Genomic DNA, 56311 nt, shown 5'->3' on the forward strand with positions numbered 1-56311 from the left:
GTTGATAGGCCGGATATGGAAGCACGGTAACGTGTGGAGTTGACCGGTACTAATAGGCCGAGGGCTTGTCCTCAGTTGCTCGCGTCCACTGTGTTGGTTCTGAAACCACGAACAATCGTCGTAGCCGTTGCTGCGGTTCCGGTTGTGTTTCATAGTGTTTCGGTGGTCATAGCGTGAGGGAAACGCCCGGTTACATTTCGAACCCGGAAGCTAAGCCTTACAGCGCCGATGGTACTGCAGGGGGGACCCTGTGGGAGAGTAGGACGCCGCCGAACTACCTTTACAGCTCCGGCTCTTGGGCTCACGCCCAGGGGCCGGAGCTTTTTTGCGTTGAGGTAGGGTCGGGGAGCATCGTTGGCTCGTTTTTCGACAGGAGGCCCCCGGTTGGAGGTCCAGGAGACTCGCGTTCAGACGGACCGGGTCCTCACCATCCCGAACATCCTCAGCATGGCTCGGCTGCTCGGCGTGCCCCTCTTCCTGTGGCTGATCCTCAGGCCTGAGTTCGGGGGACCGAAGAGTGACGGCTGGGCGCTGCTGGTGCTGCTTCTCAGCGGGATCAGTGACTACCTGGACGGCAAACTCGCCCGGCGATGGAACCAGATCAGCAGCCTCGGCCGGCTGCTCGATCCTGCCGCGGACCGGCTCTACATTCTCTCGACCCTGGTCGGGCTCACCTGGCGCGAGATCCTGCCCCTCTGGTTGACCGCCGTACTGCTGGCGCGAGAACTGGTCCTCCTGGTGATGGTGGGCATCCTCAGGCGTCATGGCTATCCGCCGCCCCAGGTGAACTTCCTCGGCAAGGCGGCGACCTTCAACCTGATGTACGCCTTCCCGTTGCTGCTGCTCAGTGACGGAAGCGGCTCGCTGGCGTCACTCGCTGCAATCTTCGGATGGGCGTTCGCCGGATGGGGTACAACCCTCTATTGGTGGGCAGGAGTCCTCTACGTGGTGCAGGTCCGCCGTCTGGTTCGTGCGGACACCATGGCCGATTGAGCCTGTCGATTGCGCGGCCGTAGCGGTGCGATGGCCCGCGAGGCAAAAGTGCGGGACAATTCGGACGGGTGAAGTCGGCTAGACCGTCGTCTCTTCGAGGAGGACGCTTCCGACATGAAGGCCGTCGTGATGGCCGGTGGCGAAGGCACGCGCCTTCGTCCCATGACCTCAAGCATGCCCAAGCCGCTCCTGCCGGTGGCCAACCGGCCGATCATGGAGCACGTTCTGAGGCTGCTCAAAAGGCATGGGCTCAACGAGACCGTCGTTACTGTTCAGTTCCTTGCCTCACTGGTCAAGAACTACTTCGGTGACGGCGAAGAGCTCGGTATGGAGCTCACCTATGCCAATGAGGAGAAGCCACTCGGTACCGCCGGAAGTGTCAAGAACGCTGAAGAGGCGTTGAAGGACGACACCTTCCTTGTCATCTCCGGCGATGCCCTGACCGACTTCGACCTCACCGAGCTGATCAACTTCCACAAGGAAAAGGGCGCACTGGTCACCGTATGTCTGACCCGCGTCCCGAATCCCCTGGAATTCGGAATCACGATCGTCGACGAAGAGGGCCAGGTCGAGCGCTTCCTTGAGAAGCCGACCTGGGGCCAGGTCTTCTCGGACACCGTGAACACCGGTATCTATGTCATGGAGCCTGAGGTCTTCGACTATGTCGAGGCCGATGTGCCCGTCGACTGGTCCGGTGATGTCTTCCCGCAGCTCATGAAGGAGGGCAAGCCGGTCTACGGCTATGTCGCCGAGGGCTATTGGGAGGACGTCGGCACACACGAGAGCTATGTGAAGGCGCAGGCCGATGTCCTGGAGGGCAAGGTCGACGTCGACATCGACGGCTTCGAGATCTCGCCGGGCGTATGGGTGGCCGAGGGTGCCGAAGTACACCCGGACGCCGTGCTTCGGGGGCCGCTCTACATCGGTGACTACGCGAAGGTCGAGGCCGGCGCGGAAATACGCGAGCACACCGTCGTCGGCTCGAACGTGGTCGTCAAGAGCGGAGCATTCCTGCACAAGGCCGTGGTGCACGACAACGTGTATGTCGGGCAGCACAGCAATCTGCGGGGCTGTGTCGTCGGAAAGAACACCGACATCATGCGGGCAGCCCGCATCGAGGACGGCGCCGTCATCGGTGATGAGTGCCTCATCGGTGAAGAATCGATCGTACAGGGCAATGTGCGGGTCTACCCGTTCAAGACCATCGAGGCGGGCGCCTTCGTCAACACCTCGGTCATCTGGGAATCGCGAGGGCAGGCCCACCTCTTCGGTGCGCGTGGCGTCTCCGGGATCCTGAACGTCGAGATCACGCCGGAGTTGGCCGTTCGGCTGGCCGGCGCCTACGCGACGACACTGAAGAAGGGCTCGACCGTCACGACGGCGCGTGACCACTCCCGCGGCGCCCGTGCGCTGAAGCGGGCCGTGATCTCCGCGCTGCAGGCCAGCGCCATCGACGTACGCGACCTGGAGAACGTACCGCTGCCGGTCGCGCGGCAGCAGACGGCTCGGGGCAGCGCTGGCGGGATCATGATCCGGACCACGCCTGGGGTACCGGATTCCGTGGACATCATGTTCTTCGACGGGCAGGGTGCCGATCTTTCGCAGGCGAGTCAGCGGAAGCTGGACCGCGTCTTCGCGCGCCAGGAGTACCGGCGGGCGTTCCCCGGCGAGATCGGGGACCTGCATTTCCCGTCGAGCGTCTTCGACTCGTACACCGGGTCGCTGCTGCGGAACGTCGACACCACCGGGATCGCCGAGTCGGGACTGAAGGTCGTCGTCGACGCGTCGAACGGAAGCTCCGGGCTCGTGCTGCCCAGCCTGCTCGGCAAGCTAGGTGTGGACTCCCTGACGATCAACCCGGGCCTGGACGAGGCCAGGCCGACGGAGTCGGTGGACACGCGGCGGTCGGGGCTGGTGCGGCTGGGAGAGATCGTGGCGTCCGCGCGAGCCGCGTTCGGCGTCCGGTTCGACCCGGTCGGCGAGCGGCTGTCGCTGGTCGACGAGAAGGGCCGGATCGTCGAGGACGACCGGGCGCTGCTCGTGATGCTCGATCTGGTCGCGGCCGAGCGCCGCAGCGGGCGGGTCGCGCTGCCGGTGACCACGACAAGGATCGCCGAGCAGGTCGCGGCGTACCACGGGACCCAGGTCGAGTGGACCACCACGTCCCCCGACGACCTGACCCGGGTCGGCGGCGACGAATCGACGATCTTCGGCGGTGACGGCAAGGGCGGCTTCATCGTCCCGGAGTTCAGCAGCGTCTTCGACGGTACGGCGGCCTTCGTGCGGCTGATCGGGCTGGTGGCGCGGACGCAGCTCACGCTGAGCCAGATCGACGCGCGTATCCCGCGCGCGCACGTGCTCAAGCGGGATCTGGCGACTCCGTGGGCGGTCAAGGGACTCGTCATGCGGCGGGTCGTCGAGGCGGCCGGTGACCGGGACGTGGACACCACGGACGGTGTGCGCGTGGTCGAGGCGGACGGGCGCTGGGTGATGGTGCTGCCCGACCCGGCCGAGGCGGTCACCCACCTGTGGGCGGAGGGGCCGGACGACGCCTCCGCGCAGGCACTGCTCGACGAGTGGTCGGCGGTCGTGGACAGCGCTGGCCGCTAGAACGGCAGCACGCGCGCGTGCCGGACAAGTGTCCCCAAGGGGGCCTGTCCGGCACGCCGGTGGGGCCATTCGGAGGTGGCGGCCGCGACGTGCGACGATGTGCGGCATGCCGCAGCAGCCCCCCGATCGGAGCACCCCCGCCCGCCCCGCGCGCCCGGACGCGTCCATGTCGCTGCTCACGAACGTCATGGACCACAGCCTCGATGACGGTTACGCCGAGGCGGCGGCACGCAAGAAGACCGCCGGGGGCATGCCGAAGACGCTGAGGGCGAAGCTCGGTCTCGCCGCCGGGCTGGTTCTGGCGGCGCTGGTGGTGACCGTCGGAGCGGCGCAGGCACGAGTGGCGGCGCCGGTCGTGGCGAAGGAGCGCGAGGAGCTCATCGACCGGATCGACCGCGAGACCGCGGCGGCCGACGAGCTGGAAACCACCGTGGACAAGCTGCGGGACGACGTGAGCGCCCGGCAGCGGGAGGCCCTCAGGCAGAGCGGCGGCGGTGACCAGACGGAGCTGGTCGGCATCCTGTCCGGTGCTGTAGAAGTGCACGGCCCCGGTGTGAAATTGGTCGTGAACGACGCCAAGGAGGCCGGCTCCGGTGGGGACAGCGATCCGCGCGGGACGACCGGCTTCTCGGACACGGGCCGGGTACGCGACCGGGACATGCAGCGCGTCGTGAACGGGCTGTGGGAGTCGGGCGCGGAGGCCGTTTCGATCAATGGGCAGCGACTGACGGCGTTGTCGGCGATCAGGGCAGCGGGCGACGCGATACTGGTCGACAACAGGCCGCTCGTGCCGCCGTACACGGTGCTCGCGGTGGGCGACGGCGAGGGGCTGAGCGCGAAGTTCCAGAACAGCGCGGACGGGCTCTATCTGCATGCCCTGCAGGAGAGCTTCGGCATCCGGACGAGCATCTCCGTGGAGGGGGAGCTCCGGTTGCCGGGCGCGCCGAGTGTGATCGTCCGCACAGCACATCCGATAACCGAGTCAGCACAGCAGAGAACTGGGAAAGGCACATCGTGATCGCCGTACTGGGCCTCGTCGTGGGAGTCGTGGCCGGCCTTTTGGTCCGGCCCGAGGTTCCGGCGGTCGTCGAGCCTTATCTGCCGATTGCCGTCGTGGCGGCCCTGGACGCCGTCTTCGGCGGCCTGCGGGCCATGCTCGACGGTATCTTCGACGACAAGGTCTTCGTGGTGTCCTTCCTGTCGAACGTGGTCGTCGCCGCGTTGATCGTCTTCCTGGGCGACAAGTTGGGCGTCGGTGCCCAGCTGTCCACCGGTGTCGTGGTCGTCCTCGGTATCCGGATCTTCTCCAACGCCGCGGCGATCCGCCGGCACGTGTTCCGGGCGTGAGACCGATGAGGGACCACGACGAGAAGACCGGCGAGATGACCCCCGAGCAGAGCGGCCAGAACCCGCTGCGCAAGGAGCTGCCCCACCAGGTGCCGGTCGCCGAGGCCAGGCCGACCGCGGAGAGCCCGGCGGACGTGGCGGGCGGGGATGGCGCCGGTCAGGACACTCCGCCCGGGATCACGGGGAGGCAGCGGCTCGTCAACGGGCTGTGGCCGCCGCGGATCACGCGGGCCCAACTCATCGTCGCTCTGTTGCTGTTCGGGCTCGGCTTCGGTTTGGCCGTTCAGGTCGCCTCGAACAGCGACGGTGACAGCGCCCTGCGCGGGGCGCGCCAGGAGGATCTCGTGCGCATCCTCGATGAACTGGATGACCGAACTCAGCGTCTTGAGGACGAGAAGCAGGGGCTCGAGAACCAGCGGGACGAGTTGGAGAACAGCTCGAACCAGGCCGAGGAGGCCCGGCGGCAGACGATCGAGAAGGAGCGGCAACTCGGTGTGCTGGCGGGCACGGTGGCGGCACAGGGGCCCGGCATCACGATGACCATCGACGACACGAAGGGGACGGTCGAGGCGGACATGCTGCTGGACGCGATCCAGGAGCTGCGCGCGGCCGGTGCGGAGGCGATCCAGGTGAACGGCGTGCGGGTCGTCGCGAGCACCTACCTGACGGACTCCGGGCAAAGTGTGAGTGTCGACGGGAACAAGATCAACGCTCCCTATCGTTTCAAGGTCATCGGCAAGCCGCAGGACCTCGAACCGGCGCTCAACATCCCAGGAGGCGTGGTGCAAACGCTTGAGAAGGAGCAGGCCACCGTGACTGTCGAGCGCTCGGACAAGATCGTCGTGGATGCCTTGCGAGCGGTGAAGCGACCTGACTACGCTCGGTCGTCCTCCCAGTGAACCGTTGGTGCATGCGGGACATCGGGGGAGGGCATGAGGTTGCGGGGGGTCGGCGCACCGATTGGGTGGTGCGTGGTGGAAACTGTCTGGTGGATACGGACGTTGTGAGGATGTCCGGGTCGGCCAGAGTGTGCAATCAGGGTTCGTCCTGCCCCACGGGCGGGTCTGTTTCGGTCAAGGGGAATCGCCCGTGAAGTTGTTTGCGAAGTTGTTCGGCAAGAGCGCGCGAGAGGGACGCGACAACGCGACCGCTCGTCATCGCGCACAGCCTGACGCGGAGGGCCAGCGCCCGCTGTTCCGGGACCAGGTGGGTGGTCCGGGTGGCGACATTTCCGGTGGTCAGGGCGCGCCGTCGGTTGACCCTGCCCAGGCCGGCGGCATAGGTTTCGGGCAACCGTCAACCTCAAGTGCGGGTGGAGGGTTTTCCGCCGACCCGTACGCGTCCCACGCCCCTGCGGGGCAGCCGCGGCAGGAGGATCCGTCCATGTCGGCCCTGGTTTGTACGAGGTGCGGTAACCGCAACGCGGAGAGCAGCCGCTTCTGTTCCAACTGCGGTGCGCCGCTGCGGCCGGGGGTGGCCCCCGAGCGTCCGTCCGAGACGACCTCCACGATCTCCATCAGCGGTCTTGAGGCGTACGACGCCGAGGCCACCGGTCAGACGGCGATGCCGACGCTGTCTCCGGAGGCGCAGGCCGCGGTGGACGCGCTGCCGCTGGGCTCCGCCCTGCTGGTGGTGCGCCGGGGGCCGAACTCGGGCAGCCGCTTCCTGCTGGACAGCGACTTGACCACGGCTGGTCGGCACCCGCAGAGCGACATCTTCCTGGACGACGTGACGGTCTCACGCCGCCACGTGGAGTTCCGTCGCAGCCCGGACGGGTCGTTCGCGGTGGCCGACGTCGGCAGCCTCAACGGCACGTATGTCAACCGGGAGCGGATCGACCAGGTCGCTCTGTCGAACGGTGACGAGGTGCAGATCGGCAAGTACCGCCTCGTCTTCTACGCGAGCCGGCAGGCCATCTGACCCTCCTCCGGAGTTGGTCCGGAGAAACTCCGAGGGAAGTTCCATGCGTCACACACCGAGCGGCGGCTCCGGGCACGGCGCCGCCGCCGCGGACAGCGGGCTGATGAGTATCGGCACGGTGTTGAACGTGCTGCGCGAGGAGTTCCCCGAGGTCACGATCTCCAAGATCCGCTTCCTGGAGTCGGAGGGGCTCATCGAGCCGCAGCGGACGCCCTCGGGGTACCGGAAGTTCGGCCCGCGAGACGTCGAGCGGCTCGGGCATGTGCTGCGGATGCAGCGGGACCACTATCTGCCGCTGAAGGTGATCCGTGAGCACCTCGACGCGCTGGAGCGCGGCGAGCAGGTGCGGCTGCCGACGCTGGGCCGGCAGCGTGACGGCGAGGCCGTGCCGGCCGAGGAGGCGCTTGAAGGGCCGACGGCGGCGCGGATCGCGCGGGCCGAGCTGCTGGCGGCGGCCGGGATCGGTGAGCAGGAACTCGCCGAGTGGGAGTCCTACGGGCTGGTCACTCCGGTGGCGGACGGGGTGTACGACGTCGAGGCGGTCACCGTCGCGGCGCTCATCGTCGAGCTGGGCCGGTTCGGGATCGAGCCGCGCCATCTCCGGGTGATGAAGGCTGCGGCCGATCGTGAGGCGGGGCTGGTGGACCAGGTGGTGGCTCCACTGAAACGGCACCGCAATCCGCAGACGAGGGCGCATGCGCAGGCCCGGGAGAAGGAGCTGGCGGGGCTCACCGTGAAGCTGCACGCGGCGCTGGTGCGGAGCGCGCTCGGGATTCGGTTGCCCTGAGCCGGCTGGGCAGGACGGCCCCTGAGAGGGCTGCAGGGGGTCGTACAGGGGCCGGATCGGCTGCTGGGTGTCGCCGAAGCCGGAAGGCTCAGGGGCGGGTCAGGCGGTCGTGAGGCCGCCGGGCCGCGCAGGGTCGGCGTTGGGAGCCCAAGCCGCTCGGTGACGGCCACGCGCAGCGGCTGAGCAGGGGTGTCGGGCCTTTGTGGAGTGCGCCCCCTTCGCAGCCGCGGGTGGGAACGCCGGATTCCACTACCTCCAGGGGACGGCCGGCGGCCGGATCGCGTGGGGATGGTGGCCCGACTACCCAAACGTCCCGGGCACGGCCTAGGGTTGCTGTGTGAACGAGCTCGATGTCGTAGGTGTCCGGGTCGAAATGCCCTCCAACCAACCGATCGTGCTCCTGCGCGAAGTGGGAGGCGACCGTTACCTCCCCATCTGGATCGGGCCGGGGGAGGCGACGGCGATCGCCTTCGCCCAGCAGGGCATGGCCCCCGCGCGACCGCTGACCCACGACCTGTTCAAGGACGTGCTGGAGGCCGTCGGCCAGGAGCTCACCGAGGTACGCATCACGGATCTGCGTGAAGGCGTCTTCTATGCCGAGCTGGTCTTCGCCAGCGGCGTCGAGGTGAGCGCCCGTCCGTCCGACGCGATAGCGCTTGCCCTGCGCACCGGCACGCCGATCTACGGCAGTGACGGGGTGCTCGACGACGCCGGTATCGCGATCCCCGACGAGCAGGAGGACGAGGTGGAGAAGTTCCGGGAGTTCCTCGACCAGATCTCTCCCGAGGACTTCGGCACCAGCAGCCAGTGAGACGTGGTCGGCCCGCGCGGGCGTGGGGTCCGCGGCGGGCCGGTGTGTGCCTGGTGACGGTTCGTGACACGGCACGTGCCAGTGGCGAGTGCAGATTCCTGCGGCTTCCCGTCAGAGCATTCGGCTAGCCTTTCCCCGCGGTGGGGTGCGTGAAACCACTCTTAGGGTGATTATCACTCGGCGTGCCGAGTGTGGCGATCGTTGACGCACCCTTGGTGACTGCCTACCGTCGAGAAGGCAGGTCAAGGACGGAGGTCGGCGTGAGAAGCAGCGGCGACGGTACGGCTGGGGGTGCCCCCGGACGCAGTTTCGGGGAGAGCGGTCCGTACGCTCCCCCAGGCTCTCAGCTTCGCCCGAGTGGGGGGTACCCTCCGCACGGCAGGGCGGCGGATCACGCTCCGCAGCGACCTATGGCCGTTCCCGGCGGCGGAGGGGCGGCGCCGATGGCGTCCGAGGAGATCGGCTACCGCGGTCCGACGGCCTGCGCGGCCGCCGGCATCACCTATCGGCAACTGGACTACTGGGCCCGCACCGGCCTCGTCGAACCGAGCGTGCGGCCCGCCTACGGGTCCGGGACGCAACGCCTGTACAGCTTTCGCGACGTCGTGGTCCTGAAGATCGTCAAGCGGTTCCTCGACACCGGCGTCTCGCTGCAGAACATCCGCACCACCGTCCAGCACCTGCGAGAGCGTGGTTTTCGGGACCTGGAGCGGATGACGCTGATGAGCGACGGCGCGACCGTCTACGAGTGCACCTCGCCGGACGAGGTCCACGCGCTGCTCCAAGGCGGCCAGGGGGTATTCGGGATCGCCGTGGGTGTGGTGTGGCGGGACGTCGAGAACGCCCTGTCGCAGCTGCACGGAGAGCGCATCGACACGGGTGAGACGCTCGTCGGGCACAATCCGGCGGACGAGCTCGCCCGGCGGCGCAACCGGGCCGTCTAGAGGCTGCCCGCGAAGGGGTCCGCGGCTGCGGCCGCATTGTCAGTGGCGTGAGGCAGCATCGGAGATGTGAGAACCGCGCCCACGATCCTGCATCTCGACATGGATGCCTTCTTCGCCTCGGTGGAGCAGGCATCCAAGCCGAGCCTGCGCGGGAAGGCCGTGATCGTGGGTGGGCTCGGGCCACGCGGGGTGGTGGCGACCTGTTCCTACGAGGCCCGGGTGTTCGGGGTGCATTCGGCGATGCCGATGGGCCAGGCGCGCCGGCTGGCGCCGAACGCCGCGTACCTTGTCCCCCGCTTCGGGTTGTACCGGACGATCAGTGAGCAGGTGATGGCCCTGCTGCGCGAGCTGTCGCCGCTGGTGGAGCCGCTGAGCCTGGACGAGGCCTTCGTCGACCTGGAGGCCGGTGGGGCGGCGTGGGACCGGGAGTCAGCGCGGCTGGCCGGTGTCAGGCTGCGGGCCGACATCCGGGCGGTCACCGGCCTGACCGGGTCCGTAGGGCTCGCCGCCTCCAAGATGCTCGCGAAGATCGCCTCCGAGGAGGCGAAGCCGGACGGTCTGGTGCTGATCGAGCCCGGCACCGAGCGGGCGCTGCTGGGGCCGATGCCGGTGCGGACGCTGCCGGGAGTGGGGCCCGCGACCGGCGATCATCTGCGGCGGGCGGGGATCACGACGGTCGACGAGATCGCCGAGGCGGGCGAGGACGAGCTCGTACGGCTGCTGGGGAAGGCCCATGGGCACGCCCTGTACGCCATGGCGCTGGCCCACGACGACCGGCCGGTGGTCGCCGAGCGGGAGGCGAAGTCCGTGTCGGTCGAGGACACCTACGACGTGGACATCCACGACCGGGTCCGCGTCGGGCTGGAGGTGCAGCGCCTCGCGGACCGGTGCGTGCGGCGGCTGCGCGGTGCCGGACTGTCGGGGCGGACGATCGTCCTGAAGGTGCGGCGGTACGACTTCTCGACGCTGACCCGGTCCGAGACGCTGCGGGGGCCGACGGACGACCCGGCGGTGGTGCGGGAGGCGGCGGCCCGGCTGCTGGACTACGTGGACACGACAGGGGGCGTGCGGCTGCTGGGCGTGGGGGTCAGCGGGCTGGCCGACTACACGCAGGAGGATCTGTTCGCGCAGGCGGCGGGGGAGCGGGACGAAGGGCCCGGGGAGGACGTGACCGATGAGCCCGAGCGGGCGGAGACCGGCCCCGCCGAGCGCCGGTGGGCCGCCGGCCACGATGTGCGGCACACCGAGTACGGGCACGGATGGGTGCAGGGCAGTGGGCTGGGGAGGGTGACCGTGCGGTTCGAGACGCCCGAGTCGGAGCCGGGGCGCGTGCGGACCTTCCGGGTCGACGACCCCGCGCTGGAGCCCGCGGATCCGCTGCCGCTGGTGGCGCGAAGACCCGAGCTCCAGGGCTGAGCCCGCCGGGTCAGGCCTCCTCCGAGCCCGCCAGCTTGCCGAAGTCGCGGTCCGGGAGCGCGGGGGGAGCGGCCACGTCGAGGCCGTAGTGGTGGTAGAGCTGGAGTTCCTGCTCCGGGGAGAGGTGCCGGCCGACCCCGAAGTCGGGGGCGTCCTTGATCAGGGTGCGGTCGAAGGGGACGTGCAGAGTGCCGTCGATCAGCTCGCTCGGCTCCAGCGGGACGAAGGCGTCCCTGCTGAACAGGCCGGTCCGTATGGCGGCCCACTCCGGTACACCGGTTGCGTCGTCGAGGTAGACCTCGTCGATGGTGCCGATCTTGGTGCCGTGGCGGTCGAACGCCTTGCGGCCGATCAGGTTGCGCGGATCGATATCGGTCTGCACCGGGCCCTCCACTCGCTCGCACCTCATCCGTAAGCACTACGAAAGAGCACAATGCGGAACGCGGCCACTCGAACGCCCGGGCGTTGACCTCGCTGGTAGTCTGGCAAAGGCTGCTGACCCCGTGCGGGAGAGTCCTCCGGAGACGACCGGAGGCGCCGAAGGAGCAAATCCTCCCCGGAATCTCTCAGGCCCACGTACCGCACGGACGAGGTCACTCTGGAAAGCAGGGCGGGCGTCACGGCTTCCGCCCTCACCGACGGTGCAAGCCGGACGTCCGCGGGCGGCCGGTGAAGCTCTCAGGTTGTGATGACAGAGGGGGAGGCCGTCGGGGCACCTCTGCCGTGGTGTCCCTCGAAGGTCGCGTCAGACCAGGAGGCCTCCGCAATGACCGCCCAGCGCATTCCGCTCACCGAGCTCGAACAGGGCATCCCCTTCGAGCAGCGCCACATCGGGCCCGACCAGGAGGCGCGGGCCAAGATGCTCGCGCAGGTCGGCTACGGCTCGCTCGACGAGCTCACCGCCGCCGCGGTACCGGATGTGATCAAGAACGCCGACGCCCTGGACCTGCCGGGCGCCCGCACCGAGGCCGAGGTGCTGCGCGAGCTGCGCTCCCTCGCCGACCGCAACCAGGTGCTGGGCTCCATGATCGGGCTCGGCTACTACGGGACGTTCACCCCGCCGGTCGTCCTGCGCAACGTCATGGAGAACCCCGCCTGGTACACGGCGTACACGCCGTACCAGCCGGAGATCTCGCAGGGCCGGCTGGAGGCGCTGCTGAACTTCCAGACCGTCGTCGCCGACCTCACCGGGCTGCCCACCTCCGGCGCCTCGCTGCTCGACGAGGGCACGGCCGCGGCCGAGGCGATGGCGCTCTCCCGGCGCATGGGCAAGAACAAGAAGGGTCTGTTCCTGGTCGACGCGGACGCGCTGCCGCAGACCGTCGCCGTGATCCAGGGCCGCGCCGAGCCAGCCGGCGTCGAGGTCGTCGTCGCCGACCTCAGTGAGGGCATTCCGGCCGAGATCGCCGGGCGTGAGATCAACGGCGTGCTGATCCAGTACCCGGGCGCCTCCGGAGCCGTGCGCGACATCAAGCCGGTCATCGACCAGGCGCACGAGCTGGGCGCGCTGGTCACCGTGGCCGCCGACCTGCTGGCGCTGACGCTGCTGAAGTCCCCCGGTGAGCTGGGCGCGGACATCGCCGTCGGTACGACGCAGCGCTTCGGTGTGCCGATGGGCTTCGGCGGGCCGCACGCCGGCTACATGGCGGTGCAGGAGAAGTTCGCGCGCAGCCTGCCGGGGCGGCTCGTGGGCGTCTCCGTCGACGCCGACGGGAACAAGGCCTACCGGCTGGCGCTCCAGACGCGTGAACAGCACATCCGCCGTGAGAAGGCGACCAGCAACATCTGCACCGCGCAGGTGCTGCTCGCCGTGATGGCCGGGATGTACGCCGTCTACCACGGGCCCGAGGGCCTGAAGAGCATCGCGCGGCGCACCCACCGGTACGCAGCGATCCTCGCCGCGGGCCTTCGTGACGGCGGTGTCGAGATCGTGCACGGCGCCTACTTCGACACCGTCACCGCGCGGGTGCCGGGGCGGGCGGCCGAGGTCACCGCCGCCGCGCGCGAGAACGGTGTCAACCTGTGGCGGATCGACGCCGACCACGTCTCCATCGCCTGCGACGAGACCACCACGCGGGACCGACTGGAGGCCGTGTGGGCCGCGTTCGGTGTCGAGGGGGACATCGAGGCACTCGACGGCGTCACGGAGGACGCGCTGCCCGCCGGGCTGCTGCGCACCGACGCGTACCTCGGGCACCCGGTCTTCCAGCAGCACCGCTCCGAGACCGCGATGCTGCGTTACCTGCGCCGGCTCGCCGACCGCGACTACGCACTCGACCGGGGCATGATCCCGCTGGGTTCCTGCACCATGAAGCTCAACGCGACCACGGAGATGGAACCGGTCACCTGGCCGGAGTTCGGGCAGATGCACCCCTTCGCGCCGGCCGAGCAGGCGGAGGGATACCTGACGCTCATCCACGAGCTGGAGGATCGCCTCGCCGAGGTCACCGGGTACGACAAGGTCTCTCTGCAGCCGAACGCCGGGTCGCAGGGTGAGCTGGCAGGGCTGCTCGCCGTGCGCGGGTACCACCGGGCGAACGGCGACGAGCAGCGCACCGTGTGCCTGATCCCGTCGTCGGCGCACGGTACGAACGCCGCCAGTGCCGTCATGGCCGGGATGAAGGTCGTCGTCGTCAAGACCGCCGAGGACGGCGAGATCGACGTCCAGGACCTGCGTGCGAAGATCGAGCAGTACCGCGACGAGCTGTCGGTGCTGATGATCACGTACCCGTCCACGCACGGTGTGTTCGAGGAGCACGTCGCGGACATCTGCGCCCAGGTGCACGACGCCGGTGGCCAGGTCTACGTCGACGGGGCCAACCTCAACGCGCTCGTCGGGCTCGCGAAGCCGGGGCACTTCGGCGGCGATGTGTCCCACCTCAACCTGCACAAGACGTTCTGCATCCCGCACGGCGGCGGTGGGCCGGGCGTCGGTCCCGTGGCCGTACGGTCGCACCTGGCGCCGTATCTGCCGAACCACCCCCTGCAGCCGGCGGCCGGGCCGGAGACCGGGGTCGGGCCGATCTCGGCGGCGCCGTGGGGTTCGGCGGGGATTCTGCCGATCTCGTGGGCCTACGTGCGGCTCATGGGCGGCGAGGGCCTGAAGCGGGCCACGCAGGTGGCCGTGCTCAGCGCCAACTACATCGCCAAGCGGCTGGAGCCGCACTACCCGGTGCTGTACACCGGCCCGGGCGGGCTGGTCGCCCACGAGTGCATCATCGATCTGCGACCGCTGACCAAGGCGACGGGCGTCAGCGTCGACGACGTGGCCAAGCGGCTGATCGACTACGGGTTCCACGCGCCGACGATGTCGTTCCCGGTGGCCGGGACGCTGATGATCGAGCCGACCGAGTCCGAGGACCTGACCGAGATCGACCGGTTCTGCGAGGCGATGATCGCCATTCGCGCGGAGATCGAGAAGGTCGGCGCGGGTGAGTGGCCGGCCGATGACAATCCGCTGCGGAACGCTCCGCACACCGCCGGCATGCTGGGCGGCGAGTGGAGTCACGCGTACCCGCGGGACGAGGCCGTCTTCCCCGCCGGGGTGTCGGTCGCCGACAAGTACTGGCCGCCGGTGCGCCGCATCGACCAGGCGTTCGGCGATCGGAACCTGGTGTGCTCCTGCCCGCCGCTGGACGCGTACGAGGACTGAGGCCGAGGCCGCGGAGGCGGTGGCCGACGGATCGAGTGACGAGGGCTCCCTTTGTGGGGGCCCTCGTCGCGTGGGGCCGAGGGCCCGAACGGGTGATCAGGCGCGGTCGATGTGTACGTTTGTCGACTTCACGCGGGCCGTCGCTTCCATACCTACCTCCAGGCCCAGTTCCTCGACGGCCTCACGGGTCAGGAGGGAGACCAGGCGGTGCGGGCCGGCCTGGATCTCGACCTGGGCGGCGACGTCGCCGAGCTTGATCGCGGTCACGATGCCCGGGAAGGCGTTGCGGGCCGAGGTGTACGGAGCCTCCTCCTCACCGCTGCCCGCCCCGGCGAGCTCGACCGAGAACGCGGCCAGGTCCCTGCCGTCGATGAGGCGCCGACCGCTCTCGTCGCGGTGCGTGGCCACCCGGCCGGCGTCGGCCCAGCGGCGCGCGGTGTCGGGGCTCACGCCGAGGAGCCGTGCGGCCTGGCCGATCGTGTAGGAGTGCATGCCGGCCACGATAGGGCGGCGGCACCGTCTGGTGGATGGGGGGTTGGCCCACGGGTATAACGCGATATAGCGTTAGTCCTGACGGGGTCTTCGACTGGCGATCGGGGTGAGGGTGTGTCGGCTGAAGTGTCGCGTGCGGGCGCGTCGTCCGGGGTGAGGGCCTCGCATGCGGACCGGGACCGGGTGGTCGACGTGCTGACCGCCGCGGCGGGGGACGGGCGGCTGACCGCTGAGGAGCTCGAGGAGCGGGTCGAGGCCGCGCTGACCGCGCGGACGATGGGGGAGCTGGCCGTGCTCACCGGTGACCTGCCCGTCGTGACCGAGGCGAAGGACCTCGTGCGCATCCAGCAGGAGGGCGGCTCCGTGGTGCGGGAGGGCGAGTGGGCCGTGCCACGGCTGCTGGAGATCGAGTCGTCCTGGGGAGATGTGACGCTCGACTTCACCGACGCGGTGATCTCGCAGGGCACTGTCCGCGTCGACCTCGACATGCAGGGCGGCACACTGCGGCTGGTGACGCGGCCGGGGGTCGTGGTGGACACCGTCTCCCTGGTCACCAACTACGCCCAGATCAAGACACAAAGGCCGGCCGAGCCCGACGTGCCGGTGATGCTGCGCGTGGAGGTGTGCGGCCGGCTCAGCTACGGGCGGGTGCTGACGCGCTCGGCGCGACGGGGGTGGTGGCGGCGGTGAGGCGTACGGTGCGGTGGCGGTGGCGGTGGTGAGGCGTGTGGTGCGACGGGGGTGATTTCACCCCGTGTGCACCCGGGGCCGACGGGTGACGTCCGGTTCCGCGACCCGCAGGACCTCCCGGGTGACCGGCGCCACCTCGCCCTGGCCGAAGAGGAAGAAGCGCAGGAAGTTGGCGAAGGGATTGCCCTCGGTCCACTCGAAGTAGATGTGCGGGACGCAGCCTGTGGTGCCGCGGACGTGCAGGAGCAGCGCGGCCAGGGCGTTGGGGATGGAGGAGGAATCCAGGGTCAGCACCCGGTAGCGGTTGTGCAGGACCTCGCCGTGGACCGCCAGGCCCGCCTCGAACTCGGACGGGTCGGTCACCGTGACCTCGACGAAGACGAAGTCCTCGGGGCCGGCGACATCGTTGTCCTGACGGATCTGCTCGATCTTGTCGCGGTACTCGGCGACATCACGCCGGTCGGGCTCGTTCGCGATAAACCGGATCTTGCGGCTGGCGATATCGCGGACGAACCGCTCCGCCATGGGGTCCAGCGTCACGCCGGTCACCCGGAGCTCGAAGGCGCGGGCCAGCCGGGAGACCAAGGAGAGGATCATGATGCCCGCGATGAAACAGGCACCGATCTTCACGCCGTCCGGGCGCTCGACGACGTTGACGACCGTGGTGTAGAGGAACACCGTCGAGATCACCGCGAAGGCCACGGTCCAGTTCCGCTGCCTGGCCCTGCGCGCGGCGATGGTGACCGCGATCGCCGCCGAGCTGATCAGCACCAGCACACCGGTGGCGTACGCGCCGCCCTGCGCGTCCACGTCGGCGTCGAAGAGCCAGGTGACCAGGAAGGCGACGAGCGTGAAGACGATGACCATCGGGCGTACCGCACGCGCCCAGTGCGGGGCCATGCCGTACCGGGGCAGATAGCGCGGCATCAGGTTGAGCAGGCCGGCCATCGCCGAGGCGCCGGCGAACCACAGAATCGCGATGGTGGAGACGTCGTACACCGTCCCGAAGGCGTTGCCGAGGTACTCGTGCGCGAGATACGCCAGCGCTCGCCCGTTGGCCTGGCCGCCCTTCTTGAACTCGTCCGCCGGGATGAGCAGGGTGGTGATGAAACTGGTGGCGATCAGGAAGCAGCTCATGATCAGGGCGGCTGTGGTCAGCAGCTTCTTGGTGCCGCGGATCCGTCCCTCGGGGTGCTCCTCGGAATCGCTCGGGTCGCCTTTGACGTGCGGCATCACGGCGACGCCCGTCTCGAAACCGGACAGGCCGAGGGCGAGCTTGGGGAAGACGATCAGGGCCACGCCGATCATCACGAAGACATTGCCGTGCTCGGCGGTGAGGGCGTTGGACCAGTCGGTCACGACATGCCCCTCGGTGGCGACGTGCCAGAGCCCTGCCACGACGACCACGGCGTTGAGCGCGAGGTAGGTGGCCACCAGGGCGACGGCGACGCCGATCGCCTCCAGGAAGCCTTTGAGGAAGACCGCGCCGAGCAGGGCGATGAGCACCATGGTGATCAGCAGCTGCTGGTCGTGCAGGGCGCTGCTCAGGTGCGGGTTCTCGATCAGATGGGTGGAGGCGTCGGCGGCGGAGAGGGTGATGGTGATGAGGAAGTCGGTGGCGGCGAAGCCGAGCAGCGTCAGGACGAACAGCTTGCCCTTCCAGAAGGTGAGCAGGCGCTCCAGCATCGCGATCGAGCCCTGGCCGTGCGGGCTCTCCTCGGCCACCCTCCGGTAGACGGGCAGGGCGCCCGCCAGGGTGACGATCACCAGCACCACGGTCGCGACGGGCGAGAGCAGACCGGCGGCGAGAGCTGCGATGCCGGGCTGGTAGCCGAGGGTGGAGAAGTAGTCGACGCCGGTCAGGCACATCACCCGGTACCAGGGCCTGCCCTCGGCCGGAGGAGCGGGCGGGGCGTGCGGGCCCTGGAGGCCGCCAGCCTTGCCCATGTCGGACAGCCCCTCCAGCATCCAGGCGCGCAGGCGGCCGGGCGCGGGGTGTTCGGTCGGGGCCATCGATGTGCTCCTGATATGCGGCTCGGCGTGCGTTTCCGGCCATCGGCGGACGGCGCCCTCAGCGTAAGCGGAGAGACGCCCGGGCCTGCGGTCGAGGAGGCCTACGGCGTCAAGCTTGCGTCAAGAGTGAGCGGTGAAACGCGTCAGCGCATCAAGAGAGCCGTGGCGGCAGCGACTTCGGGCGGGCTGCGCCATACGGGGGACGCACGCCTTGCGCCGGTTCCCGGGCGTGTGGGACGTGACGCCCGCCTACTCCAGTCCCGCTACTCCAGTCCCGAGAGCTTGAAGACGATGCCGGCGGTCTCGCGGTCGATCCGCTCCGACACCCGTCGCAGCGCCGTCGCCCCGCACAGCAGCGACCCGCGGGCCTGTGACCGATGGACGTCCTCGTCGACGCGGTGCCACAGCTCGGGGTTGTCGACGAGGACCTGCGGGTCGAGTTCGACGCGCTCGCCGAACGCGTCACGCAGCACCAGCCGCTGGGAGACGCCGTCCGAGCAGCGAACCGACACCAGCAGGTCGGTACGCACCATCCGGGTGCGCAGCAGCGAGCGCGACGCCAGCCAGCCCGCGCCGGCCGAGACACGGGGCGGGCACAGCACGACGAACAGCAGTGCCGCGAGCGCGCACCAGAGCGTGGCGCGCCCCAGGGCGAGCGTTCCGGCGGCCCAGTCGATGAGCAGGAGCAGGGCGAGGAGTACGGCCGCGCAGCGGGCCGCGCTGTACAGGTCCCGTGTCCAGCGGCGGTCGTACGCCTCGGTGCCGGAGTGCCGTTCGGGTGCGCGGAAGAGTCCGTGCCGCACGTCGTCGGAGGGTTCCATGCTGTCGACGCTAGGGACGGCCCTGCGCCGGGCGGCCCCGCTTGACGGGACTATGACGGGCGCCAGGCAGTTTCTTGACGCCGCCTCACCTCGCGCCTTCAGTGGATCAGGCCTCTTCAGCCCGGTGCTTCGGGGCGCCGGCACGGTCGCCCCGGGACCGCGTCAAAGCTCCGTCAAGGTAGGCCGGTTCCGCGCGAAGAAGGTGCAAGGAACCGCCGGGGACGGCCGGACAGGGACGGAACCTGGGGTGCGCCGTGCGGGGCACGCCCCGCGCGGTCTCCCCTGCCGCACGAAGGAGCGTCCCCCCCCATGTCCGTACTGACCGCCGAACCCGGTGCCGCGCCCTCCGGCGCGGAACCTCCCGACACCGGTGAACGACACCGCCTCACCGCCGTCACCGGCCTGGCCGCGCTGTCGCTGGACGCCATGGCGTCGGTGGCCTACGGGCCCGAGGCGATCGTGCTGGTCCTCGCCGCAGCCGGTGCGCACGGCCTCGGCTTCACCCTCCCGGTCACGCTGGCCATCGCGGGCCTGCTGGCGGTGCTGGTCGCCTCGTACCGGCAGGTGATCGCGGCCTTCCCGGACGGCGGCGGTTCGTACGCCGTCGCCCGGCGGCACCTGGGAGCACGGACCAGCCTGGTGGCGGCGGCCTCCCTCGTCCTGGACTACGTACTCAACGTCGCCGTCGCCGTCACCGCGGGTGTCGCGGCACTGACCTCCGCATTCCCCGCGCTCTACGACGACCGGCTGTGGCTGTGCCTGGCCGTGCTGGCGCTGATCACGGCGGTGAACCTGCGGGGGATCGTCGAGTCGGCGAAGGCGTTCATCGTGCCGACCGCCGTCTTCGTCGGGGCGATCTTCGTGGTGATCGCCGCAGGGCTGTTCCGGTCCGAGCCGGTGAGCACGGTGACCGCCCAGGGCCACGACTCGGTGCTCGCCGACAACGCCACCGCCGTGGGCGCCCTGCTGCTGCTCAAGGCCTTCGCCTCCGGATGCAGCGCGCTGACCGGCGTCGAGGCGATCGCCAACGCAGTACCCTCCTTCCGGGTCCCGCGCGCCAGGCGAGCCCAGCACGCGGAGATCGCCCTGGGAGCCGTGCTGGGCGTGATGCTGATCGGCCTGTCGGTGCTGATCTCCCGATTCCACCTCCAGCCGGTCGAGGGCGTCACCGTCCTCGCCCAGCTCGCGGACGCGTCCCTCGGCCACAACTGGGCGTTCTACGTGGTCCAGTTCGCGACGATGATCCTGCTGGCCCTCTCCGCGAACACGTCGTTCGGCGGGCTCCCCGTCCTGCTGAAGCTGCTGGCCCGTGACCACTACCTGCCGCACGTCTTCGCCCTCAAGGCCGACCGCCAGGTCCACCGGCACGGCGTGCTCGCCCTCGCCCTGGTCTCCGCCGCGCTGCTGGTCCTCTCCGGCGGTGACACCAACACGCTGGTGCCGCTGTTCGCCATCGGTGTCTTCGTCGGCTTCACCATCGCCCAGGCGGGCATGGTGCGGCACTGGCTGGTCGAACGCGGCCCGAGGTGGCGCGGCAAAGCCGTGCTCAACGGTTTCGGCGGAGCGCTGACCGGTATCTCCGCGATCGTGGTGACGGCGACCAAGTTCGAGGAGGGCGCCTGGCTGATCGTGCTCGCGCTGCCGCTGCTGGTCGTTGCCTTCCAGGCCGTCCACCGCGCCTATGCCCGGATCGGCGAACGGCTCGGCCTCGGACAGCTGCCCGAGGCTCCGCACCGCGACCGGTCGGTCGTGATCGTGCCGGTCTCCTCGCTGTCCCGGCTCACCTCGGAGGCACTGACGGCCGCCGCCTCCCTCGGCGACGAGGTCCGCGCGGTCACCGTCTGCCACCCCGACCTGGAGGACCGGGCTCAGTTGCACGCCCTGGAGCGTGGCTGGGCCGCGTGGGACCCCGGGGTGCCGCTGGTCAAGCTGGCCTCCGAGCGCCGCACGCTGGGGCGGCCCATCGCCGAGTACGTCCGACGGGTGGCGGACGCGGAGCCGGGCACGCGGGTCACCGTGCTCATCCCCGAGACGGAGCCGGAGCGGCTCTGGCAGCGGCTGCTGCAGAACCAGCGCGGTGCCGTCGTCGCGCACGCCGTCCGGCGGGAGACCGGCGCGGTGATCTGCCGGCTGCGGTTCCGGCTGCCGTAGCGCGCTGCCGTGGAGCGCCGTCGCGGGGGCTTCGCGGCCGAAGCGGCGCGCGCTGGCGGCGCGCGCTGCGGTTCGGCCGCCGAGTGCGGTTGACGTGGCGCGTGCTGCCCCTGTCCGTTGACGTGCGCGCGCCGTCGTCCGGCTGCCGGCTACCGCTGACGTGGCGCGCGCTGCCGTACGGCTGTCGATTCCGGTCGTTTCCGCCGGCCCGGCGCCCGTCGGCGTACGGCCCGTATGGGTCCCGTCAAAGCCGCGCAGTGAGAGGTTCTGAGTACACCATGGGTCCCGTACTCGCCGGCGTCCTCCAGCTGATCGCCCTCATCGGCGCGCTGGCGGTCGTCCACGTCCCCCTTGGCAACTACATGGCCAAGGTCTACTCCTCAGACCGGCACTGGCGTGTCGAGCGGTGGATCTACAAGGGCATCGGCGCCAACCCCGACACCGAGATGCGCTGGACCGCGTACCTGCGCGGCGTCCTCGCCTTCTCGGCGGCCGGTGTCCTCTTCCTGTACCTGCTCCAGCGGCTCCAGGGCGTGCTGCCCGGCTCGCTCGGCTTCGCCGCGATCGACCCGGACCAGGCGTTCAACACCGCCGTGTCCTTCGTCACCAACACCAACTGGCAGTCGTACTACGGCGAACAGGCCATGGGCCACGTCGTGCAGACCGCCGGCCTGGCGGTGCAGAACTTCGTCTCGGCAGCCGTCGGGATGGCCGTCGCGGTGGCGCTCGTCCGGGGACTCGCCCGGTCCCGAAGCGGTGAGCTCGGCAACTTCTGGTCGGACATGGTGCGCGGTGTGACCCGCATCCTGCTCCCGCTGGCGTTCGTCGCAGCGATCGTGCTGGTCGCCGCCGGCGCCATCCAGAACTTCTCCGGCATCCATGAGGTCGGGCAGTTCATGGGCGGCTCGCAACAGTGGAACGGCGGTGCGGTCGCCTCGCAGGAGGCCATCAAGGAGCTGGGCACCAACGGCGGCGGCTACTTCAACGCCAACTCCGCCCACCCCTTCGAGAACCCGACGCCGTTCACCAACCTGTTCGAGATCTTCCTGATCCTGGTGATCCCGTTCACGCTGACCCGCACCTTCGGCGTGATGGTCGGCTCGGTGAAGCAGGGGTACGCGATCCTCGCCACGATGGGCACCATCTGGCTGGGCTTCGTCGCCCTGATGATGTGGACCGAATTCAGCCACCACGGCCCGGCCTTCGAGCTGGCGAACGGTGCGCTGGAGGGCAAGGAGGTCCGCTGCGGCATCGGCGGCTCGTCGATCTTCGCGGTGTCGACCACCCTCACCTCCACCGGAGCAGTGGACTCCTTCCACTCCTCGTTCACCGGCCTCGGCGGCGGCAGCACCATGCTCGGCATGATGCTGGGCGAGATCGCGCCCGGCGGTGTCGGCTCCGGCCTGTACGGCATCCTGATCATGGCGATCATCGCGGTGTTCATCGCCGGTCTGATAGAACATCGTCGCCATCGTGATCTTCGTCGGCGTCGCGGTGGCGGTGGCGTCGGGGTGGACCTCGCGGCCCGGCGTACGCACCAAGCCGCCCGGCTGCGGGCCGAGTCGGAGATCCTGTCCTTCCTCGCGGGCAACGTGCTGCGCGGCGAGACCAGTCTGGAGGCCCTGCTGGAGCGGGTGCGCGAGACCTTCGGCATGGAGTCGGTGGCGCTGCTGGAGCGCGAGAGCGACGTGGCGCCCTGGACCTGCGCGGGCCCGGTGGGCCCGCGTCCGGCCGGACGCCCGGAGGACGCGGACGCCGACATGCCGGTCGACGACCACATGACACTCGCCCTGACGGGGCGGGTGCTGCCGGCCGAGGACCGCCGGGTGCTGGCCGCGTTCGCCGCCCAGGCCGTGGTCGTACTGGACCGGCGCCGCCTCCAGGAGAAGGCCGAGCAGGCGCGCGCCCTCGCCGAGGGCAACCGCATCCGCACGGCGCTGCTCGCCGCCGTCAGCCACGACCTCCGTACCCCCCTCGCCGGCATCAAGGCCTCGGTCACCTCGCTGCGTTCGGACGACGTCGACTGGTCCGCGCAGGACCGGGCGGAGCTCCTGGAGGCGATCGAGGAGGGCGCCGACCGGCTGGACCACCTGGTCGGCAATCTGCTCGACATGTCCCGCCTGCAGACGGGCACGGTCACGCCGATCATCCGCGAGATGGACGTCGACGAGGTCGTGCCGATGGCGCTGGGCGGCGTACCCGGGGACAGCGTGACCCTGGACGTGCCGGAGACACTGCCGATGGTCCATGTCGACAAGGGGCTGCTGGAGCGGGCGGTGGCCAACGTCGTGGAGAACGCCGTCAAGTACAGCCCGGACGGTACGCCCGTGCTGGTCGCCGCCAGCGCCATCGCCGACCGCGTCGAGGTGCGGGTCGTGGACCGCGGGCCGGGCGTGCCCGACGAGGCGAAGGAGCGGATCTTCGAGCCGTTCCAGCGGTACGGCGACGTCCCCCGGGGCGCCGGGGTCGGCCTCGGCCTCGCGGTCGCACGCGGCTTCGCCGAGGCGATGGGCGGCACCCTGAACGCCGAGGACACACCCGGCGGCGGCCTCACGATGGTGCTCAGCCTGCGGAGGGCACCCGGCCGGGGAGCGGCCGTCCTCCCGGGGCCCGCCGACGCCGTCAACACGCCGTCAACACCCGCCTGAACGGCGTCAGCGTCGTGTCATGGGCGGTCCGCACCTCGCCTTTCAGGCATAGCGTCGACGACGAGCCCCGGTACGCCTCCCCGCGTCCGGGGCCGGCACGCTGACTCCTCCGGAGGCATCCCATGACAGAACTCCTCGGCGCCGACGATCCCGAGCCCTCTGATCGGTCCCCGGCCGGACCACTGTTCGTCCCGGTCCGGCCGGGTCAGGCCGGGTGCGCGGCCCGTATCTTCCGCACACCGCTCGGCGACCGTACGGCCGTCGGCTTCACCTCCGCGAGCGCCCTGGCCGCCGTACTCGGTACCGGCCAGCACTGGATCAGGCTCGCCGAACCCGCCCTGCGGGCACTGACCGCCCCGCTCGGTGTCACCCTCGTCACGGTGGACCCGGTGTTCTCCGCACCGGCCCCCCAGCCGCTCCCGAGCTGGGACCCCGAGGCGGCTCTCGCTCCGGCCGAAGGGACCGTGCGATGACCACCCTCCACGAACCCGTCCTCACCGACCTGTCGGTGTGGCCCGCGTCCACCACCGAGCCCGCCCTGGGCGACCTCACGGTGGCCGGCGTATCGCTCGCCGAGGTCGCCGAACGCTTCGGCACCCCCGTCTACGTCCTCGACGAGGGCGAGGTGCGCGACCGCTGCCGCACGTATCTGCACGCGTTCCCGGACACCGAAGTCCTCTACGCGGCCAAGGCGTTCATGTGCCGTGCGCTGGTCCACTGGATGGCCGAGGAGGGCCTGGGCCTCGATGTCTGCTCGGCCGGTGAGCTGGAGCTGGCGGTGACGACCGGCTTCCCGCCGGAACGGATCGTGCTGCACGGCAACGCCAAGTCCCCGCAGGATCTTCAGGCCGCGCTGCGCCTCGGCGTCGGCCGGATCGTCATCGACAGCCCCTCGGAGATCGCCCGGCTCGCGGCGGCCGTGGGGCCCGAGGGACACCAGAAGGTCATGGTCCGGGTCGTACCCGGCATCGGCGCCGGCGGCCACGACACGATCCGCACGGGCACCGACGACCAGAAGTTCGGCCTCTCCCTCTCCGACGGCTACGCCCAGCACGCCATCACCCGCATCCTCGGCCAGCCCCAGCTCGAACTCACCGGTCTGCACTGCCATCTGGGCTCGCAGATCACCAGTGTCAAGCCCTATCTGGCCGCCGTACGCCGCATGGTGGGCCTGATGGCCCGGCTGCACGACCAGCACGGCCTGGTCCTGTCCGAACTCGATCTGGGCGGCGGTCACGGCATCGCCTACCGCCCCGGCGAACCCGCCCTGGATCTCACGGCTCTGGCCCGCCGGGTGCGAACCGAACTGGACGAGGCGTGTGCGGCGGCCGGACTCGCCGTGCCCCGTCTGTTCATCGAACCGGGCCGGGCGATCGTGGGTCCGGCAGGCATCGCCCTGTACCACGTGCTGGCCGTCAAACGCACCGGCCGGCACACCTTCGTCGCCGTCGACGGCGGCATGAGCGACAATCCCCGGCCCGCCCTGTACGGCGTGCGGTACGCCCCACGCCTCACCGGCCGCCACAGCACGGCGCCCAGGGCGCGGGTGACCGTCGTCGGCCGGCACTGCGAGGCGGGTGACGTCCTGGCCGCCGACGTCGAACTCCCCTCCGACGTACGTCCCGGCGACCTGCTCGCCGTCCCCGTGGCCGGCGCCTACCACCTGTCCATGGCCTCCGGCTACAACCTGGTCGGCCGCCCGCCGGTGGCCGCCGTCGCGGACGGCCGCGCCCGGCTGCTGGTACGGCGGGAGTCGCTGGAGGACATCCGCGGCAGGGATGTAGGGCTGTAGCGGCCTTCTGGACAACCTCCGGGCGGGTGACGGCTCATCCTCGCCCGGAGGTGCTGATTGCCGGTCCGGGTGTGGGCGACCACGGGGAGTGACGGTGCCCGGACAAGCGTCGGGGCCGGTTCGCGGTGCACGTCCGCGGGCCGGCCCCTTGTTGTCCTCGGGCGGCGTGCGCCGCCCGCCCCGCCTCAGGCGGCAGTCATCACCTGGCTGCCGGCCGGCAGCCGGTGCGGGGCGATGATCTGGCCGTCGGGCAGGAGCTCACCGGTGTCCTCGAAGAGCACGACACCGTTGCACAGCAGGCTCCAGCCCTGCTCCGGGTGGTGCGCCACGAGACGGGCGGATTCCCGGTCGGCGGAGTCGGCGGAGGGGCACGGTGGCTGGTGCTGGCACATGGAAGGGATCTTTCGCTTTGTCGTGTCGTCCGTGAATGCTGTCGTATCTGTCCCGCGGCGTGAAGCTTCGTTCATGGCCGCCCCCCGTTGTCATCAGTCGGTCGAACCCAGTGTTCCCCCACGGGCGTCATTCCGCAGGGATTTCGCCGCACCGCTTCTTCACAGGTTGATGACGCATCACCCGCGCGGACGGTTCATCCCAACTGCACTGTCTCTTCGGGTGGTTCGGGGTGGCCGGATGGGGCTAGTCCGGACGGGTCGGACAGCGTTTTCGGCTCGTACGAGCGAATAGGCACTCGTACGAGCGGGTAGCCGTGCGGTGGCGAAAGCGGTGGCAGCGCGATGGCGAAAGCGGGTGGCGGCGCGGTGGCGGCGAGAACAGAGTGACGACACGGCAACGGCGGAAATACGGGAAATGCGGGAGGCGCCCGAAACAGCGGCGTACCCCGCCGCCGGGGGTCCGGTGGCGGGGGTACGGGAGAACGGAGTGCGCTGCGTGATGTCCGGCCGTCGGTCAGGCCGGTGAGCCGAGCAGCGGCGTGGGCGGGGCCGGCGGCACCCGGAGGGTCAGCACCGGGAGCAGGTCGGCGACCCGGTGCGGCCGGTTGGCCGCGATGCCGGGTGGGGCGGGAGCGAGCGGGACGAGCAGATCGGTCGCCGCGGGGTGGCCGGCGGTGCCGTCCGAGGCGCGGTCCTCGTGCAGCCAGAGCGTGAGCATGTACAGGCCGGGCACGGACAGCAGACGCGCCTGGTACGACTGGGTGAGATTCTCGGCCTGGCGCAGCGCCTGCTCGGTGGAGACGATGTACGGCCCCTCGAAGAAGTGCGAGAACGCCCAGCCGTCGGGCGTCAGCATGGTCTCCGCCGCCGCAACCGCATGGTCGCCGGAGCGGATCAGGAAGCGCCATCCGGCCAGTCGGGTGACCGGTTCGCCCTTGTCGGTGATCCGGTCCAGCACATGGACCGGCAGCGGGAGCTCGGGGGTGACGGGGCCCTGGGCGGCGCGCAGGGCGGGAGTTCGGGCCTCGCGGACCGCGGTGGGGGAACCGAGGGCCGTGAGGACGGAGCGAAGTGCGGGCGCGGGCGCCGGGGGGACAAGCAGCGGCATGGTGGGTCGCCTCTCATTCGACAGGCAGGGTGGCGCGACGTAGGCGGGGCGGACGGCGCTGTCAGCTCACGGGGGCAGGCAGGCGGGGCCGGGGTCTGTGAACGACGGTGTGGGTGTGAGGCCTGCCGGGCGTGATCGACGACGGCAGTTTCCTCCGACCATGGGCGCCAGCCTGCTGCCCTGTCGACCGAGTTTATACGACATTTGTTCAGCCGGTGTTTCGTCTAACCGTTCCGGGGCACTCGCACAAGAGTTCATTCGGTCGGCGTTACGTGGAAAACATCCCGATTCCGAAGGGGGGACACCTCGATGACCTCGGGAAATGCCCACGCTGCGGTCGGCCAATTCTCGTCGGCGTTTTTCACGAGGTCGTCGACGGCGGAAAATGCACACGGCGTCATGCCCGGTGAATGTGCCGCCGATCTTCTTGGCTCAAGGGGCCAGAGTAGCGGCTGTGAGCGTTCGCCGGGGGCGTTATGGATCGCCCGGGCTGGGCATCATCCACCCTGACCCGGACACCGGCGGCCGGATCTTTCGGCCCGCCCACCGAGGAGGGACGCGTCGATGGGGGAGAAGGTCGTGGCGGGCGCGTTCGACCTGTCCGATCGCCAGCGCTACCGCACCAAGCTCCAGCAGTGCCTGCAGGGGCTGGAACGGCTGCTGGAGGAGAAGCGGTTCGATCGGCCGAAGAACCTGATGGGGCTGGAGATCGAGCTGAACCTCGCGGGGGACGACGGTATGCCCAGAATGCTCAACGGGCAGGTCCTCGAAAGGATCGCCAGCCGCGATTTCCAAACAGAACTCGCCATGTTCAACCTGGAAGTCAACATCGCCCCGCACAGGCTGGGAGGCCGGGTATTCGACCGGCTCGCCGAAGAACTCCGTACGTCACTGGCATATGCCCACCGGAAAGCCGGTGAGGTGGACGCCGGAATCGTGATGATCGGTATTCTGCCGACCCTCGAACGGGACGACCTGGTCTCCTCGAACCTCTCCGACGTGGACCGCTACGTCCTGCTCAACGACCAGATCGTGGCCGCCCGGGGCGAGGACTTCACGCTCGACATCGACGGCGTCGAGCATCTGACGTGCACCTCGAAGTCGATCGCGCCGGAGGCCGCCTGCACGTCGGTGCAGTTGCATCTCCAGGTCACGCCCGGGCGGTTCGCCGACGTGTGGAACGCCGCACAGGCCGCGACCGCCGCGCAGATAGCGATGGGGGCGAACTCGCCGTTCCTGTTCGGCCGTGAGCTGTGGCGCGAGTCCCGCCCGCCGCTGTTCCAGCAGTCCACCGACACCCGCCCGCCCGAACTCCAGGCGCAGGGCGTCCGGCCGCGCACCTGGTTCGGGGAGCGCTGGATCACTTCGGCGTTCGACCTCTTCGAGGAGAACCTGCGCTACTACCCCGCGCTGCTGCCGATCTGCGACGACGAGGATCCGCTGGCCGTGCTCGACGCGGGCGGAGTGCCGAAACTGGCGGAGCTGGTGCTGCACAACGGCACGGTGTACCGCTGGAACCGGCCCGTGTACGGCATCGCCGACGGCGTCCCCCATCTGCGGGTCGAGAACCGGGTGCTGCCGGCCGGTCCGACCATCATCGACGTCCTCGCCAACGCGGCCTTCTACTACGGCCTCATCCGCGCCCTCGCCGAGGACGCCCGGCCGGTGTGGACCCGGCTGCCCTTCGAGGCCGCCGAGGCCAACTTCGACGCCGCGTGCCGGTACGGCATCGACGCGCGCTTCACCTGGCCACGGCGGGGCCGGTACGGCGGCACGACCGAGGTCGACGCGGTGAGTCTCGTACGCGACGAGCTGTTGCCGCTCGCCGAGGCCGGCCTGGACGCCTGGGGCGTCGAACCGGCGGACCGGGACCTGTACCTCGGCGTGATCGACGAGCGGTGCCGGCGACGGGTGAACGGCGCGTCCTGGCAGGTCGCGACCTTCCACCGGGCCCTGGAGGGCGGGCTGTCCCGTGACGCCGCGCTGGCTGCGACAACGCGGCGTTACGCGGAGTTGATGCGTCTGGGCGAGCCGGTGCACACATGGCCGGTGGGGTTGCCGGAGGCGGCGGTCCGGGCGGGGTGAGGCCAAGTGGGGCCGTTGGGCCCTGGTGGGCGGGCTTGTCCGGGATGCCGCGCCGGTTGCGACCACGTGGCGTTGATGTGTGAGGGCGAGCCGGTGCGCACGTGGCCGGTGGGGTTGCCGGAGGCGGCGGTCCGGGCGGGGTGAGCGCAGGTGGGGCCGTTGGGCCCTGGTGGGCGGGTTTGTCCGGGGATGCCGCGCCGGTTGCGGCCACGTGGCGTTGATGTGTGAGGGCGAGCCGGTGCACACATGGCCGGTGGGGTTGCCGGAGGCGGCGGTCCGGGCGGGGTGAGCGCAGGCCGGGCCGTGTGGGCGTCGCCTGGCGAGCCAAGGGTCGGGAGCCGGGGCACAGGTGCGTCTGCGAGGCTGTCCGGTGGGATCTTCGTGCCTGGAGCGAAGACGTGCGCTGGACTACTCGGCTGGAGGCGGGCGTGCAGGGTGAGGCGGGAACCGTGGAGGGTGCCGCGGCGGGCGGGGTGCCGTCGCGGCGGGTGCTGCGGGACGAGACCCTGCTCGTCCTCGCTCTGTCGCTGGGTGCCAGCGCCGTGTCCGCGGTCATCAGCTTCGTCGGGTCCGTCACCAGGCCCGGTGGGCTGAAGGACCAGGCCGCCACGCTCAACGCCTCCGCCGCGCCGGGCCGGCCCTGGCTCGATCTGGCCTGGCAGCTGTTCGGGATCACCACCGCGCTGGTCCCCGTCGCCCTGGTCGCGCACTTCCTGATGCGCGAGGGCCAGAGCCTCAAGGTTTTGGGGTTCGACCGCACCCGGCCCTGGCCGGACCTCGGGCGCGGGGCCGCGATCGCCGCGGTGATCGGCAGCACCGGTATCGCCTTCTACCTCGCCGCACGGGGCCTCGGCTTCAACCTCACGGTCGTCCCCGAGGCCCTGCCCGACGTGTGGTGGAAGTTCCCGGTGCTGATCCTGTCGGCCCTGCAGAACTCGATCGTCGAAGAGGTCATCGTCGTCGGTTATCTGCTGCGCCGGCTCGACCAGCTGGGCTGGTCGCCCGGCGCCGCGCTGGCGGCCAGCTCCGTGCTGCGCGGCTCCTACCACCTCTACCAGGGCATCGGCGGCTTCATCGGCAACCTGGTGATGGGCGTCGTCTTCGTCTACCTGTACCGGCGTTGGGGCCGCGTCGGCCCTCTGGTGGTCGCGCACACGCTGCTCGACATCGGGGCCTTCGTGGGCTATGCCCTGCTCGCCGGCAAGGTGGACTGGCTGCCCACTGCCTGAGGGCGTTCTCGTCGCTCAGGTCGGCCACGAGCAGCAGCACCGGCCGCCCAGGGGCCCCCGCGACGCCGAGATCGGTCCACGACGCACCGCTAGGCGAGCAGTTCGCCCTCGATCACCGTCACCGCCCGGCCGCTCAGCAGCGTGCGCTCGCCGCGCAGTTCCGTGCGCACGCGGCCGGAGCGGGTCGAGGCCTGCAGGCCGGTCAGTTCGGCGCGGCCGAGCCGCTCGGACCAGAACGGCGCCAGCGCGGTGTGGGCACTGCCGGTGACCGGGTCCTCGTCGATGCCGACGTTGGGGAAGAAGCAACGGGAGACGTAGTCGTAGCCGAGGGCGGGGTCCGCGGCGCGGGCGGTGGCGATCACACCGCGCGACGAGTGGGCCCCGATGGCCCTGAGGTCGGGACGCAGGGCGTGGACGGTCTGCTCGTCGGCGAGCTCCACCAGCAGGTCCCCGACGTTCGGGCCCGTGTCGATCGCGGTCCGCGGCTGCGCGCCCAGTGCCTCGGCGAGGCCTTCGGGGACCTCGGTCACCGTGAGCGGGGCGGTGGGGAAGTCCATCGTGATCGAACCGTCCTCGCGGGGCGTCGCCACGAGCACGCCGCTGCGTGTGGCGAACCGTACCGGCCCCGCGTGGGCGCCCGTGCTGTGCAGGACGTGGGCCGTGGCGAGCGTGGCGTGACCGCACATCGCCACCTCGGCCGCCGGCGTGAACCAGCGCAGCGCCCAGTCGGCCTCGCCACCCTCGGGCAGGGGATGGGCGAAGGCCGTCTCGGCGTGGTTGACCTCGAGGGCCACGCTCTGCATCCAGTCGTCCTCGGGGAAGGCGTCGAGGAGCATGACCCCGGCCGGGTTGCCGGCGAAGGGGCGGTCGGTGAAGGCGTCGACGATTCGAATCCGCATGGCTGTCGACGTTAGGACCCGTGCGGCCCCGCGGACCAAGGCCAATTCGCGATCTGTGGACCGGTTCCGGGGTGCGGCTGGACGCGGCTGCCTGCCGGTGAGTGTCCTGTCGCCGGCGAGTCGGTCCGTCGGGACGGACCGCAGGTCTCCTGCCTGCCGCAGCGCCTACCGGGCCGGGACGCGCCCGTTCCCAAGCCGGACCGGACGGCGAGCTCGCCTCCGGGCAGCGCTTCACAGGCGACATCCCAGTACGAGTCGAGGGGCGGCACGAGCCGGCGGGCCACGCTGATCTCGGTGACGCGCTTGCCGCGAAGGTTCAGGATCCACCGGTCCTCGTGTTCGACGGGCCAACCAGCACCCACCCCAGCAGAACACCGAACCTTGCTCGACGGACTGTGCCGATATATCGTTGAGATATCGCGACAGATCAACGGTAGATCTGCACTAGATCAGCGCTAGATCACCAAGCAGATGGAGGGATGACGATGCACACCCACGGATACGAGCGTGGACACGGGCACGACGGCCCCCGGCGCGGCCGGGGCGACTTCGACGCTCTGCGGGCCGCCTTCGGTCCCTTCGGTCCGGGCGGGCACGGTTTCGGGCACGGTGGCCCGGGCGGGTTCGGTGGCTTCGGCCCCGGTCCCTGGGGGGGACGAGGGCGCGGCGGACCGAGGGGAAGGGCGCGGCGCGGTGATGTACGCGCCTCGATCCTTGCCCTGCTGAAGGATCGTCCGATGCACGGTTACGAGATGATCCAGGAGATCGCCGAGCGCAGCGGCGGGGCGTGGAAGCCCAGCCCGGGCTCGGTGTACCCCACCCTTCAGCTGCTGGAGGACGAGGGGCTGATCGTCAGCGAGTCCGAGGGCGGCAAGAAGCTGCTCGCGCTCACCGAGGCCGGCCGCACGGCGGCCGAGGAGGGCCCGGAGACCCCCTGGGAAGAGGCCTCGCGCGGCGTCGACTGGGAGGCCCTCGGTGAGATCCGGCAGGCCGGCTTCGGTCTGATGGAGGCCTTCGGGCAGGTCTGGAAGACCGGCGACAAACAGCAGCGCGAGAAGGCGCTCGCCGTCATCAACGAGGCACGCAAGAAGCTGTACCTGATCCTCGCCGACGAGCACTGACACCTGCCGTACGGCACCACAGGCGCCCCGTGGAGCGATCCGCGGGGCGCCGCGTCGTAGCTTCGAGGCCGAGGTGTGCGGCGCCGGTTCAGGCGACGAGCCCCGCCAGTTTCCGCAGCGACTCGTGCAGCGCGGCCGTCGCCGAGTCCTTGAGCTTGCCCGCCATCAGGGAGACCGCCGCGCCGGTGAACTCACCGTCGATCCGGACCGTCGTGGCGTCGCCGTCGGGGACCAGGGTGTAGCGCGTGGCGACGGTCACGGACATCGGGCCCTTGCCGCGAATCGCCAGTACGCGGGCCGGTGTCAGCTCCTCCACGGTCCACTCGACCTCGGCCGGGAAGCCCATCAGTTTCATGTTCTCCAGGAAGGTCGCGCCCGTCTCGAGTGTCGTGGGGCCGCCCTTGGGGAAGCTGGTGTGGGTGGCGTTCCACTCCCCGTACGCGGACCAGTCCGTGAGCTGGGCCCACACCTTCTCGGCCGGCGCCTCGATGCGTGCCTCCGCGCTGACTTCGGCCATGCGACCACCTCTTCGTGTCGGCTTCGGTGTCGCGGAACGTAGCCGCAGGGCCTGCAACATTCAATACTGACGAAGCGTCAGGAAATCTGGATGTCCGCGACGGGCGGCCCGGAGTGCGGCACGACGCGCTCAGCGGTACGCAGCGATACGCGCGCCCCACGGCCGGTTTCGGTCTGATCTCCTCCCTGAGGAGGAGATTGTGGCCAGGGATGTCCCCTGGGTGTGGGACGCGGAAATGGTTCTGGCCGGGGATGACCGGACCCGAGGGGACTGATGAGGTAGGGGGTGTGCAGTACCCGATCCCCCGGCAGCAGGCCGGCGAAGACCCCGGTGTGGACAACGATGCCAGGCTCAGCGACGAGCTGGCAGCGGTGGTCGCCGGTGCCCGCAGGCGGGCTGTGCGGGACGGGGACCGGCAGGTCGACACCGCCCACCTGCTGCACTCGCTCCTGGAGTACGACCCCGAGGTGCGCGCCGCCTTCGACAGCGAACCCCAACTGGCGCGCCTGCTCGGCTACCTCGTGCAGCGCAGCATCGGCTACGGCCTGCGCTGGCAGACCACCGTCGAGGACTCCGGCGCGATCCCGGTCGTGACCGGGGCGGCGGGCCATTCGACGCCGGCCGCCACGGCGATGGCCTACGCCACGGAACGTGCCGCGCGCCGCGGCGACGCGCGGGCCCGCGGTCTCGATCTGCTCGCCGGGATCGTCGTGGACCCGCGGTCGCGCGCCGTCGAGGTGCTGGAACGCGCCGGGGTGGACGTGCCCGAGCTGTTTCTGCGGATCGAGTACGGCTCGCAGGAGTGTGTCGGGGGCGCGGACGCCGGGTGCTGAAGGGGCGTCCGTGGTCCAGCGGGTGAGACAGGAGTCATCAAGGATGACGGTCATGTCGTCGCCTGCCATCATGTCCGGGTGCATACGTCAGTCAGCAGCTCAGTCAGCCGCGGCAGGGGCGCCGGGCTCGCGCTCGCGCTCGGGTCTGCGGTCGCCTTCGGCGGATCAGGAGTCGCGGCCAAGCCGCTGATCGAGGCGGGCCTCGACCCACTGCACGTGGTGTGGCTGCGGGTGGCAGGCGCCGCCCTGGTGATGCTGCCGCTCGCCGTGCGGCACCGCGCACTGCTGCGCCGCCGCCCCGCGCTGCTCGCCGGGTTCGGGCTGCTGGCCGTCGCCGGTGTGCAGGCCTGTTACTTCGCCGCGATCTCGCGCATACCGGTCGGTGTCGCACTGCTCGTCGAGTACCTCGCGCCCGCCCTGGTGCTCGGCTGGGTGCGGTTCGTGCAGCGGCGGCCCGTGACACGCGCCGCGGCGCTCGGCGTGGTGCTCGCGGTCGGCGGCCTCGCCTGTGTGGTCGAGGTATGGGCCGGTCTCGGCTTCGACGCCCTCGGCCTGCTGCTCGCCCTCGGCGCCGCCTGCTGCCAGGTCGGCTACTTCGTGCTGTCCGACCAGGGCAGCGACTCCGGCGCCGACGCCCCGGACCCGCTGGGGGTGATCGCGTACGGGCTGCTGATCGGCGCCGCCGTGCTGACCGTCGTGGCCCGTCCCTGGGGCATGGACTGGTCGGTGCTCAGGGGCACCGCGCACATGGACGGCACCGCCGTCCCGGCCGCCGCGCTGCTGGCCTGGATCGTGCTGATCGCCACCGTCGTCGCCTACGTCACCGGCGTGTTCTCCGTCCGCAGGCTCTCCCCGCAGGTCGCGGGGGTGGTGGCGTGTCTGGAGGCGGTCATCGCGACCGTGCTGGCCTGGGTGCTGCTCGGCGAGCATCTCTCGGCCCCGCAGATCGTGGGCGGCGCGGTCGTGCTGGCCGGCGCGTTCATCGCGCAGTCGTCGGCGCCCACGAAGGGCTCGCCGGAGCCGGTGGTGGCCGGTGGCGGTCCCGAGCGTGAGTTGTCCGCCCGGGGAACGGCCGCATAGAGTATCGATCATGCATTCGGACGCACGCGTACTTCCGCCTCCGGCCGCCTGAGGCGGGCCCTCCGGACCTCCACGCCCCGCGCTGTCGCGCCGGGCTGAACGGTGCTGCCCGCGGAAGTCGTCCGCGGACCCCGCTGAGCGGCGGTCCTTCCCGAACTTCTGCGCTCCTGCGCAACTGCGGAGAAAACGCGTGTCCACTGTTGCTTCCGGCCTGCCCGTCGGGCGAGGCCTCCTGTATCTGATCGTCGCCGGTACCGCCTGGGGCACCGCGGGCGCGGCCGCCTCGCTGGTCTACCGCGCCAGTGACATGGGCTCCGTCGCCCTGTCCTTCTGGCGCTGTGCGGCGGGCCTGCTCCTGCTGCTCGCCGCCCGTCAGCTGCGCCCGCGCGCCGTCGCCGCCCCCGAGGCGCTCGCCCGCAAGGCCCTGCGGATCGGCGCCACCGGCCTCGGGCTGGCGGTGTTCCAGACGGCCTACTTCGCCGCCGTCTCCGCGACCGGCCTCGCCGTCGCCACCGTGGTCACGCTCGGCGCGGGTCCCGTGCTCATCGCGCTCGGCGCACGCCTGACGATGGGGGAGCGGCTCGGCCGGGCCGGCGTGGCGGCCGTCGCCGGCGCGCTGACGGGACTCGGCGTGCTCGTGTTCGGCGGCGGCGACACGGCCGTACGCCCGTGGGGTGTCGCGCTGGCGCTGCTGTCCGCCGCCGGGTACAGCGCGATGACCTTGCTCACCCGCTACTGGGGTCGCGACGGCGGCGCCGACGCATCCGGCACCACCGTCTGGGCGTTCGCGGTCACGACCCTGTGCCTGCTGCCGTTCGCGGTGACGGAGGGTTTGGTGCCGCACACCTCGGAGCCCGCCCAGTTGCTCTGGCTCATCGTCTATATCGCGGCGATCCCCACCGCCCTCGCCTACGCCCTCTACTTCGCGGGCGCGGCCGTCGTACGGTCGGCCACCGTGTCCGTGATCATGCTGCTGGAGCCGGTCAGCGCCGCGGTCCTGGCCGTCACGCTGCTCGGCGAGCGGCTCACCACCGCCACCCTGGCCGGCACGCTGCTGATGCTGGGATCGGTCGCGGGGCTGGCGGTGGCCGAGGCGCGCGGGGCGCGGGGTCAGCGCGCGTCGAGGTAGCCGGGCACTTCGGTGCCGGGCGCGAGATCGGCGTCCGGCACCGGCGTGCCGTACCCCTGGCGCAGCGGGACCACGCCCGCCCAGTGGGGGAGCGTCAGGTCCTCGGGCTCGTCGTTGACACCGCCGGTGCGGAGCTTGGCGGAGACCTCGTCGAGGTCGATGCGGATGACGGCGGTGGCGGCGAGCTCCTTCTTGTTGGCCGGCCGGGAGTCGCGGGACCGGCCGGCCACGACGTGGTCGACCAGCGCGTCGAGGGCCATCCGCTTCTCCTCGGGGTCCGTCACGTCGTGGGCGAGGCCGTGCACCATCACGGAGCGGTAGTTCATCGAGTGGTGGAAGGCCGAGCGGGCCAGGACCAGGGCGTCGACGAGTGTGACTGTCAGGCACACCGGCAGGCCGGGCTCGGTCCGGCCGGTCATCCGCAGCGGGCGCGAGCCGGTCGAGCCGTGCACGTAGAGCCGCTCGCCGACCCGGCCGTAGAGCGTCGGCAGCACCACCGGCGCGCCGTCGCGGACGAAGCCCAGGTGGCAGACGTGGCCCTCGTCGAGTATCGCGTGCACCAGATCCTTGTCATAGGACGCGCGCTCCGGTGAGCGGGTGGGGACGGTCCGGTCGGTGGGGGTGTAGGCGGCGGCCGGTGACGTCTCCCGGGTCCCCTGCATGGCGTCCTCCATTGTACTAGTGCATAATGAGCTTTGTGCTAGGAGAATATCGGATCGTCGGCCGGGGTGCAGCGGAGATCTCCGCGAGCGTGGAGCGCGCGGTGGCGGCGGGCGAGCTGGAGCCGGGGCAACTGCTGCCGCCGATGCGGGAGTTGGCGTCCCGGCTCGGAGTGAACCCGAACACCGTGGCCGCCGCCTACCGGACCCTGCGGGAGCGCGGCGTCATCGAGACCGACGGGCGGCGCGGCAGCCGGGTGCGGTACAAACCGGCCACCACCGGGCGCGAGGAGATCGCGGCGGACGTTCCGGAAGGCGTGCGGGACATGGCCGCCGGGAACCCGGACCCGGCGTTGCTGCCCTCGCCGGCGGCCGCGTTCGCCGAGGCTGCGGGCCGCGAGCCGGTGCTGTATGGGGAGACGCCCGTGGAGCCAGGACTGGCGCGCCTCGCGCGGGCCGGGATGGACGCCGGGGGTGTGCCGGCGGGGCCGATCGCGGTGACCTCGGGTTCGCTGGACGCCATCGAGCGGGTCCTGGCCGCCCACCTCAAGCCCGGTGACGCCGTCGCCGTGGAGGATCCCGGGTGGGGCGGGCTGCTCGACCTGGTGCCGGCGCTCGGGCTGCGCATCCTCCCCGTAGCCCTCGACGACGACGGGCCGCTCCCCGGCGAGGTGGACCACGCGCTCGCGGCGGGCGCCCGCGCCTTCGTCGTCACCGGCCGCGCGCAGAACCCCACCGGTGCCGTGGTGAGCGCCGCACGCGCGCGTGCCCTGCGTTCCGTGCTCCGCAAGCATCCGGCGACCTTGCTGATCGAGGACGACCACGGCCACGGCATCGTCGACCAGCCCCTCCACACCCTGGCCGGCGTCACCCGGCACTGGGCCTTCGTCCGTTCCGCGGCCAAGGCGTACGGTCCGGACCTGCGGCTCGCCGTGCTCACCGGTGACGAGGTCACGCTGGACCGGGTGCGCGGGAGGCAACGGCTCGGGCCCGGCTGGGTCAGCCGGATCACGCAGCGCGCGGTGGCGCATCTGTGGGCGCACGGCGCGGTGGACCCGGTGGCGGTCTCGGCGGCGTACGGGCGGCGCCGGGGCGCGTTGATCGACGCACTCGCGCGGCGCGGGGTGGCGGCGTACGGGCGCAGCGGCCTGAACGTCTGGATCCCCGTGCCGGACGAGACCGCGGCCGTCGCCCGTCTGCTGCACGCCGGATGGGCGGTCGCCCCCGGGGCCCGGTTCCGTATGAGCGCCCCACCCGGCATCAGGGTCACCGTCTCCACGCTCACCGAGGCCGAGACGGAACCGCTGGCCGAGGCGATCGCCGCTGCCGTGCGCCCGGCACCGGTGCGCAGCCACGTGTAGGTCTCCCGAGCCGTGCGCCTCGGACGCCTCCGGAGTAATGGCGCCGTGAACGTCTGGAGCCGTGGCGTCTTGAACGTCTCCGGAGCCAGGGCCCGTGAATGTCTTGGGAACCGTGGCCTCGCGAACGTCTCCGGAATCGTGGAGCCACGCACAACTCTGAGACCATGCCCGCATGAACGAGGACGTCATCCCGGTCCTGCGCGTGGCCGACGCCGCCGTGGCGGTGCGCTGGTACGAGCGCCTGGGGTTCGCCCAGCAGTGGGAGCACCGCTTCGAGCCGGGGCTGCCGGCGTTCGTGGAGGTCGCGCGGGGGCAGGTGAGCCTGTTCCTGTCGGAGCACACCGGCGACGCCCGGCCGGACACGCTGGTCTACCTGCGGCTCACCGACGTGGACGAGGTCGCCGCCGAGTTCGGTGTGCCGGTGCGGGAGGCCCCGTGGGCCCGGGAGATCGAACTGCGTGACCCCGACGGCAACCGGCTGCGGATCGGCACGCCGAAGGACTGAGCGCCGGTTCATCCCTGGAGCGGCCGGCCGCCCCCGCTTCACCCCTTGGGCCGCACCTGCGTCAACGCCGCCCCCGCCAGCACGATCACCGCCCCTACCGGCGTCGACCACGCCAGGGACTCGCCCAGGACGGCGACGCCCGCGGCCGTGGCGATGACCGGGATGAAGTAGGTGACCATCTGGGCGGTGGTCGGCCCGACCTCGGCGACAAGCCCGTACTGGATGAGCACCGCCAGGCCCGTGCCCAGGGCGCCCAGAGCCACGACGGCGAGCGACGGCAGCACAGGGAACCGGGTGGGCAGGCTGGTGAACAGCGGCGTGACGACCGCCAGCTGAAGGGTGGCGAGCAGCAACTGCGCCCCGGTCAGGGACAGATGGGATTCCCCGGACCCGGCCAGGGTGCGCCGGACGTAGATCCAGCCGATCGGATAGCTGAGCGAGGCCAGCAGCGCCAGGGCCGTGCCCGTGGGATCGACGCCGGTGAAGCCCTGCCAGGCACCCAGCACCGTCAGCACCCCGAGGAAGCCCACGCCGAGGCCTGCGACCCGGACCCGGGTGGGCCGGTCCTCGGACAGGGCGATCAGGGACAGGGCCATGCCCCACAGCGGTGAGGTGGCGTTGCAGATGCCGGCGAGCGTGGACGGGATCGTCAGCTCGGCATAGGCGAACAGCGAGAACGGCAGCGCGTTGAGCAGGAACGCGGCGACCGTCAGATGGGCCCAGGTGCGCGCCCCGCGCGGAAGCCGCCGGCGCCTCATGGCCATCGCCACCGCGAGCACCGCCGTACCGAACACCAGCCGGCCGAGGGTCACCTGGAACGGGGCGTAGCCGTCGGTGCCCACCTTGATGAGCAGAAAGCTGAAGCCCCAGACCAGCGACAGGGCCGCGAAGCGGATTCTCCAGTCGATCGTGCGGCGGGCGAGGGCACGGACGGGCGTGCGCGTGGCGTCGGTCGTGGCGGTGGTCACGGAAGCAATATGCGGGACATAACTTCGTAGAACAAGCGAGATTTCGCACGTTGTATCTCGTAGCATCGCTTACATGTTGAGTCTGGACCGCCTCCGCACCCTCGACGCGCTCGCCCGGCACGGCTCGGTGAGCGGTGCGGCCGAGGGGCTGCACATCACCACCTCGGCCGTGTCCCAGCAACTGGCCAAGCTGGAGCGAGAGGTCGGCCAGCAGCTGCTCGCCAAGCACGGGCGGGGCGTCCGGCTCACCGACGCCGGCCGGCTGCTCGCCCAGCACGCGTCGCGCATCCTGTCGCAGGTCGCCCTCGCCCAGTCCGACCTGGAGGCGCAGCGCGGCCAGGTGGCGGGCGAGCTGCGCCTGTCGGCGTTCCCGACCGCCGCCCGCGGGCTGTTCCCCACCGCTCTCGCCGCGCTGCGCACGGCCCACCCCGGGTTGCGGCTGCGCACCTGCGAGCTGGAGCCGGAGCGCGGCATCCAGGGCGTGGTGCGCGGCGACCTCGACCTCGCGGTGGTCCTGGACTGGTACAACAAGCCGATGGCCCTGCCCGACGGCCTGGTCAAGGCGTCGATCCTCGACGACCCCGCCGATGTGGCGATGCCCGAGGGGCATCCGCTGGCCGGCCGGGACGAGGTGGACCTGGGGGAGTTCGCCGAGGACGAGTGGATCACCTGGGGTCAGGGCGAGTTCTGCCACGAGTGGCTGATGTTCACCCTGCGCTCGCGCGGTGTCGAGCCGATCCTCGGTCACCGCGCCGCCGAGACACACACCCAGCTCGCGCTGGTGGCCGCCGGGCTCGGCGTCTGCATCTGTCCGCTGCTCGGCCGCCACCCCATGCCCGCCGGAGTCGTCACCGTGCCGCTGAAGCAGCGGGTGCGGCGGCATGTGTACGTCGTCTGGCGGGCGGACGCCGACCGCCGTCCGTCGATCCGGGCGGCGGTGGCCGCGCTGCGGGCGGCGGGGGAGTGCGTCGGCTGAGCCGCGCTACAGCGAGCCGAGCTTGCGGAAGTCCCAGGAGACCGTCTTCGACGGCGTGAGCCGCATCCACGCGTGCCGTCCGTCGTGCGGCATCTCCTCCAGGCCGAAGTTCTTGCGGGCGAACAAGGTCTCCGGCAGGTCGAGTTCGGCGCACAGCTCCCCGGTGCGCGGGGCCTCGCCCACGAAGTCGACGGTCCCCGACAACTCGACGCCGCGCAGCTCGTCGTACTCCTCACCGGTGTCGACCACGATCGCCACCCGCGGATCGCGGCGCAGATCGGTCCACCGCTTGCTGCGCACCACGGAGTACAGCCACATCGACGTGCCGTCCCAGGCGAACCACAGCGTGCTCACGTGCGGCGATCCGTCGGCCGAGACCGTGGCGACCCGGCAGGTGCGCTGTCCGGTCAGAAACTCGTCCAGCTCGCCGGCCGTCATCATGATCTTCCGGCCCCGGCGCTGAGTGGCTGTCATGTGTTTCCCCTCGGCTTCCCCTCGAACGAACGGCAACTGACGGTATGTCAGAAAAGCATGGTCCGTCGTCCGTCCCTGTGCAATGGTGGTTCATCTCACCGGCTCCCACACCGTCGGCCACGAGGGGGCGCCATGCCGTCGCATGAACAGCTCAGCGAACTGCTCGACCCCGCGACCACGGTGCTCCTCACCGTCGAGTGCCAGCAGGGCGTGGTCGGCCCGGACAGTGCCCTGCCGGAGCTGGCGAAGGAGGTGCGCTCCTCGGGCGCCCTCGGCAATGTGGCCCGGCTGGTGGCCGCGGCCCACCGAAGCGGCGTCCAGGTGATCCACGCCGTCGCCGAACGCCGGCCCGACGGCCGCGGCGCGAACCGCAACGCCCGCCTCTTCCGCGCCGCCGAACGGCTGCCCGTCCGGCAGCTGGCCGGTACCACGGCGGTGCGCGTCGCGGCACCGATCGAGGTCACCGAGGAGGACTTCGTCGTACGACGGCTGCACGGCCTGTCGCCGATCCAGGGCACCGACGTCGACCCGCTGCTGCGCAACCTCGGCTGCCGCACCCTGGTCGTCACCGGGGTCTCCGCCAACGTGGCCGTGCCCAACGCGGTGTTCGACGCGGTGAACCGCGGCTATACGGCAGTGGTGCCCGCGGACGCCGTCGCGGGGGTGCCCCCCGAGTACACCCCCGCGATGATCCGCAACACCCTCGCATTGGTCGCCACGGTCGCGACCACGGACGAGGTGCTCGGCTGCTGGGAACGGCCGCGTCGCCGCTGACGTCAGGCGAGGCGGATCTCGTCGCCGGACACGGTGATCTCCGAGGCGGCCAGCGGCTGGGTCGCCGGACCCTGCTGCACGCTGCCGTCGGTGGCCGAGAACCGGCTGTCGTGACAGGGGCAGATGATGACGCCGTCCTTGACGTCCTTCACCGCGCAGCCCTGATGGGTGCACTTGGAGGAGAACGCCTTGTACTCGCCCGCCGTCGGCTGCGTGACCACCAGGTCCCCGATGACCTTGCCGCCGCCCTCGGGGATGTCGGACGTCTTGGCGAGGGCGGCGCCCGCACCGGCACCGGCGCCGGAACCGGAGTCCGCCGGGGAGTCGGATCCGGCGCCGGATCCGGACGAATCCTCGCCCGACCCGCACGCGGTCAGCGCGACGGCGAGCCCCGCGGCCCCGGCAGCCGCCATGACGGTGCGGCGGGCCGGACCCGACTCGGTGTGAAGCGATTGGCTGGGCATGCTGGCATTCCCTTCCACAGGCGCTGGGTGATCCCTTGATCTGTTCAGCAGTACGGCCGACGGACGGCCGAAGTTCAGTGGCCGGGCCCAACTTCACTCGATCGAGATCTGGCGGGAACGGCCGCTACGCGGTAGCGGCAGGCCGGGTCCTTCGGCGCCCGACACGACAGTAACCTGGGGCGATGCTCAAGGAAGTCATCGCGACCCGCTACATCACGCCGCTGCGTGAGGGCGGCTCGCTGCCGGGACTCGTCGAGGCAGACGACTTCGGGACGTACGTGACGAAGTTCACCGGCGCCGGGCAGGGGCGCAAGACGCTGGTCGCGGAGGTCGTCTGCGGCGAACTCGCCCGCCGGCTCGGCCTGCGCGTGCCCCGTCTGGTGACCGTCGGCCTGGACCCCCTCCTCGGGCTCGGAGAGCCGGACCAGCAGGTCCAGGACCTGCTCCGGTCCAGCGGGGGCACCAACCTCGGCATGGACTTCCTGTCCGGCGCGCTCGGCTTCGACCCCCTCGCCTTCGCGGTGGGGCCCGAGGAGGCCGGGCGGATCGTCTGGTTCGACGCGCTGGTCAACAACGTCGACCGCTCCTGGCGCAACCCCAACCTGCTGATGTGGCACGGCGACCTGTGGCTCATCGACCACGGCGCCACCATGATCTGGCAGCACAACTGGCCCGGCGCCGAGGCCTCCGCCGCCCGCCCGTACGACGCCTCCGACCACGCCCTGCGGACCTTCGCGCCGGATGTCACCGCGGCCGCCGCCGCGCTCGCGCCGCTGGTCACCGAGGAACTGCTGGCCGAGGTCACCGCCGCGATCCCCGGCGCCTGGCTGGCCGGCGAGCCCGGCTTCGGCACACCCGACGACCTGCGCCGGGCCTACGCGCGGCCCCTGCTCGCGCGCGCCGCCGTCATCCACGAACGCATCGAGGGGATCAAGTGAGCGAGCGCCACATCACCCGGGCCGGTCAGGGCGGCGGCCGGGACGTCTTCGAGTACGCGCTGCTGCGGGTCGTACCGCGCGTCGAACGCGGGGAGTGCATCAACGCGGGGGTGCTCGTGTACTGCCGCGCCAAGTCCTACGTCGGTGCGCGGACCCACCTGGACGAAGCACGGCTGCTGGCCCTCGACCCGGCCGCGGACGTGGCCGGGGTGCACGCGGCGCTGCGCGCGGTGGAGGGCGTCTGCGGGGGCGGGGCGGACGCCGGGCAGGCGGCGGGCGACGACGCCGGGAGGCGGTTTCGCTGGCTGATCGCGCCCCGCTCCACGGTCGTGCAGCCAGGACCGGTGCACACCGGGCTGACCCTCGATCCGGCGGCCGAGACCGAACGGCTGCTCGACCTGCTGGTGAGGTGATGGATCACATGCACCCGATGGGCCGTTGACACCGCGTGCCAGGGCTTCTAGCGTCACGTCTGCTGAAGGTACTAAGCGGTCGCTCATCGATGAGCGTACCGTTGAGCCGCATCCCAAGGGCGAGGAGAAGCAGCAATGTCCACCACTGAGCAGCGGGTCGCGATCGTCACCGGTGCCGCACGCGGCATCGGCGCCGCCACCGCCGTACGCCTGGCGGCCGAGGGCCGCGCGGTCGCCGTCCTCGACCTCGACGAGGCCGCCTGCAAGGACACCGTGGAGAAGATCACCGCGGCTGGTGGCAAGGCCATCGCCGTCGGCTGCGACGTCTCCGACGAGGCGCAGGTCGAGGCGGCCGTCGCCCGCGTCGCCGAGGAGCTCGGCGCGCCCGTGATCCTCGTCAACAACGCGGGCGTGCTCCGCGACAACCTGCTGTTCAAGATGAGCGTCGCCGACTGGGACACCGTCATGAACGTGCACCTGCGCGGTGCCTTCCTGATGTCGAAGGCCTGCCAGAAGCACATGGTGGACGCCGGCTTCGGCCGCATCGTCAACCTGTCCTCCTCCTCCGCCCTCGGCAACCGCGGCCAGGTCAACTACTCCGCCGCCAAAGCCGGACTTCAGGGCTTCACCAAGACGCTCGCCAAGGAACTCGGCAAGTTCGGCGTCACCGCCAACTCCGTAGCCCCCGGCTTCATCGCCACCGACATGACCGCCGCCACCGCCGAGCGGGTGGGCATGGGCTTCGAGGACTTCAAGGCCGCCGCCGCCTCCATGATCCCGGTCCAGCGCGTCGGCGAGCCCGACGACATCGCCAACGCCATCGCCTTCTTCGCGGGCGAGGCGGCCGGATTCGTCTCCGGCCAGGTGCTGTACGTCGCCGGCGGACCGCTCGACTAGGGGGCACGGACATGACTGAACTGCCTGAACTCTCCGGCAAGGCCGCCCTCGTCACGGGCGGCAGCCGCGGCATCGGCTACGGCGTCGCCGAGGCACTGGTGGCACGCGGTGACCGCGTCTGCATCACCGGCCGCAACGAGGAAGCCCTGAAGGAGGCCGTCGAAAAGCTCGGCGCCGACCGGGTCATCGGCGTCGCGGGCAAGGCCCACGACCTCGACCACCAGGCCGTCGCCGTGGAGCGCACGATGGAGGCCTTCGGCCGGGTCGACTACCTGGTCAACAACGCCGGTACGAACCCGGTCTTCGGGCCGATCGCCGACCTCGACCTCGACGTGGCGCGCAAGGTCTTCGAGACCAACGTCGTCTCCGCGCTCGGGTTCGCCCAGAAGACCTGGCACGCCTGGCAGAAGGACAACGGCGGCGCCATCGTCAACATCGCCTCCGTGGCCGGTGTCGCCCCCTCGCCCTTCATCGGCGCCTACGGGATCAGCAAGGCCGCGATGATCAACCTGACCCTCCAGCTGGCGCACGAGTACGCGCCCAAGGTGCGGGTCAACGCGATCGCCCCGGCGGTGGTGAAGACCAAGTTCGCGCAGGCCCTGTACGAGGGCCGGGAGGCCGAGGCCGCGTCGGCCTACCCGCTCGGCCGGCTCGGCGTGCCCTCCGACATCGGCGGTGCCGCCGCGTTCCTGACCTCGGCGCAGGCCGACTGGATCACCGGCCAGACCCTCGTCGTGGACGGCGGCATCTTCCTCAACGCCGGTGTGAGCTGAGCGGATCGGGTCTTTTCGGACAGGGGCGCCGCTGCGTCGATGGAGATCGCGTGACGCGATTTTGTTGACGGAAACGGCGCCCCTGTCGGCAATTCGGCGCCGTTCCGGGGGATGACAACGTCGTCATTCAGAAGGTGATCACCAGGCTCGCGCAAGAACGTTTCAGGCCGTCCATGCCTGCGATAGGGTCTGCCGACCCTTGGTATGGCAGATCGAGGAGCGTGCGCGTGTTCAACCGGAACCGAAGCCTGCGGCAAGTGGCGGCGATCGCTTCCATATCCCTGTTGGCCGGGTGCAGCATGTTTTCGGACGGCGACCCTGCCGAGGGGGGACCGATCGTCGTGGGGACCACCAGCGCCCCCAGCACGCTGGATCCGGCCGCCTCCTGGGACGGCTCCTGGGAGCTTTTCCGCAACATCTACCAGACGCTGCTGAGTTACCCCACCGGCGCCACCACGCCCCAGCCCGACGCCGCCGAGAACTGCGCGTTCACCGACGGCGCCAACCGGGTGTACCGCTGCAAGCTGCGGGAGGGGCTCACCTTCTCCGACGGCGACGCGCTCGACGCGCAGGCCGTCAAGCACTCCATCGACCGGATCCTGGCGATCAACGCGCCGGGCGGCCCCGCCGGCCTGCTGGGCAGCCTGGACCGGGTTCAGGCGCTCGGCGACCGCGAGGTCGTCTTCCACCTCAAAACCGCCGACGCCACCTTCCCGTTCGTGCTCGCCACCCCGGCCATGTCCGTCGTCGACCCCGACGACTACCCGGCCGACAAGCTCCGCGAGGACGGCGGGGTCACCGGCTCGGGGCCGTACGTCCTCGACTCCTACGACGAGGGCGCGCGGGCCGAACTCGTGCGCAACGACAGCTACAAGGGCTTCGCCGACCGAAAAAACGATGCTGTCACGATCCGTTACTTCCAGGACTCCGGCGCCATGGTCAAGGCCCTGCGCGACCAGGACATCGACGTGACCTACCGCGGCCTCGCCGCCGACGACATCGTCGCGCTCCAGAGCAGGGACGCCGACGAGACCCTCCAGCTCGTCGAGGGCGCGGGCGCCGACATCAGCTACCTGGTCTTCAACCCGAAGGACGAGTGGGCCGGGAAGCCCGCCGTGCGCCGGGCCGTCGCCCAGGTCGTCGACCGGCCGAGGATCGCCCACGCGATCTACAAGGACACCGTCGACCCGCTGTACTCGATGGTCCCCAAGGGCCTCACCGGCCACACCACCGGCTTCTTCGACAACTTCGGCGACCCCGACCAGGACAAGGCCCGCTCGATCCTCAGCGAGGACGGCATCGACGAGCCGGTCCCGCTCACCCTCTGGTACACCACCGACCGCTACGGCTCCGAGACCGCCGTGCTGTTCCAGGAGCTCAAGCGGCAGCTGGAGGCCTCCGGCCTGTTCAAGATCACTCTGAAGAGCCGCCCCTGGAAGACCTACGTCGAGGGGTACCAGAAGGGTGAGTACCCGGTCTTCGGGCGCGGCTGGTTCCCCGACTTCCCGGACGCCGACAACTACATCGCGCCCTTCGTCGGCGAACAGAACGCCCTCGGTACGCCGTACCCGGCACCCAAGATCACCGGCGAGCTGCTGCCCCGCTCCCGCCGCGAGAGCGACCGCGCCCAGGTGGAGTCCGACTTCGAGGAGGCCCAGCAGATCCTCGTCAAGGACGCACGGCTGCTGCCGCTGTGGCAGGGCAAGCAGTACGTCGCCGCCAACGTGGAGATCTCCGGCGCCGAGCGCGCCCTGGACCCGTCGACCATCATGATGGTGTGGGAGCTGTCCCGGAAGACCAGCTGGTGAGGCGGCCCGTCACGGCCGTTGTCAGTGGTCGCCGGTAGGTTCTGTGCTCTGGAACCGACCGCACACCGTAAGGAAGTTGACGTGACCGACATCGCCATGCTGCCCGAGTCCTGGCGCGGGGTCCTGGGCGACGAACTGCACAAGCCCTACTTCAAGGAGCTGACGGAGTTCGTGGAGGAGGAGCGGGCTGCCGGTCCCGTCTACCCGCCGCGTGAGGAGGTCTTCGCGGCACTCGACGCCACGCCGTACGAGCGGGTCAAGGTCCTGGTCCTCGGCCAGGACCCCTACCACGGCGAGGGCCAGGGGCACGGCCTGTGCTTCTCGGTCCGCCCCGGCGTGCGGACCCCGCCGTCGCTGCGCAACATCTACAAGGAGATGCAGCAGGAGCTGGGCCTGCCGATCCCGGACAACGGCTATCTGATGCCGTGGGCCCGGCAGGGCGTGCTGCTGCTCAACGCCGTGCTGACGGTCCGGGGCGGGGAGGCCAACTCGCACAAGGGCAAGGGCTGGGAGAAGTTCACCGACGCGGTGATCCGCGCGGTGGCCGAGCGTCCCGACCCGGCGGTCTTCGTGCTGTGGGGCAACTACGCGCAGAAGAAGCTCCCCCTGATCGACGAGACCCGGCACGTGGTGGTGAAGGGCGCTCATCCCTCGCCGCTGTCGGCGAAGAAGTTCTTCGGCTCCCGGCCGTTCACGCAGATCAACGAGGCGATCGCGCGGCAGGGGCACGACCCGGTGGACTGGCGCATCCCGAACCTGGCCGACCTGGCCTGATCCGGTCCGGCCAGGGCCGGCCGGCGTCCCGGGTCGGCCCCGCCTCGCCGGGATTGCCGGGGGCGGCCGTTAGCGTCGGCACGGACGGGAGATCGTTGAGCGCGCGGAGGATGCGGTGTCGGAGCAACAGGAGCAGGCGGCGCCGGATGCCGTGATGACGCGGATCGGGCAGGTCGCCATGCTGCACCACGCGGGTGACCGCGAGGAGGCCCGGCAGCGCTACCTCGAGTTGTGGGCGGAGATCGGCGAGGACGGAGACCCGCTGCACCGCTGCACCCTCGCCCACTACATGGCCGACGCCCAGGACGACCCAAGCGACGAACTCGCATGGGATTTGCGGGCGTTGGGAGCCGCGGAGGAACTGACCGACGACCGGCTCGCGGCCCACGAGGGAGCCCCGGCGGTGCGCGCGCTGTACCCCTCCCTGCATCTGAACCTCGCCGCCGACTACGTCAAACTCGGCCGCTCGGGCGCCGCCCGTACCCATCTGCGCCGGGCCCGCGGAGCGGCGGGCGCGCTGGCCGACGATCCGTACGGGCAGGGGGTGCGGGCGGCCATCGGACGGCTGGAGCTGCGGCTCGGGGACGGGGGTTCGCCGGGCGGGGGCATCTGGGGGCCGCCTCGGCAGCGGCCGTAGCGGTACCGGCGCCGACGCGGCCGCCTCACCGGCCGTATGTCTGCTCGCAGATCGCCGCCTCAGGGCTGTTCGGGCGCCAGCCGCCGTACTTCCTGCCCAGGGCGCACACGTCGCCGGTGCCGCCGACGGTGGGCGAGACGGCCGGGACCGTCGCCGGTGGCTGCTGCCGCGGGCGTCGCGGCTCCGGGCGTCGCGGCTCCGGGCGGGGCGCCTCGGAGCGCGGTCGGGACTCCGTGTGCCGCGACGGGACGCGCTGAACCGGTGACGGGGCCTGCGCGGCCGGGCGTGGCCCCGGCGCCGCGGTGCCGGGCCGGCGGGACGGGCCGGTCGACTGCAGGGCCTCGCGGGCCGGCGCCTGCACGATCTGCGGTCCGGTGTGACCGTCGGTCCGCGGTGCCGACGGCTGGGCGGGTGCCGGGGGCACTGCGGCGGGGGCCCGCTGGACGGTCACACAGCCGGAGACGGCGGAGAGGGCCATGGTGGCGAGCAGCGTCGCGGTGGTCGTTGTTCGATGCACCCGCGCCACTCTGATGGCTCCGGCTCCGCAGGGCCCGACGGACAAGCGCAGGTTGCTCCGGACGGGTGAACTACGCCCCCGCGGGGAGGGGGCGGGCGCCGCTGGGCTGACGTGCGTCGGCCGGGCTCGGGGACAGAGGCGGAGCCCGGGCCCGAGCACGCGCGGTCCGAGCCTGAGCCCGGCGGATCAGGCCGCCCCGGCGACTCCGCAGCCCGACCGCTGCTCAGGCTCAGTGGCCGCGAGTCCTCGGCCGCACAGGCGGGCACGGTGAGGGCGCCTGCCGTGTCCGCCGGGGACGCGGGCTCCGGCACGCGTATCTGCCGCGTGCTGTCGTCAGTCGCCGAGGCCTAGTCGCCCGTCGTGCCGTCCACGCGCTCGCGGATCAGATCCGCGTGGCCGTTGTGGCGGGCGTACTCCTCGATCATGTGGGTGTAGATCCAGCGCAGGCTGAAGGGCTCGTCGGAGTGCGGGCTGCGGCCCTTGGAGAGGTCGTCCAGGCCGAAGCCGGCCGCGTTGCGCCGGGCGGCCGCGATCTCCGCCTGCCAGGTGGCGTACGCCTCCGCCCAGGTGTCGGCCTCGGTGAGATGGAACTCGCCGTCGCGGTCCTCCTCGGTGTAGTAGATCGGCCCCACGTCGTCACCGGCCAGCACCTTGCGGAACCAGCTCCGCTCCACCTCCGCCATGTGCCGCACCAGCCCCATCAGGGACAGCTCCGACGGTTCCACGGCCGCCATCCGCAGCTGCGCGTCGCTCAGCCCCTCGCACTTCCACGCCAGGGTCTGCCGGTGGTACTCCAACCAGCCCTCCAGCATGGACCGTTCGCCGGCGTTCTGCGCCGGCTCGCTGCGCTCTTTTGTCATGCGCGCATCCTCGCTCACGCCTGAGGATTCACCAAAGTGTTTCACCGGCCGCGAAGCCGCCCCTTCGCAGGCGATCAGCCACCAGGCCGGAACGGCCGTGCCCGACGCCATGACCGCCGCCCTGCCCCAGCGCCGGACCAGGCCTTCCCGCGCAGCGCCGGTGGTATCGCCGACCGGCGTCAGCCGGGTCCGCCGTATGCTTCCGGGCAGACCCCCGCAGGCAAGCAGTGAAGGAGCCCCCGTGAAGGTCGGCTGCATCGGACTCGGTGACATCGCGCAGAAGGCGTATCTGCCGGTGCTCGGGGTCCAGCCCGGGGTCGAGCTGCATCTGCACACCCGGACGCCCACCACGCTGAACCGCGTGGCCGACAGCCTTCACCTGCCGCCCGCGCAGCGCCACAGCACCCTGGACGCTCTCCTCGCCCAGGACCTCGACGCCGCCTTCGTGCACGCGCCCACCCTCGTGCACCCCGAGATCGTCACCCGGCTGCTGCAGGCGGGCGTCCCGGTCTACGTCGACAAGCCGCTGGCGTACGAACTCGCCGACTCCGAGCGGCTGGTGTCGCTCGCCGAGGAGCGGGGCGTGAGCCTCGCCGTCGGTTTCAACCGCCGGCACGCGCCCGCGTACGTGCAGTGCGCCGATCATCCGCGCGAGCTGATCCTGCTGCAGAAGAACCGGGTCGGGCTGCCCGAAGAGCCGCGCACGATGATCCTGGACGACTTCATCCACGTCGTGGACACGCTGCGCTTCCTGGTGCCGGGCCAGATCGACGACGTGACCGTGCGCGCCCGGAGCGTGGACGGACTGCTGCACCACGTCGTGCTCCAGCTCGCCGGGGACGGCTTCACGGCGCTCGGTGTGATGAACCGGCTCAGCGGATCGGCCGAGGAGATCCTGGAGGTCTCCGGTCAGGACACCAAGCGGCAGGTGATCAACCTCGCCGAGGTGATCGACCACAAGGGCCAGCCGACCTTGCGGCGGCGCGGGGACTGGGTGCCGGTGGCCAGGCAACGGGGCATCGAGCAGGCGGTGCTGGGCTTCCTCGACGCGGTGCGCGCGGGCAGGCCGCTCAGCGCCCGGGACGCGCTGGCGACTCACGAACTGTGCGAGCGGGTGGTGATGGCGGTTCTGGAGCTTTCCGCCGCCTGACCGTCCGCCCGCCCTCGGCCAGAGCCAGGGCCAGCAGCACCAGCACGGCGACGTACACCGGCCAGGCGCCCAGGCGGACGTACGGCGTGACCCCGTCGGCCAGCGGCACCTCGTAGACCTGCGAGGCGCTCGCCTCGGTGCCGAGCGGCGGGCCGATCCGCCGGCCCTCGGGGTCGTGGACGGCGGAGACACCGGTCAGGGTCGCGTGGACCATGGGGCGGCCGGTCTCGGCGGCGCGCAGCGCGGCCAGCGAGGCATGCTGCGCCGGCGCCCAGCTCTCCTGGAACGTCGAGGTCGCAGACTGGGCGACCAGGACGCCGGCGCCGCCGCGGGCCAGGCTGCGGCTGATGTCGGGGAACGCCGACTCGAAGCAGACCATGGGGCCGACCCGCAGCCCGCCGCCGGCGTCCATCACCACCTGCTCGGTGCCGCGCCGGCGGTCCTCCGCCGCCGCCTCGCCCACGGAGGTGGCCCAGCCGAGCAGCGAGCGGAACGGGACGTACTCGCCGAAGGGGACCAGCCGCATCTTGTCGTACCGGTCGCCGGTCGGGCCGTCGGGGCCGATCAGCACCGAGCTCTTGTAGATGCCGGGCCGGTCCGAGCGGCGGGCGTCCACGTTCACCAGGACCGGGGCGCCGGTCTCGCGGGACAGCGCCGCGATGCGCCGCGCCAGATCGGGCCGGCCGGCCAAGTCGTAGCCGACGCTGCTCTCGCCCCACACGATCAGGTCGGGGTCCTGGCCGGCGAGCTGCCGGGTGAGTTCTTCCTCGCGGTCGAAGCGGGGTCCGGGGCCGCTGATGACGCCGGGCTGTACGACGGCCACCCGGGCCTCGCCGTCGACGTGCGCGCGCGGCGTCCAGGCCCAGACGGCCGACGTGGCCACGGCGGTGGCGAGCAGGGCGGCCAGAGCAGGTATCCGGCAGGCCCGCATCGAGACGAGTACGGCGACCGCGACATTGACCGCCACCAGCAGCAGGCTCAGCAGCCACACCCCGCCGACCGAGGCCAGCCGCAATGCCGGCTCGACCTGCCATTGACTGGCGCCGAGCATGCCCCAGGGCCCGCCCAGCCCCTGCCAGGACCGCACCAGCTCCACCGCCAGCCAGCCCGACGGCAGCACCAGCAGCGCGGCCGCGATCCGGCCCGGCGAGGGCACTCCGCCGAGGAACCGGCGGACCAGCCAGCCCCACGGCGCCCACAGTGCGCCGAGCAGGGCGGCGAGGACAAAGGTGAAGACATGCAGATTCGGCAGCAGCCAGTGGTGCACGGCCAGCATGAAGCCGAGGCCGCCGCACCAGCCGTCGTACAGCGCCCGCCGCCCGGTCGGGGCGGTGCGGGCGAGCAGGATCCACGGCACAAGGGCGACGTAGGCGAACCACCACCACGACGGGCCCGGGAAGGCGAGCATGGGCAGGGCGCCCGCCACCGCGGCGGTCGCGGAGCGCCACCAGGGGGAGTCGAGCCGGCGGCCGAGCGACTTCATACGGCGCCTCCCTCCCCCCGTGCCTCCAGTGTGCGCGCAGCAGGCGACCTCGCTACGGAGGAAGCCCGCTCAGTCGATCACAGGTACCCCGGACTCCTGCGGCATACGCCGCCACTTCTCACGGACGACGACCTCGTGCAGCCGCCAGCCGTCGTCGGTGCGCCGCAGGCCGAAGGCGTAGCGGCCGCCGCACACGAAGTCGGGCGCCGCCGAGCCGTCGCCGGCGAGACGCATCGGGTTGACGTAATCGGCCTGGACCTGGGCCGTGTCCCCGGTGTCCCGCTCCAGTACCCCGAAGCGGACCCGGCGGTTGACGATGAGGTGCTGGCGCATGGCGAACGCCCGCATGCTCTCGGCCAGCCACGTGGAGACCCGGGCGGCATCCCCCTCGATGCCGCCGGCCGAGCGGTAGTCCGCCCGCCCGTCCGGTGTGAACAGCTTCCGGTACGCCTCCCAGTCGCCGTCGTCCACCGCCACGGCGTAGTCGGTGACCAGACCGTCGACGGCCAGCCGGTCCATCACGGTCGCGAGCTCCACGCGCTGCGTCATCGGCTCAGTGTTGGGCACGGGACCGGCCACGCCAAGAGGGCGTGCCGCGATATTCGGTGGCCATGACCGGCGGCCCGCGCGAGGCTGACCGTCGTGAACGAACAGGACGGCGGTTCCGGGCCTGGATTCGGCGTACGGGCCAAGGGATCTGTGCTTGAGTACCGGGCTGCTTCAATTCCGTCAGCTGGGCCTGCCGAAGCATGGATCACGGGGTCGTGAGGAAGTGGACGAAGGGTGGGCTCCGGTGAAGCGGTCGGAGCGTGAGCCCGGGCTCTTGCCGTTCCAGCGGGCGATGCGGAACAGGCTTCTTGCAGCCCCTGAGGTGCCCGCTCCAGGCCCTACCGCGGACGGGTAGACCCTGGATGTCGTCACCCCGGCATGGCCGAACGAGCGTGTCCTGTTGTCCCGCGACGGTGGGTCGCCCCTCGTCGGCCCGCACGGAGCGCAGTGGTGGCACATTTTCCATGCCGACGACTCCGAATTCCGGGCAGCCGGGTTCTCGCCCTCCGGACAGACCATCGCCGTGGCGACGAGCAGCGACCTCTCCCTGTGGACGCGTCGACCCACCCGCCGCCACGGCAGTAGCGCCGGGATGTGATCGGCCAGGCACTGGACGGACGCGCAAGGGTGCTCGCCTTGCCCGGCGCGGGAGCAGAGCTTGCCGGGGAAGTAGCTGATCCGACGCATCGGCGCAGCAGGCCGGGATCTCAGCTCGGGCCGTAGTGACCCGCCAAGTCGCTCGCGGGGCTACTCCCCCACGATGCCGAAATCCTGGACGAGTTCCTCCAGACCGCCCGCGTAACCCTTGCCGCCGAGGACGAAGTCCCAGTCCCCGCTCGGCCTTCGGCGGAAGGAGCCCAGCACCAAGGCGGTTTCGCGCGGCCGGCCATCGGAGACTTCAAGCCGTCCCAGCTCAGTCAGCCCCGGGTCGAGCAGGCGGATGCAGGCGTCCGTGAAACCGGAAAGGTCGGCGTCCGGGTTGACCTCGGGGTCGATGGCCGCCACGAGCACGAGCCGGTCGGCCGCATCGGGCAGCCCGTCGAAGGAGACACACATCGCGGCCTTGTCAGGTGCCGTGGCCGGGAGGGCACGCACTGAGCCGTCCGGCGTCTGCGGATTGTTGAAGAAGACGAAGTGATCGTCACTGAGGACGCGGTTGCCACGGCAGACAAGAGCGCACACGTCCAGGGCGACGTTTCCGGTCCACGACATGCCGAGGACGTTGTAGTCGTCCGGTAGCCGAGTGTCCGGTACCGGCGGCGTCGGCTGCGCCGGGACCTGCCGACCGCCTTCACCGAGCCGCCCACGTAGCCCATGACGACGCAGCAGGTCCACGAGCTCGGGGCCCGAGACGAGTTCCAACGGTTTGCCGTTGGCGAAGGTGTGCGAGCCGGGGCCGAACCCTGAAGTCGTGACGAGAACGCCCTTGTTGGCGCCCGCATCCTGCACGGTTCCGTACAAGTCGCGCACAGCCGTGGGCGGCACCGTGTTGCGATAGCGCTTCACCTGCACGACGATCTTGCCGCCTCGGATAGGTGTCGGATCCAGGGCGTCGACATCCACACCGCCGTCGTTGGAACGCTGGGTGGTCACCGCCTGCATCCCCATGCCTCGGAAGAGATCGGCAACGAGATTCTCGAAGGCGATCGGATCCATGGCGAACAGGTCCGGTTCCTCGTCGCTGCCGTGAGCGACAACGCGGTTCCCGACATCCTGCGGCCGCCTGCTCGGCCGTATGGGTGCGAGTTGGTCCGGTCGAGCCGAGAGCTGCCCACGCAGCGCTTCAGCCAGGCAGCTACCCGCGTCCACCTGCGCCAGGTGCAAGTCACGGAACGAAGAACGCGCGGCCATGACAGTTGCGAGGAAGACATGACCCGGCCGGCCCGTCGTGGGGTCATGACCATCGACGAAGCCATTCAGGGTCACCGACTCCAGCGCACCCAGCTCATCCGCGGCGAACAGCTCATGCAGGACGAGGAGCATGCACTGCGCGAGAACCTCTCTGTACAGAGCACGGCGCTGGCCTACTGGGCGGGGAGTCTCCTTGTCCTGGTCGACCCCGGCCATGTACCGAACGGCCTTGACCTCCGGCACGATGCTGTAGGCGGGCAGCTCCCAATCCAGTACCAACTGCCGGGCTGCCGGGTCGTAGGCCGCCGCGACCTGGCGCGGGAAGCCGTCCGGCCATGCCGTCGAGGCGTAGAGAGCGGCTGAGAAGTACTCGATCACGGAATCGGGATCTTGACGCCTTACGCCCTCGGTTGTCGCAACGACGCCGGCGTTGTGCCGCCGTACATCAGCCAGCTGGGCATCGGCCCACTGCTGGTACTCCCGCTGATACGACGCCAGCTGCTGCTGTCGACGCGCCTCCGCCTCTTGGGCGGCCCGCCAGTCCCGCTCGAAGCGTGCGCGTGCTTCGGCCTGCGCCCGTGCCCGGCTGCTCGCAGTCCAGCCGCTCTGCGTTTGGTAGTGATGGAAATCCGGCATGGGCACTGGCTGTGCCAACGGCCCTGGAGCGAAGGGCTGGACCTCTTCGGGTCGCATGAGTGACGCAGCCCTGAAGGGCGGAGCCTGGCAACCCGAGGCGAGGAGACCCTGCAACGCGGCAACCTGCGCGTCCAGCTCCTCCGAGCGCCGTAGAGCCTCTGCCTGCCGGTATTCGCGGTGGCTCTGGGCAGCTCGCCGCTGGTAGGCCCGCGCTTGCTGTTCCTGCTGTCTCCGCCGTCTGGCTTCGGCTTCCAGTTGACGCTGCTGCTGACGTTGCGCCTCGGCCCAGGCGCCGACGAGACCAGTAGACCTACGACTCATGTGCTGAATGCCCTCCCCAAGGCACTGGCTGTCCCCACAACCAGTTGTAACCAGACGACTGTAGCCAGCAATCGCCGCCCCGCATATCCGCTCGTTGAAGAAAGAACGATCGGTTCATCCCCGCAGGTCAACGTGACCTGATCAACCGTGGCCGCATCGCGGAGCACGACTTGGACGGCTGCGCTCGGAGCAGAACCAGCACCGTCGTCGCCATCGAGATCACTCGCGAGACTTTTCCGGGGCCTGCGGCACGCGTGCCTCGAAGTGACGCGTGCGCCGAGCGCCGGTCAGGCCGCCCCGTACGCCCGCCCCGTCCTCAGGCCGCCTCCACGACCGCGCGGCGGATCGCCGTGGCCCACTCGACCACCAGCCGCTCGTACTCCATCCGCTCCTGCGCGGACAGCGAGCCGCCCGAGCGCGTCCACAGGGCGCGGATCTGCTCGTTGACCTCGGCAGCGGACCGCACGGAACCAGGGGTCAGGGAATGGGGGGACATGCGTGCAAGCGTAGGCCCAGCCGCTGACACTGCGCTACCGGACGGCTACCCATTCTGTATGGGCTTGGTCACGGCCTGCCGATTTCGCACGCGCGCCGCCCGCCGATGCGAGCAGCTCGGGGTGGGGGGTCGGTGAATTGCGGATCGTCGGTGGCAGATCGGGGCCCCGAAAACGACGGCCCCCGGGGAACCCCGGGGGCCGTGCGCTTCGCTCAGCCGGCTGATTCGGCCGCGTGTGGGCTCAGGACGCCGAACGTGACCAGCGCGACGATCACGATGCCGAGTGCCACGCGGTACCAGACGAACGGCATGAAGCTCTTGGTCGAGATGAACTTCATGAACCAGGCGATCACCGCGTAGCCGGTCACGAAGGCGACCACCGTCGCGAAGATCGTCGGCCCCCAGGTCACATGGCCGCCTTCCATGGCGTCCTTGAGTTCGTATCCGCCCGAGGCGAGCACCGCCGGGATCGCGAGCAGGAACGAGTAGCGGGCCGCCGCCTCGCGGGTGAAGCCCATGAAGAGGCCGCCGGTGATGGTCGCGCCGG

Annotated in this window: 51 protein-coding genes, 2 rRNA genes, 4 pseudogenes and 1 riboswitch (1 of these 58 cut by a window edge); of the genes and pseudogenes, 38 read left to right on the plus strand and 19 right to left on the minus strand. The window is 70.8% G+C overall.

The window, feature by feature from the left end:
• The 12 genes and pseudogenes from ACIHCM_RS12585 to ACIHCM_RS12640 form a co-directional block, all read left to right on the plus strand.
• Nucleotides 1-73 (plus strand): 23S ribosomal RNA (locus ACIHCM_RS12585); the annotation flags it as partial.
• A gap of 85 nt (nt 74-158) precedes the next feature.
• Nucleotides 159-275 (plus strand): 5S ribosomal RNA (rrf, locus tag ACIHCM_RS12590).
• A 109-nt stretch (nt 276-384) separates the two neighbouring features.
• On the plus strand, nt 385-993 hold the full coding sequence (locus ACIHCM_RS12595) for a CDP-alcohol phosphatidyltransferase family protein (protein ID WP_399893432.1): 609 nt from the start codon (nt 385-387) through the stop codon (nt 991-993).
• A gap of 114 nt (nt 994-1107) precedes the next feature.
• The gene (locus ACIHCM_RS12600) at nt 1108-3603 is read left to right on the plus strand and encodes a sugar phosphate nucleotidyltransferase (protein ID WP_399893434.1); all 2496 of its coding nucleotides are present in this window, start codon (nt 1108-1110) and stop codon (nt 3601-3603) included.
• Nucleotides 3604-3709: 106 nt separating this feature from the next.
• On the plus strand, nt 3710-4621 hold the full coding sequence (locus tag ACIHCM_RS12605) for a DUF881 domain-containing protein (protein ID WP_399893437.1): 912 nt from the start codon (nt 3710-3712) through the stop codon (nt 4619-4621).
• Nucleotides 4618-4950, plus strand: coding sequence for a small basic family protein (locus ACIHCM_RS12610; protein WP_003988855.1), 333 nt, complete (start codon nt 4618-4620; stop codon nt 4948-4950). The genes ACIHCM_RS12605 and ACIHCM_RS12610 overlap by 4 nt, the downstream gene beginning before the upstream one ends.
• A gap of 35 nt (nt 4951-4985) precedes the next feature.
• Nucleotides 4986-5849, plus strand: coding sequence for a DUF881 domain-containing protein (locus tag ACIHCM_RS12615; protein WP_399893440.1), 864 nt, complete (start codon nt 4986-4988; stop codon nt 5847-5849).
• Nucleotides 5850-5910: 61 nt separating this feature from the next.
• Nucleotides 5911-6870: an FHA domain-containing protein gene (locus tag ACIHCM_RS12620; RefSeq protein WP_399893444.1), complete on the plus strand. Its 960-nt coding sequence runs from the start codon at nt 5911-5913 to the stop codon at nt 6868-6870.
• Nucleotides 6871-6913: 43 nt separating this feature from the next.
• Nucleotides 6914-7657, plus strand: coding sequence for a MerR family transcriptional regulator (locus ACIHCM_RS12625; RefSeq protein ID WP_399893447.1), 744 nt, complete (start codon nt 6914-6916; stop codon nt 7655-7657).
• 337 nt (nt 7658-7994) lie between these two features.
• Entirely contained in the window at nt 7995-8468 is a 474-nt protein-coding gene (locus ACIHCM_RS12630) for a bifunctional nuclease family protein (RefSeq protein ID WP_004002801.1), read from the plus strand.
• Nucleotides 8469-8728: 260 nt separating this feature from the next.
• Nucleotides 8729-9412: a MerR family transcriptional regulator gene (locus ACIHCM_RS12635; protein WP_399893450.1), complete on the plus strand. Its 684-nt coding sequence runs from the start codon at nt 8729-8731 to the stop codon at nt 9410-9412.
• A gap of 66 nt (nt 9413-9478) precedes the next feature.
• Nucleotides 9479-10917 (plus strand): annotated as a pseudogene (locus ACIHCM_RS12640) (DNA polymerase IV).
• On the opposite strand, the gene ACIHCM_RS12645 reads toward ACIHCM_RS12640, so the two are convergent.
• Nucleotides 10839-11210 carry a PRC-barrel domain-containing protein gene (locus ACIHCM_RS12645; protein ID WP_399893452.1) on the minus strand — a complete coding sequence of 124 codons (372 nt, stop codon included), beginning with the start codon at nt 11208-11210 and terminating at the stop codon, nt 10839-10841. The pseudogene ACIHCM_RS12640 and the gene ACIHCM_RS12645 sit on opposite strands and share 79 nt — an antisense overlap.
• A 114-nt stretch (nt 11211-11324) precedes the next feature.
• A riboswitch (glycine riboswitch) is annotated at nt 11325-11420 on the plus strand.
• Nucleotides 11421-11594: 174 nt separating this feature from the next.
• Here ACIHCM_RS12645 and gcvP point away from each other — a divergent pair.
• A complete protein-coding gene (gene gcvP, locus ACIHCM_RS12650) occupies nt 11595-14480 on the plus strand; it encodes an aminomethyl-transferring glycine dehydrogenase (protein ID WP_399893455.1) in 2886 nt (961 codons plus the stop codon).
• A gap of 96 nt (nt 14481-14576) precedes the next feature.
• Here gcvP and ACIHCM_RS12655 read toward each other — a convergent pair whose 3' ends face one another.
• Complete coding sequence (locus ACIHCM_RS12655; protein ID WP_399893458.1) at nt 14577-14972, minus strand: molybdopterin-binding protein; 396 nt, start codon at nt 14970-14972, stop codon at nt 14577-14579.
• Between the two features lie 114 nt (nt 14973-15086).
• Between ACIHCM_RS12655 and ACIHCM_RS12660 the strand changes: the two genes are divergently transcribed.
• The gene (locus tag ACIHCM_RS12660; protein ID WP_399893461.1) at nt 15087-15662 is read left to right on the plus strand and encodes a DUF1707 domain-containing protein; all 576 of its coding nucleotides are present in this window, start codon (nt 15087-15089) and stop codon (nt 15660-15662) included.
• 57 nt (nt 15663-15719) lie between these two features.
• Here ACIHCM_RS12660 and ACIHCM_RS12665 read toward each other — a convergent pair whose 3' ends face one another.
• Complete coding sequence (locus ACIHCM_RS12665) at nt 15720-17675, minus strand: amino acid transporter (RefSeq protein WP_399893464.1); 1956 nt, start codon at nt 17673-17675, stop codon at nt 15720-15722.
• A gap of 263 nt (nt 17676-17938) precedes the next feature.
• Nucleotides 17939-18496 carry a hypothetical protein gene (locus tag ACIHCM_RS12670; RefSeq protein ID WP_399893467.1) on the minus strand — a complete coding sequence of 186 codons (558 nt, stop codon included), beginning with the start codon at nt 18494-18496 and terminating at the stop codon, nt 17939-17941.
• Nucleotides 18497-18805: 309 nt separating this feature from the next.
• Here ACIHCM_RS12670 and ACIHCM_RS12675 point away from each other — a divergent pair, with 309 nt between their 5' ends.
• The 5 genes and pseudogenes from ACIHCM_RS12675 to lysA all read left to right on the plus strand — a co-directional run bounded on the left by ACIHCM_RS12675 (nt 18806) and on the right by lysA (nt 25087).
• The gene (locus ACIHCM_RS12675) at nt 18806-20647 is read left to right on the plus strand and encodes an APC family permease (protein WP_399893470.1); all 1842 of its coding nucleotides are present in this window, start codon (nt 18806-18808) and stop codon (nt 20645-20647) included.
• Nucleotides 20648-20925: 278 nt separating this feature from the next.
• Nucleotides 20926-22143 (plus strand): annotated as a pseudogene (kdpA, locus tag ACIHCM_RS12680) (potassium-transporting ATPase subunit KdpA); the annotation flags it as partial.
• Nucleotides 22106-23295 (plus strand): annotated as a pseudogene (locus tag ACIHCM_RS12685) (sensor histidine kinase); the annotation flags it as partial. The pseudogenes kdpA and ACIHCM_RS12685, both read left to right, overlap by 38 nt.
• 122 nt (nt 23296-23417) lie before the next feature.
• A complete protein-coding gene (locus ACIHCM_RS12690; protein ID WP_399893473.1) occupies nt 23418-23768 on the plus strand; it encodes an SAV_915 family protein in 351 nt (116 codons plus the stop codon).
• Complete coding sequence (lysA, locus tag ACIHCM_RS12695) at nt 23765-25087, plus strand: diaminopimelate decarboxylase (protein WP_399893477.1); 1323 nt, start codon at nt 23765-23767, stop codon at nt 25085-25087. Before ACIHCM_RS12690 ends, lysA begins: the two co-directional genes overlap by 4 nt.
• Before the next feature lie 185 nt (nt 25088-25272).
• On the opposite strand, the gene ACIHCM_RS12700 is transcribed toward lysA, so the two are convergent.
• Together ACIHCM_RS12700 and ACIHCM_RS12705 are read right to left on the minus strand one after the other, a co-directional pair.
• On the minus strand, nt 25273-25479 hold the full coding sequence (locus tag ACIHCM_RS12700; RefSeq protein WP_399893480.1) for a DUF5999 family protein: 207 nt from the start codon (nt 25477-25479) through the stop codon (nt 25273-25275).
• Between the two features lie 514 nt (nt 25480-25993).
• Nucleotides 25994-26587: a hypothetical protein gene (locus ACIHCM_RS12705; protein ID WP_399893483.1), complete on the minus strand. Its 594-nt coding sequence runs from the start codon at nt 26585-26587 to the stop codon at nt 25994-25996.
• A gap of 564 nt (nt 26588-27151) precedes the next feature.
• Here ACIHCM_RS12705 and ACIHCM_RS12710 point away from each other — a divergent pair.
• Nucleotides 27152-28672 carry a glutamate--cysteine ligase gene (locus ACIHCM_RS12710; RefSeq protein ID WP_399893486.1) on the plus strand — a complete coding sequence of 507 codons (1521 nt, stop codon included), beginning with the start codon at nt 27152-27154 and terminating at the stop codon, nt 28670-28672.
• Nucleotides 28673-29100: 428 nt separating this feature from the next.
• Entirely contained in the window at nt 29101-29901 is an 801-nt protein-coding gene (locus ACIHCM_RS12715) for a CPBP family intramembrane glutamic endopeptidase (RefSeq protein ID WP_399894589.1), read from the plus strand.
• A gap of 89 nt (nt 29902-29990) precedes the next feature.
• Here the strand turns inward: ACIHCM_RS12715 and ACIHCM_RS12720 are convergent, their stop codons facing one another.
• Nucleotides 29991-30800 carry a PhzF family phenazine biosynthesis protein gene (locus tag ACIHCM_RS12720; protein ID WP_399893489.1) on the minus strand — a complete coding sequence of 270 codons (810 nt, stop codon included), beginning with the start codon at nt 30798-30800 and terminating at the stop codon, nt 29991-29993.
• Nucleotides 30801-31285: 485 nt separating this feature from the next.
• Between ACIHCM_RS12720 and ACIHCM_RS12725 the strand changes: the two genes are divergently transcribed.
• Nucleotides 31286-31921: a PadR family transcriptional regulator gene (locus tag ACIHCM_RS12725; RefSeq protein WP_399893492.1), complete on the plus strand. Its 636-nt coding sequence runs from the start codon at nt 31286-31288 to the stop codon at nt 31919-31921.
• A gap of 88 nt (nt 31922-32009) precedes the next feature.
• Here ACIHCM_RS12725 and ACIHCM_RS12730 read toward each other — a convergent pair whose 3' ends face one another.
• Nucleotides 32010-32438, minus strand: a complete 429-nt coding sequence (locus ACIHCM_RS12730) for an SRPBCC family protein (protein ID WP_399893495.1) — start codon at nt 32436-32438, stop codon at nt 32010-32012.
• Nucleotides 32439-32725: 287 nt separating this feature from the next.
• On the opposite strand from ACIHCM_RS12730, the gene ACIHCM_RS12735 reads away from it, so the two are divergent.
• The 3 genes from ACIHCM_RS12735 (at nt 32726) to ACIHCM_RS12745 (ending at nt 35480) form a co-directional block, all read left to right on the plus strand.
• Nucleotides 32726-33271, plus strand: coding sequence for a Clp protease N-terminal domain-containing protein (locus tag ACIHCM_RS12735; protein WP_399893498.1), 546 nt, complete (start codon nt 32726-32728; stop codon nt 33269-33271).
• A 78-nt stretch (nt 33272-33349) separates the two neighbouring features.
• On the plus strand, nt 33350-34351 hold the full coding sequence (locus ACIHCM_RS12740) for an EamA family transporter (RefSeq protein ID WP_399893501.1): 1002 nt from the start codon (nt 33350-33352) through the stop codon (nt 34349-34351).
• A gap of 190 nt (nt 34352-34541) precedes the next feature.
• Entirely contained in the window at nt 34542-35480 is a 939-nt protein-coding gene (locus ACIHCM_RS12745; protein WP_399893503.1) for a DMT family transporter, read from the plus strand.
• Here the strand turns inward: ACIHCM_RS12745 and ACIHCM_RS12750 are convergent.
• The gene (locus tag ACIHCM_RS12750; RefSeq protein ID WP_399893506.1) at nt 35462-36142 is read right to left on the minus strand and encodes a pyridoxamine 5'-phosphate oxidase family protein; all 681 of its coding nucleotides are present in this window, start codon (nt 36140-36142) and stop codon (nt 35462-35464) included. The two genes, ACIHCM_RS12745 and ACIHCM_RS12750, sit on opposite strands and share 19 nt — an antisense overlap.
• A gap of 35 nt (nt 36143-36177) precedes the next feature.
• Here ACIHCM_RS12750 and ACIHCM_RS12755 point away from each other — a divergent pair, with 35 nt between their 5' ends.
• Nucleotides 36178-37500 carry an aminotransferase class I/II-fold pyridoxal phosphate-dependent enzyme gene (locus ACIHCM_RS12755; RefSeq protein WP_399893509.1) on the plus strand — a complete coding sequence of 441 codons (1323 nt, stop codon included), beginning with the start codon at nt 36178-36180 and terminating at the stop codon, nt 37498-37500.
• Between the two features lie 172 nt (nt 37501-37672).
• Nucleotides 37673-38005 carry a glyoxalase superfamily protein gene (locus ACIHCM_RS12760; RefSeq protein WP_399893511.1) on the plus strand — a complete coding sequence of 111 codons (333 nt, stop codon included), beginning with the start codon at nt 37673-37675 and terminating at the stop codon, nt 38003-38005.
• 38 nt (nt 38006-38043) lie between these two features.
• Here the strand turns inward: ACIHCM_RS12760 and ACIHCM_RS12765 are convergent, their stop codons facing one another.
• The gene (locus ACIHCM_RS12765; protein WP_399893514.1) at nt 38044-38973 is read right to left on the minus strand and encodes a DMT family transporter; all 930 of its coding nucleotides are present in this window, start codon (nt 38971-38973) and stop codon (nt 38044-38046) included.
• A gap of 73 nt (nt 38974-39046) precedes the next feature.
• Here ACIHCM_RS12765 and ACIHCM_RS12770 point away from each other — a divergent pair, with 73 nt between their 5' ends.
• Nucleotides 39047-39949 carry a LysR family transcriptional regulator gene (locus ACIHCM_RS12770; protein WP_399893517.1) on the plus strand — a complete coding sequence of 301 codons (903 nt, stop codon included), beginning with the start codon at nt 39047-39049 and terminating at the stop codon, nt 39947-39949.
• Nucleotides 39950-39955: 6 nt separating this feature from the next.
• Here ACIHCM_RS12770 and ACIHCM_RS12775 read toward each other — a convergent pair whose 3' ends face one another.
• Nucleotides 39956-40423 (minus strand): pyridoxamine 5'-phosphate oxidase family protein, encoded by a 468-nt coding sequence (locus ACIHCM_RS12775; protein WP_399893519.1) that lies wholly within the window; start codon nt 40421-40423, stop codon nt 39956-39958.
• A gap of 132 nt (nt 40424-40555) precedes the next feature.
• Between ACIHCM_RS12775 and ACIHCM_RS12780 the strand changes: the two genes are divergently transcribed.
• Nucleotides 40556-41197 (plus strand): cysteine hydrolase, encoded by a 642-nt coding sequence (locus tag ACIHCM_RS12780; protein ID WP_399893522.1) that lies wholly within the window; start codon nt 40556-40558, stop codon nt 41195-41197.
• A 2-nt stretch (nt 41198-41199) separates the two neighbouring features.
• On the opposite strand, the gene ACIHCM_RS12785 is transcribed toward ACIHCM_RS12780, so the two are convergent.
• Nucleotides 41200-41661, minus strand: a complete 462-nt coding sequence (locus ACIHCM_RS12785) for a Rieske (2Fe-2S) protein (protein ID WP_399893525.1) — start codon at nt 41659-41661, stop codon at nt 41200-41202.
• 182 nt (nt 41662-41843) lie between these two features.
• Between ACIHCM_RS12785 and ACIHCM_RS12790 the strand changes: the two genes are divergently transcribed.
• From ACIHCM_RS12790 to ACIHCM_RS12820, 7 genes are all read left to right on the plus strand, one after another.
• Nucleotides 41844-42599 (plus strand): HipA family kinase, encoded by a 756-nt coding sequence (locus ACIHCM_RS12790; RefSeq protein ID WP_399893527.1) that lies wholly within the window; start codon nt 41844-41846, stop codon nt 42597-42599.
• Nucleotides 42596-43012 (plus strand): DUF3037 domain-containing protein, encoded by a 417-nt coding sequence (locus ACIHCM_RS12795; RefSeq protein ID WP_399893530.1) that lies wholly within the window; start codon nt 42596-42598, stop codon nt 43010-43012. Before ACIHCM_RS12790 ends, ACIHCM_RS12795 begins: the two co-directional genes overlap by 4 nt.
• A 135-nt stretch (nt 43013-43147) precedes the next feature.
• A complete protein-coding gene (fabG, locus tag ACIHCM_RS12800) occupies nt 43148-43909 on the plus strand; it encodes a 3-oxoacyl-ACP reductase FabG (protein ID WP_399893533.1) in 762 nt (253 codons plus the stop codon).
• A gap of 11 nt (nt 43910-43920) precedes the next feature.
• Nucleotides 43921-44682, plus strand: coding sequence for an SDR family oxidoreductase (locus tag ACIHCM_RS12805; protein WP_399893537.1), 762 nt, complete (start codon nt 43921-43923; stop codon nt 44680-44682).
• Nucleotides 44683-44909: 227 nt separating this feature from the next.
• The gene (locus ACIHCM_RS12810) at nt 44910-46490 is read left to right on the plus strand and encodes an ABC transporter substrate-binding protein (RefSeq protein WP_399893540.1); all 1581 of its coding nucleotides are present in this window, start codon (nt 44910-44912) and stop codon (nt 46488-46490) included.
• 81 nt (nt 46491-46571) lie between these two features.
• Nucleotides 46572-47264 (plus strand): uracil-DNA glycosylase, encoded by a 693-nt coding sequence (gene ung, locus ACIHCM_RS12815; RefSeq protein WP_399893543.1) that lies wholly within the window; start codon nt 46572-46574, stop codon nt 47262-47264.
• Between the two features lie 115 nt (nt 47265-47379).
• Entirely contained in the window at nt 47380-47901 is a 522-nt protein-coding gene (locus ACIHCM_RS12820) for a hypothetical protein (RefSeq protein ID WP_399893546.1), read from the plus strand.
• A 25-nt stretch (nt 47902-47926) separates the two neighbouring features.
• Here ACIHCM_RS12820 and ACIHCM_RS12825 read toward each other — a convergent pair whose 3' ends face one another.
• Nucleotides 47927-48418: a hypothetical protein gene (locus ACIHCM_RS12825; protein WP_399893549.1), complete on the minus strand. Its 492-nt coding sequence runs from the start codon at nt 48416-48418 to the stop codon at nt 47927-47929.
• Nucleotides 48419-48765: 347 nt separating this feature from the next.
• Nucleotides 48766-49278 carry a DinB family protein gene (locus tag ACIHCM_RS12830; protein WP_399893552.1) on the minus strand — a complete coding sequence of 171 codons (513 nt, stop codon included), beginning with the start codon at nt 49276-49278 and terminating at the stop codon, nt 48766-48768.
• A 241-nt stretch (nt 49279-49519) separates the two neighbouring features.
• Here ACIHCM_RS12830 and ACIHCM_RS12835 point away from each other — a divergent pair, with 241 nt between their 5' ends.
• Nucleotides 49520-50428: a Gfo/Idh/MocA family protein gene (locus ACIHCM_RS12835; protein ID WP_399893555.1), complete on the plus strand. Its 909-nt coding sequence runs from the start codon at nt 49520-49522 to the stop codon at nt 50426-50428.
• On the opposite strand, the gene lnt is transcribed toward ACIHCM_RS12835, so the two are convergent.
• Nucleotides 50349-51911 (minus strand): apolipoprotein N-acyltransferase, encoded by a 1563-nt coding sequence (gene lnt, locus ACIHCM_RS12840; protein WP_399893557.1) that lies wholly within the window; start codon nt 51909-51911, stop codon nt 50349-50351. The two genes, ACIHCM_RS12835 and lnt, sit on opposite strands and share 80 nt — an antisense overlap.
• 69 nt (nt 51912-51980) lie before the next feature.
• Entirely contained in the window at nt 51981-52460 is a 480-nt protein-coding gene (locus tag ACIHCM_RS12845; RefSeq protein WP_399893560.1) for a nuclear transport factor 2 family protein, read from the minus strand.
• A gap of 358 nt (nt 52461-52818) precedes the next feature.
• Here ACIHCM_RS12845 and ACIHCM_RS12850 point away from each other — a divergent pair.
• Nucleotides 52819-53058: pseudogene (locus ACIHCM_RS12850) on the plus strand (hypothetical protein); the annotation flags it as partial.
• A 149-nt stretch (nt 53059-53207) separates the two neighbouring features.
• Here ACIHCM_RS12850 and ACIHCM_RS12855 read toward each other — a convergent pair.
• From ACIHCM_RS12855 to ACIHCM_RS12865, 3 genes are all read right to left on the minus strand, one after another.
• Nucleotides 53208-55268: a restriction endonuclease gene (locus ACIHCM_RS12855; protein WP_399893563.1), complete on the minus strand. Its 2061-nt coding sequence runs from the start codon at nt 55266-55268 to the stop codon at nt 53208-53210.
• 316 nt (nt 55269-55584) lie between these two features.
• Complete coding sequence (locus tag ACIHCM_RS12860) at nt 55585-55764, minus strand: hypothetical protein (RefSeq protein WP_399893566.1); 180 nt, start codon at nt 55762-55764, stop codon at nt 55585-55587.
• A 212-nt stretch (nt 55765-55976) separates the two neighbouring features.
• Nucleotides 55977-56311: the 3' portion of an undecaprenyl-diphosphate phosphatase gene (locus tag ACIHCM_RS12865; protein WP_399893569.1), read on the minus strand. It continues 541 nt past the right edge of the window; 335 of the gene's 876 nt are visible here — the last part of the coding sequence; its start codon lies off the right edge, out of view; its stop codon occupies nt 55977-55979.

This window comes from Streptomyces sp. NPDC052023, assembly GCF_044548465.1.
In the GTDB taxonomy this organism is placed as follows: Bacteria; Actinomycetota; Actinomycetes; order Streptomycetales; family Streptomycetaceae; genus Streptomyces.

Excerpts from the sequence above, each read along its gene's own strand:
- ACIHCM_RS12705 (WP_399893483.1), bottom strand. The coding sequence starts at position 26,587 with ATGCCGCTGCTTGTCCCCCCGGCGCCCGCGCCCGCACTTCGCTCCGTC.
- ACIHCM_RS12855 (WP_399893563.1), bottom strand. The coding sequence starts at position 55,268 with ATGAGTCGTAGGTCTACTGGTCTCGTCGGCGCCTGGGCCGAGGCGCAA.
- gcvP (WP_399893455.1), top strand. The coding sequence starts at position 11,595 with ATGACCGCCCAGCGCATTCCGCTCACCGAGCTCGAACAGGGCATCCCC.
- ACIHCM_RS12805 (WP_399893537.1), top strand. The coding sequence starts at position 43,921 with ATGACTGAACTGCCTGAACTCTCCGGCAAGGCCGCCCTCGTCACGGGC.
- ACIHCM_RS12615 (WP_399893440.1), top strand. The coding sequence starts at position 4,986 with ATGACCCCCGAGCAGAGCGGCCAGAACCCGCTGCGCAAGGAGCTGCCC.
- ACIHCM_RS12730 (WP_399893495.1), bottom strand. The coding sequence starts at position 32,438 with ATGGCCGAAGTCAGCGCGGAGGCACGCATCGAGGCGCCGGCCGAGAAG.
- ACIHCM_RS12750 (WP_399893506.1), bottom strand. The coding sequence starts at position 36,142 with ATGCAGGGGACCCGGGAGACGTCACCGGCCGCCGCCTACACCCCCACC.
- fabG (WP_399893533.1), top strand. The coding sequence starts at position 43,148 with ATGTCCACCACTGAGCAGCGGGTCGCGATCGTCACCGGTGCCGCACGC.
- ACIHCM_RS12710 (WP_399893486.1), top strand. The coding sequence starts at position 27,152 with ATGGGGGAGAAGGTCGTGGCGGGCGCGTTCGACCTGTCCGATCGCCAG.
- ACIHCM_RS12790 (WP_399893527.1), top strand. The coding sequence starts at position 41,844 with ATGCTCAAGGAAGTCATCGCGACCCGCTACATCACGCCGCTGCGTGAG.
- ACIHCM_RS12830 (WP_399893552.1), bottom strand. The coding sequence starts at position 49,278 with ATGACAAAAGAGCGCAGCGAGCCGGCGCAGAACGCCGGCGAACGGTCC.
- ACIHCM_RS12605 (WP_399893437.1), top strand. The coding sequence starts at position 3,710 with ATGCCGCAGCAGCCCCCCGATCGGAGCACCCCCGCCCGCCCCGCGCGC.
- ACIHCM_RS12775 (WP_399893519.1), bottom strand. The coding sequence starts at position 40,423 with ATGACAGCCACTCAGCGCCGGGGCCGGAAGATCATGATGACGGCCGGC.
- lnt (WP_399893557.1), bottom strand. The coding sequence starts at position 51,911 with ATGAAGTCGCTCGGCCGCCGGCTCGACTCCCCCTGGTGGCGCTCCGCG.
- ACIHCM_RS12665 (WP_399893464.1), bottom strand. The coding sequence starts at position 17,675 with ATGGCCCCGACCGAACACCCCGCGCCCGGCCGCCTGCGCGCCTGGATG.
- ACIHCM_RS12690 (WP_399893473.1), top strand. The coding sequence starts at position 23,418 with ATGACAGAACTCCTCGGCGCCGACGATCCCGAGCCCTCTGATCGGTCC.
- ACIHCM_RS12700 (WP_399893480.1), bottom strand. The coding sequence starts at position 25,479 with ATGTGCCAGCACCAGCCACCGTGCCCCTCCGCCGACTCCGCCGACCGG.
- ACIHCM_RS12600 (WP_399893434.1), top strand. The coding sequence starts at position 1,108 with ATGAAGGCCGTCGTGATGGCCGGTGGCGAAGGCACGCGCCTTCGTCCC.
- ACIHCM_RS12675 (WP_399893470.1), top strand. The coding sequence starts at position 18,806 with ATGTCCGTACTGACCGCCGAACCCGGTGCCGCGCCCTCCGGCGCGGAA.
- ACIHCM_RS12625 (WP_399893447.1), top strand. The coding sequence starts at position 6,914 with ATGCGTCACACACCGAGCGGCGGCTCCGGGCACGGCGCCGCCGCCGCG.
- ACIHCM_RS12720 (WP_399893489.1), bottom strand. The coding sequence starts at position 30,800 with ATGCGGATTCGAATCGTCGACGCCTTCACCGACCGCCCCTTCGCCGGC.
- ACIHCM_RS12760 (WP_399893511.1), top strand. The coding sequence starts at position 37,673 with ATGAACGAGGACGTCATCCCGGTCCTGCGCGTGGCCGACGCCGCCGTG.
- ACIHCM_RS12785 (WP_399893525.1), bottom strand. The coding sequence starts at position 41,661 with ATGCCCAGCCAATCGCTTCACACCGAGTCGGGTCCGGCCCGCCGCACC.
- ACIHCM_RS12860 (WP_399893566.1), bottom strand. The coding sequence starts at position 55,764 with ATGTCCCCCCATTCCCTGACCCCTGGTTCCGTGCGGTCCGCTGCCGAG.
- ACIHCM_RS12725 (WP_399893492.1), top strand. The coding sequence starts at position 31,286 with ATGCACACCCACGGATACGAGCGTGGACACGGGCACGACGGCCCCCGG.
- ACIHCM_RS12780 (WP_399893522.1), top strand. The coding sequence starts at position 40,556 with ATGCCGTCGCATGAACAGCTCAGCGAACTGCTCGACCCCGCGACCACG.
- ACIHCM_RS12670 (WP_399893467.1), bottom strand. The coding sequence starts at position 18,496 with ATGGAACCCTCCGACGACGTGCGGCACGGACTCTTCCGCGCACCCGAA.
- ACIHCM_RS12655 (WP_399893458.1), bottom strand. The coding sequence starts at position 14,972 with ATGCACTCCTACACGATCGGCCAGGCCGCACGGCTCCTCGGCGTGAGC.
- ACIHCM_RS12770 (WP_399893517.1), top strand. The coding sequence starts at position 39,047 with ATGTTGAGTCTGGACCGCCTCCGCACCCTCGACGCGCTCGCCCGGCAC.
- lysA (WP_399893477.1), top strand. The coding sequence starts at position 23,765 with ATGACCACCCTCCACGAACCCGTCCTCACCGACCTGTCGGTGTGGCCC.
- ACIHCM_RS12845 (WP_399893560.1), bottom strand. The coding sequence starts at position 52,460 with ATGACGCAGCGCGTGGAGCTCGCGACCGTGATGGACCGGCTGGCCGTC.